This window comes from uncultured Treponema sp. (assembly GCF_934725225.1).
In the GTDB taxonomy this organism is placed as follows: Bacteria; Spirochaetota; Spirochaetia; order Treponematales; family Treponemataceae; genus Treponema_D.
In genome coordinates this window covers 1-56,476 of record NZ_CAKVAM010000003.1, presented here as the reverse complement: position 1 = coordinate 56,476, position 56,476 = coordinate 1, and the positions used below count along the sequence as shown (strand labels likewise).

The window sequence follows — 56,476 nt, the reverse complement described above, 5'->3', positions numbered from 1 at the left end:
GCGATTCTAAATTCAAAATTTTCCCGCTGAATTTGACTGCTTTTTTGGAAGGTTAAAATGAAAAAAAACGAACTTTATATTTACATACCGCTTTCATTTGCGCTTCTTCTTCCTGTTCCCGGAAGATTTGCTTATGGACTGATTATGGTTTTTCTGCTTTACCTTATGTCTGTGTGCGGAATTCTTTTTAAAAAGTTTGCTGTTAAATTTTTTAACGCGGAACTTCACAATGTGATTGTAACGATTATGCTTGTTTCTCTTTGCATACTCGTCCGTCAGCTTGTGATAATTTTTTCTCCTTTGACAGCATTTGTTTTGGGAATTGCTTTTTTTATGCCGGCTTTTACATCTTTTATTCTTGGAAACTTGTATTCTTCTTCTAGCTTGCCAGTTCTTTTTGAACTGAAAAATGTTCTTGTAAAATGCAGTTTCTTTTGTGTATTTGCGCTTGTGTTTTTCTTTATAAGAGATGTCTTTGGCTACGGAACAATTTCTTTTCCTTCTTCAAACGGAATTTTTGAAATTCAGATTTTCAGTGCGGAAAATAAAATTTTGCCTTTTTCATTTTTAGCTTCAATTCCTGGAGCAGTTGTTCTTTTGCTTTTATTCAATGCATTGTTTTTCAAAATAATTTCATCTTTTGAAATCATAGAAACTTCGCAGGTGGACTAAAATGTTTTCAGTTTTTTTCTATTATATTTCTTATGCGTCTATAGTTTTAGTTTATGGAATTGGAATGGAGCGGGCGGTGTTCCTTTCTGGAAATAAAAATCCGCTTTGGCTAAAAGCTATAAAAATGCTTATAACGGCAAGCTCTGTTTCAGCCTTGTCTTATCTTTTTGTGAATTCTCTTTTAGCTCCCGCTGAACTTGCGGAGCTTTATCCTTTTGCGGTTCTCTTGATTTTTATTCCTGTGTCGGTTTTTATAGAAGCAATTATCAGAATAACTACAAAAATCAGCGCGGTTGAATTTTCAATTTCGCTTCTATTTATTTTTGTTGCCATTACAGAAAGCTCTTCGCTTGCAGAATGTGTTTTTATAACTTGCATCTGTGTTCTTTCATTTTTTATTTTTATACCTTTTGTTTATTCTCTTTGCAGAAAATTTGATCTTTACGGCGGAAAAACTGAATGCTCAAGAAATAATTTTATTCTTGCAAGCATTGCGATTATCATGCTGATTCTTTTGTGCTGGAATGTTTCATGGCTGAATAAAGGAGTTTTTCAATGGTAGCGGCGATTCTTTTTGGACTTCTTTTTATAATTGTTGTTTCCTTTGTCTGTGTTTTTATTTTTTACATTTTGTCTCCTTCGCTAAAAAAACAGGAAATTCCTTTTGAAAATTCTTTGATTTCCGAAACAGAGCTTTTGGAAAAATCTAGCTTTGAAGAATTTCCTTCTGCTACAGAAAATAAAGCTGTTGTGCTATGTTCGCCTGAAAAAAATTGCGGAGAAAAAAGAATTGATTATAACGGCCCTAAAAACTGCGCTTTATTCTTTTCAGTTTTTGATACAGAATACAATTGCAAATATATTTGCGCAGGATTTGGAGACTGCGTAAAATCTTGTCCGCGCGGCGCATTGTCTGTAAAAAATAAAACAGCAGTTGTAAGCAGTCTTTGCAACGGCTGCGGAAAATGCATTGATTCCTGTCCGCATAAAATTATAAAGCTGATTCCTGCCGCCACAAAAAAAATTGCATTGTGCAATTCGCCTTTCTCTGAAAAAACAGAATGCTCGGAATTTCTTGCTGAAAAAGAAATTTTGCCTTTGGACAAGAGAGGCTTTAAATTCTGGAAAAAGTGCTATACAATGTTTTGCAAAAGGTAAGCTGCTTTAATGAAAAGTAAATTCTGTCTTGTTCTAAATGCTGATTTAGAAAGTTCTGATGAAACTGTTTTGCTTGAAAAAAACTATCAGAATGTTTTTAAACCATTGCTTTCATTTTTATATTCTCATAAAGATTTTTTTCTTACTATTGGATTTTCAGGACCGCAGCTTGCCCATTACGAAAAAAAACACCCAGAATCAATAGAACTTCTTCATGAGCTTTCCTCTAAAAGACAGATTGAAATAATCGGCGGCGGATATTATTCTCCGATTTTTCCTTTGCTTTTGCCAATGGACAGAAGCGGTCAGATTGAAAAAATGAATTCGCTTGTCCGCTCAACAATTGGAAAACGTCCGTGCGGAATGACTTTGTTCGGAAGCATTTGGGATTTCTGCCTTGTTTCAACTTTTCAGTCGTGCGGAATGGAATATATTTTTCTGGACAGTTCTCTTGTTCCGAAAAAACATTTAAAGTGCTGTCCGCTGATTGCAAGCGAGCAGGGAAGAAGCATAAAAATTTTTCCGTCCTATAAAAATTTAATTCCGCTTGAAAATGAATCTTTTGAAGAATGGACTTCAAGAATAAAAACTTTTGCTTCAAAAATTAAGCCTGAGCAATTTTCTTTTTCAGATGATTTTTTTGAGCCTGTGCTGTCTCTTTGCTTTTCATTCGAGCAGTTCGCTTCTTTTATGAAATCGCAATGCTTTTCTTCTATTTCTGAAAATGCAGAAGATGTTTCTTTTACAACTCCATATTTGTATTTGAAAAAATCAAAGTGCTTTTCTCCGGCTTATATTCCTGCTGGAATGAACAGTGAAATTTCCAAGTGGAGCTTGATTCCGTTTGAGCAGGTTGAAAACAAAACTGGATTTCCGCCAACAATACATGACTATTTGAATTTGTATTCGCAGAACAAGCGGCTTTATGAGCGTATGGTTTATATCAGTATGCTGGTTTCGCAGTGCAAGGGCGGAGACAAAGTTAGAAAAACTGCATCATCTGAAATGCTTTGGAAAGCGCAGGACGGAACAAATTATCTGTCGCCGGCATTTGGAGTGCCTTCCCCTGCTGAAAAAAGACAAAAAGCTTTTCGCGCTTTGAATGAAGCTGAACGCCTGATTCGTGAAGCTGCAAAAATTTTCAGAGAGTCGCTTACTTCTTTTGACTGCAACGGAGACGGGCTCAACGAATATATTTGCCAGATGGAAAAATATAATGCGGTTGTTTCTTTGCACGGCGGACAAATTTCTGAGTTCAATTTTATAAAGAACGGGGCTAACTATGCGGCAAGCCTTTCCCGGATTGAAAAGTTTGATTCTGGAACGGATTTTTATAGCCGCGGATTTTTTTCCGACCATTTGATTGAGCCTGAAAAGTTTGAAAAATATTTGGCAGAAGAAACAATTGAAAACTGTATTTTTTCTAGTTCGCAGTTTTCAGAAAAAAAACTTGAATCCAAGCGAAAAGAAATTCAGCTTGAAGGAAACGGACTTTTTTCTTCTATGAAGCTTCCTGTAAAACTTAGAAAAAATTTTACTTTTTCTTCAAGCGGAATTACAGTTCAGTATATTTTAAAGAATGAAAGCCCGATTGAATTGAACGCAGTTTTTGCAGTTGAGCTTAATTTTGCTCAGACGCGCTTTGACAAGAAATTTGAAATAGAAAGCCAGTATTCTACAGAAGCTATTTTAAATGAAACACGTCTTTTTTTGCCTGATTCTTTTTATGCCGATGAGGGCATTTCAATTATTCAGGTAAAAGATTCCGCGGATAAGCGCATTTTTGTGATTGAGCCGAATGAAGATTCCGGGCTTAGCTGCGCGATGATTGCATTTAAACGCCCAGTTGACAGCCTTGAGCCAAAAGTAACTTCTTCTACTTATAAAGTCGCCCTTTTTTGGAATATAAATCTTTCCGCCGGAATGGAAAAAGAAAAGACAATCAACTTGAGTGTTATGCCTCTAAAAAAATAACATTAGCGTGAAATCAGGCTATCATCTTCCTGCAAGTTTTTTCTTTAGATTCTTGTAGAACCAGGCGCGAAGTTTTTCTGCTGTCTTATAGAATGCGTACCAGTTTTTCTTTAGAACAACATCGAAGCTTCCTGGCCTGTGAATGAGTTTTCCGCCGAAACCAGTTTTAAAAAGGAACAAGCCGTGCATTGGATGGTTTTTATTTTCTTCTGGCGGACAGCCGTAAAAATCATAAATAGGGCAACCGAATTTTTTTGCGTCGCAGATTGCATTCCATTGGAGCAAGTAAGCCGGCATAAAATTCCGCTTTATATTTCCTGATGCGCCGTAAAGATAAACAGCTTCTTTTTTGCAGAACAAAGTAATAATTCCTGCAAGAACATCTGCTTCATGCTCTGCAAGATAAAGTTTTACAACCGGAGCGTTTGGAGTTTCTGCGCTTGAATTTAACAAGTCAAGATAGTAATTTTTTTGATGAAACTGAACTCCGTCGCGCTCGCTTGTCTGCATGAAAAGCTTAAAAAATTCTTCAAATGCGCTTGGAAAATCAGCGTCCTTTGCGGAATAGGATTTTACTTCAACGCCTTTTTTTGCCGCAAGCCTTATGTTGTATCTCCATTTGCTTTTCATTTCAGAAAGAATTTTTTCTTCGGATTCCAAAAGCGAAAGCAAAACTGTATCAGGCGGCTGTATGTCCGTGGCAGTTTTTTCTATGCTGAAATTTTCTTTGCTAATTTTGTTTTGCTTTAAAAATTTTTTTTCATTTGCAACAAAATTGTTTCTTTCTTCAAGATTTTCAAAATCCAGCGCAGAATCGAATCTTATGCAGATTGTGTTTTGCGGCAGAAACTTGAATATTTTTTTTGAAATTGATTCAAGCTCATTTGAAAATTTCTGGCTAAGGTTTTCTTCATTGCTGGAAAATTCTGGAGCCATTGGAATATACGCTATGCTGAATTTCTTGATTTTCAAGCTGAACGAGCGCACAAGAACTGAAAGACATTTTTCATTTTCCTTGCATTCTTTAAAGGATTCAACTTTGGAAACATTTTCTCCATCAAAGAGAAAAAAATATGTTTTCCAGCCGTGCCTGCCTTTAAAGTCTGCCCAAAATTCTGTTTGTAAAAAACGTTGCTCCTGATTCTGCATTTTGCTTTTCCGGTTTTTAGTGAACGTTGCCGTTTTTTGTTTTTACAGTTGAAATTTGTTTTCCTGCTGCGGTCAGAGTTTTTCCGCCGATCTGCACTTTTTTATCTGAAACTTTTATTTCAACTGCAAAAAAGTCTTCCGCTTGAATTTGCTCCGGCTTGGAATTTTCTGATGAGCCTTCAAGAATAACTTTTGTTCCCGGTTCTGCCCAAGGAGCTTCAAGAGGCTCTACGCAGTCTTTTCCGTTTTCATCTTTGTAGTCGGCGGCAAGCAGCATTCCACGGCTTTCAACTCCGCGCATTTTTCTTGGCGCAAGGTTTGAAGCAAGAATTATATGTTTTCCAAGAAGTTCTTCTGGCTTTAGGAAATCGCGCAGTCCGCTTTGGATAATGCGTTCTGTTCCGCTTCCGTCGTCAAGAGTTTCAATGTAAAGCTTGTCGCTTTCAGGATTGTTTTCGACCTTTGTGATTTTTGCAACTTTCAGCTCGATTTTTTTATTGAACCATTCAGCCTGCTTTTCAAAAGGAAGAACTTCAATCTGCTTCTTTTCTTTCTTTTGTTTTTTTTCAGCTGGCTTTGCGTTGCGATCTTTTTGTGTTCCAGAAAATTTCTGTCTGAACGCTTCCATTGTTTTCTGATCGAGAGGAGTAAAGAAAACTTCCGTTGGCGAAACTTCGCTTAAACCTTCTGTGTTTCCAAGATCAGACCAGTCAAGACCTTCCGGCTTTTGCTCATCGTTAAAGCGCGGCTCGCTGATTTTCTTTCCGAAGTAAGACATGATTTTTTCCGCGAACTGCGGCATATACGGATGCGCCATAATCATGAGGTCTTTTATCATGTAGCAAAGATTGTGAATGAGTTTTGCGGCTCGCTCTGGGTCTGTTTCTCTTGTTTTCCACGGCTCTGTGTCTTGGAACGCTTTGTTTCCGATGTCTGAAATTGCAAACACTTCATGGAAGGCGTCTTTTAAGTTTGCCCATTCAAGATATTCAGTTGCCTTTGCCTCGTGTTCTTTTACCTGCGTCCAAAGCTCTTCGTCAACTGGAGCGTCTGGAATTTTTGAATCATAATATTTCTGCACAAAAAGAAGCGTGCGGTTTACAAGATTTCCGAGGTTTCCGATTAGCTCTCCATTGTAACGCTCGCGGAATTCTTTCCAAGTGAACTGATAGTCCTGTTTTTCCGGGCGGTTGTAGAAAATGTAGAATCTCCAAGCGTCTGCCTTGATTCCGCTTTCCTTTGCGTCTGTTCCGAATACGCCTACGCCGCGGCTTTTTGAAAATTTTCCGTCTTCATAGTTAAGATATTCAGTTGAAGACATGTGGAACAATTTTGTAAAGTTATGTCCGCTTCCAATTTGCGAGCATGGGAAAATTACTGTGTGGAACGGAATGTTGTCTTTTCCAATGAATTGGAACAAGTCAACCGGCGACTTGTTTTTTGCTTCTTCACTTTCTTCTGGGAGCCACCAGCTTTTCCAGTCAAATGAAGGCTTGGATGCTGCAATAAGCTCATCGGCAAGCTGCTTTGTTATTGAAATGTATCCGATTGGCGCGTTGAACCAGACATAGAAAACTTTGTTCTCGTATCCGGCTTTTGGAACAGGAATTCCCCATTTTAAATCGCGCGTGATTGCTCTTTCGTTAAGTCCGTCTCTTATCCATGCTTTGGTTATGTTTATTGCGTTGTCTGACCATCTTCCTTCTACGCTTGTTTTGTTCATCCAAGAGTCAAGGTTTTTGCTGATTGAAGGAAGGTCTATGTAAAGATGCCGGGTTTCCCTTATTTCAGGAGTAGAACCGCAGGTTACGCATCTTGGAGATTTTAGCTCAATAGGGTCTAAGAGTGAGCCGCATTTGTCGCATTGGTCGCCTCTTGCATCTTCGAATCCGCATTTAGGACAGACTCCGTGAACATAGCGGTCCGCAAGGAACATCTGGCATGAAGGGCAGAAAAGCTGCTTGTTTGTATGCTCTTTTATGAATCCGTTTTTGTCCAAATCCTTGAACATTGCCTGTGTTATTTCTGTGCATTCTTCATTTGAAGTGCGCCCGAATTTGTCAAATGCAATGTCAAACCATTTGTAGATTTCGTCATGCTGCTTGTAATAGTAGTCGCAAAGTTCGCGCGGAGTTTTCTTTTCTTCAACAGCGCGTGTTTCTGTGGCAGTTCCGTATTCATCAGTTCCGCAGACATAAAGAGTTTCGTATCCACGGCTTCTGCAAAACCTTGCAAAAACATCGGCGGAAAGCATTTGTATTAAATTTCCAAGATGAGGAATATTGTTTACATAGGGAAGGGCTGAAGTTACAAGTCTTCTATTTAAATTCTTAATATTTTCCATAATGTTACAATTATAACAAAATGAGCCTTTGTCCACAAGGGATTTTTGAGCAAAGGAAGAGTTCAATTATTTACATTGGGGATGATAAAACTGTTTTCAAAGATGCTGAAACTGATTCATTGTCTGTATTTAAGTATTCAATTTTATTTTTATAGTTTGTTTTTAATCCTGTTATAAACTCGTCTGCCCAGGATGGTGCAAGTACTTTTACATTTGCAAAGTCAAGCGAAAGTACTTCAGAAGGCTTTAGAGAGTCTAAAATATATGCTTTTGCCATAAGAAAAGCTTCTTTTCCTGCTGGACGAGACATAAGAACCTGTCCGAATTTATCAATTGATAATGTCATGTTGTCCTCTGTTTATATTTCAAGTATTGCAAAACAACCTGTATGGATTATCGGGGCAAGCCCGATAATGACAATAAAACATAAAATTCGACAGTCGGACTAATAATATAAAATTATAAATATGTTATCAATATAAAGTACAACGTGGATTTAAGTTCCGTTATGAAAAAAAATCCGTGTCGCGGATATGTACAAGTCCGCATGGCGGATATGGTTACGTCCGTGGCACGGATATGTACGTGTCCGCTATGCGGATGTGTGAATGTCCGTGGTGCGGACTAAAATATTTTAATTTTTGAAAGCGTTTATTAAATTTAGAATAGAAGAAACTTGTTCAACTGATAAAGTTTCAAAGAAAGAGATAAGTTCTTTTTTCTCATTTTCTATATTTTTTGTTTTTTCAAAGTATTCTGAGAAAAAATTTTCAGAATCAAAAAAATCTGCAGGCGAAATTTCTAAGTATTCGCATATTGCAAAAAATCCTTGAAGAGACGGAAGCCGTTTTCCGTTTTCAATTAAATTTATATAGTTTACATTTTGCCCCAGCGCAATGCTCATTTCCCGCGCGGAAATTTTGTTTTCGTTCCGTAAATAGCGCAGCCTGTCTGAAAATTCCTTGCTATATTTGCTTGCAGTTTCTTTTTCTGTACTCATTGTACATACTTTAAGATGTTGATTTTAAAAACTTGCAATCTATAAGATAAAGTTGTATACTTGTACAATCTTAAAGATTGTATTTTTTTAGAGGTGTTTATATTTTGACCCGACACGCCATTCTTTGCGGCTCTGCACCAGACGGATTCACGCAGAAAAAAATAAACGGAATGCACGATTTTCTCACAAGTGAAACCAGCGACTTTTGGGCGGAAAAAGAAATAACGATTTTCCCGAATGGCGTTGATGAGTCGATGCTTTCTTTTGTGCTTGAACGGCTAAAAGCGGACAAAACTGAACAAATTCTTCTATATGTATGCACTTTATCACCAGTTTCGGATGAAGATAAGTCTGTGTGGCTTGGTGGAGATGAAATTCATAAAAGTTTGATTGAAACTTTCTGTGCGAATGGTTGCGGTCAGGTGATTTATGACTGCGGAAGGGAAGTTGTGAGAGATGATATGCCGGAGGCAGTTTTAAACTGATTTTTATGAGCAGCAAAGTAGAAGAGTCTCCAAAAAATACACTTTCTCCCAAGTCCCTAAAAAAGAACGCTGCTCTTAACATGACAAAAACTGTCATGTCGCTTGTGTTTCCGCTTATAACTTTTCCGTATGCAAGCCGTGTGCTTGGACCAGTTTATATTGGCAAAGTCAATTTTGCACAGTCGATTGTAAGCTATTTTGCTTTGGTTGCCGCGCTTGGAATCAGCACTTATGCAGTAAGGGAAAGCGCGAAGCTACGCGATGACAGAAAAAATCTATCTGTTTTTGTAAAAGAAATCTTTTCTCTGAATATGATTTCTACAGTCATCGCATACATTCTGTTTGCACTTGCGATGGTTGTTGTTCCTGCTTTTGGAAATTACAGAATTCTGCTGTGTGTCTGCGGTGCGTCAATTCTTTTTACGACTCTTGGCATGGACTGGCTTTATACAGGGCTTGAGGAATTCAAATACATAACAATTCGCTCTATCGCTTTCCAGTTCATAAGCTTGATTCTTCTGTTCTTTTTTGTCCGGAATCAGAATGACTATCTTAAATATGCTGGAATAAGCGTTGTTTCTTCTGTTGGAAGCAACATCTGCAATTTTATCCATGCAAGGCATTTCGTTGACTTTAGGGTAAAAGCGTTGTGTTTAAAAAAGCATCTGAAACCGGTTTTTACTCTTTTTGCAATGAGTGCTGCAGTCAGCATCTACACAGTTTTGGACACAACAATGCTTGGCTTTATAAAAGGCGATGAGTCTGTTGGAATCTATACCGCCGCAACAAAAATAAACCGCATGGTGATAATGATGATAACAGCCGCGACAGCCGTGCTTCTTCCTCGCTTGTCTTATTATGCGGATAAGGACAGAAATGAATTTCTTCGGCTTGCTAACAAGGCTGTTCAGTTTGTTGTGATGTTCTCGGTTCCGTGCGCGGTAGGTCTTTTTGTCCTTTCAGAGCCGGCTGTTATTCTTTTCAGCGGCGATCAGTTTTTGCCTGCAGTTCCGGTGATGAAGATTATGAATGCGGTGATTATGTTTATTTCTTTGGGCTGCCTTATGGGTGGAAATGTGCTTATTTCGGCTGGTAAGGAAAAGTCAAGTCTTGCTTCTACTGTTGTGGGAGCTGTTTCAAATTTTTCTCTTAATTTTATTTTCATTCCACAATATGGAGCTTCAGGCGCCGCAATTGGAACAGTCTGCGCTGAATTTCTTGTGATGACAACTCAGTTTATTCTTGGACGCAAAATTATTGATTGGAAAAATCTTTTTAGAACGGTTGTTCAGGTTTTTGCGGCAGTTTTTGTTATGGCATTATTTCTTTTGTTTTTAATGCGCTTTATAAACAAAATTGTGCCACAAATAATTTTCTGCACTGCTTTAGGATTTTTCCTTTATGCCGGAACAATGATTCTTTTTAAGAATGAGTTCGTTATGAATTTTTTTAAGATTATCAGGAGAAAGAAAAGTGATATTTAAAAAATTATTTTTTAGGCTTTCAAGAAAAACTTATACAGCTGTTTTTCCAAATGCCTGGTATACAGAAAAATATGTTCAATATTTTAATCAAGAAGCTAATGATTTTGTAAGAGATAAAATAGAAAAGAATAAAAACGGATTGATGATTGCAAAATTCGGCACAAACGAACTCGATACCATATTGTTTCAAACTAGAAAAAATGACGGTTTTCTAGCTTTTGCTGATATGGTTCATAACCGTCGGCATATTTTTGAAAATGAGATTATTTCATTGTCGTTGAATATGGGATTTTTGAACGGTGATAAAAATGATGAGAGAGAGCATTTTAAGAATTTGTATCTTGATGATATAAAGCAGATAGATATTCTAGGCTCGTATATCTATTCAGAACATTATTTAAGACAAGAACTTTCGCATTGTATCAAGGTCAATTTGAATGGCTATTACGCGCCTTTTTTATGGAAAAATCCATGGACAAAAGCTCTTGCTGGGAAAAAAGTTCTTGTTGTCTCGCCGTTTGCTGATTCAATAAAAAAGCAGTATGAGCGGCGTGAGAGGCTTTTTTCTGACAAAACTGTTCTTCCTGCGTTCAAGGAGCTGATAACAATAAAAGCTGTTCAGACTATTGCAGGAAACAATGATGAAAATTTTTCGTCTTGGTTTGAAGCTCTGCAATATATGAAGAATCAGATTTCTGAAAAAGATTTTGATGTGGCTTTGATTGGATGCGGGGCTTATGGTCTGCCTTTGGCTGCCCATGTAAAACGGATGGGAAAAGTCGCTGTTCATTTAGGTGCGAATGTCCAGCTTTTGTTCGGTATTTACGGAAACCGCTGGATAAATGATTTGCCGGAATTTTCAAAATTTATAAACGAAAACTGGATAAGACCTTCTGATTCTGAAAAACCCAAAAACTCAGATTCTGTTGAAAATGGATGTTATTGGTAGGGAGGGAATTTTAGAGCATAAGGCTTAAAAGGGGAAAAATTAAAGGAATTTCCTGCTCAGAAAAAAGTGGACGTACAGAAAATTCTGTTTGGATTTCATATAGATAAGGAGGCACGCTGAAAAGACAATTGATTTTTGATAAAACAACGGTATTTTCCTGTTGTTTTATATGTTCTTTGACATTTCTATTTTTGATTTTACTGAGGCGAAAACGGAATCTTGTGCTATACTTTATATGGATAATATTTGTATATTTATTGCAGGAGGTATGTAATAAAAACTTTGTCTAAAATAGCGTCAAAGTTTTTATTCACAATTTTGCGTTGCAAACTTTTTTATAAACTTCAATTTCCGCTGGAAACTTACGTCGCGAGTTCACTTGGTTGCGAAATTGTGCAAAAAGTCAAATCGGAAATTGATATTTCCTCATTGACTTTTTATTGGAGGTTGATATGCGCGTGCTTTCAAAAGAGTATCAAGAACATTTGAAAAAGAATGAAGTTTATCAGTTTATTGTAAATCATCCAAAGCCTGATTTTAAGGAACTGGATAAAGAATGTGATGATTTTGAATTATGGATTTCAAATGTACATAAAAAAGAACGTTCAAAGTTGAAGGAGATTTCTAAAAAGTGATTGTTGAATTCTCGGTTCTAGACACAGACGATTTTTCAATTGAGCATATCTTTGATTCTTCGGAGAATGAGTCCTTGATTGCAGACTTTTGTGCGTTGAACGGAGCAGAAGGTCTTGAGAACTACCTGAAAAATCAGGCTGCATCAGATGAGGAAGATTTGAACGCAAGAACGTATCTTGTAAAAGATAAAGTTTCGGGTGAACTTGCGGCTTATTTTACTTTGCGGAGCGGACTTATAACAATTCAAGTCTTTTATGAAAGTTTTGATACAATTCCTGCGGTTGAGCTTTCAAATTTCGCAGTGAATAAGAATTATCGTAACAATCATCCTGAGACGGCAAAAATCGGAGCATTTATACTAAGACGTTTTATCATCCCACTTTGCCAAACAATGAGCAAATACATCGGTCTTTCTTCGCTTTATATTTATGCTCTTCCAGATGAGAAGCTGATTGAACATTACACAAAACTGGGCTTTACGAGGCTTCCAAAAAAGCAGGAAAAATTCGTACAGAACCATATAAAGCCAAAATATGATGAAGACTGTGTGTTTATGTTCCAAAATCTGTGATCTTTACCATCTTTTAAAATCAAAAATAGAAATTAGATAAAATCAATTCTCTTTTCAGCCAAAATAAATGGCTGGAACACTTCAAACAAAAAATCGAAATTCTCTCTCCGGCAAGCAAACTGCAGTTGCTGCTGCATGGCTTTGTTTTGCCAAATATCTTCACAACCAAAGCTTTGGAAAATTTCTAAATAATATCTCTCGGTCAAAGAAAACTTATAGCTCATATTTAGGACAAAAATGCATTTTTGCAAAAGAGAATTTCCTGTTTAGGAAAAACAGAAATCATAAACTAAATTTTTTCATGGAGAATTATAAATGGAAAAACAGCGTGAAAGCGGAATAGAACTATTTAGATGTGTTCTTATGTACATGATTATATTTTTGCATATGTTGATTCATGGCGTAAACGGAGAAATTGTTTCTTTTAGAAATGGTCAGGTTTATGAAACTACATTGTTAGAGTCTTTTTTTACAATATTGTGCATGGTTTCTGTTAACTGCTATGTGATGATTTCGGGTTATTTTGGCATAAAACTAAGCAAAAACAGACTGCTGAAGACCTATTTGCCGGTTTTGTTTTATTCGCTGTTAATTGCAGTCATATTTTTTGCTTGCAAAAAAATCGCAATAAAAGAGCTGGTTCTAAGCTGTCTGCCTGTTGTTAGGGTTACATACTGGTTTGCAACATGTTATATATTTTTGTGCCTAATTTCTCCATTTTTAAATTATGTCGCAGAAAAATTTTATAAGAACAAGTATTTTTATTTTCTGATTTTTGTATTCCTTTTTATTACTTGGTTTCCTAAAGTCTGCGTCCAATTGAAAACTGTCTTAGGGTTAAGTTCGCTCGGTTTCTCTCAAATAATTATTTCATATTTAATTGGAAGATGTATTTTCCATTTTGGAAATGAAAAATTTGAAAATCAGTTTTTAGCAAAAATATTCACACAGAAAAAACGGATGGACTTTTGTTTTTTTCTTGCTTTTTCTTTTGTCACATTTTTTATGACTGCTGTTCTTTATGTACTCACAAAAAAGAATTATTGGTTTCCATTAGCTTCCTATTCGTCTCCTCTTACAGTGCTTGCCTCAGTTTTCTTGTTTCAATGTTTTAAGAAATTGGAGATTGGTTCTTTAAGTTTTTTAAACAGCTTGGGAGCTTCAACATTCGGAATTTATTTGATTCATGAAAATCCATTTATGAGACCTGTTATTTATTCGTTTTTTCATGCTTATGATTTTAAATTTTCTAAAATGCTTATTCCTTATGTTTTGCTCTGTAGCCTTGTCGTTTTTGTTACGGGGGGGGGAATAGATGTGCTAAGACAAAAAATTTTTGCCTTGATTACTAAATCCTACAGGAGATTATTAGCAAAATGAAAATACTTGTAACTGGTGCGAACGGTTTTATGGGGCACGGAATCATAAATGAACTTTCAGAAAGCGGAAATGAGATTGTCGCCTCGGATTTCACGGACTTTACTTACGGATACAAGAATGTCTCTTCCATTGCCGGAAATCTTTTTGAAATAGAAAATCCGTTTGCGCATTTCGGAAAGCCTGATGTCCTTGTTCATCTTGCGTGGCGGGACGGATTCAAGCATGCCTCGGACAATCACATTCTTGACCTTCCGAAGCATTATGAATTCCTTAAGAAGATGGTTTGCGGCGGAGTGAAGAAGCTTGTTGTTCTTGGCAGCATGCACGAGGTCGGTTTTCACGAGGGAAGCATAAACGAGAACACTCCGTGCAATCCGCTTTCACTTTACGGAATCGCAAAAAACGCGTTGCGCCAGATGACGGAGCTGCTTGTTAAAAATACAGAAACCCGGCTTCAGTGGGTGCGTGGTTTTTACATTGTTGACAACACCGTGAAAGGCTGCTCGATTTTCTCAAAGATAATGCAGTCTGCGGCGGACGGCAAGAAGTCGTTTCCGTTCACGTCTGGAATAAACCAGTTTGACTTTCTTGATTTCAATGTATTCTGCAAGCAGGTTGCCGCAGTCGTTCTGAACGATACGGTTTTCGGAACGATAAACGCCTGCTGTGGAAAGCCTGAGACTCTTGCTTCCCGGGTTGAACGATTTATCAAGGAAAACAATCTTGACATCAAGCTGGAATACGGCGCATTCCCAGACAGACCTTATGATTCTCTCGCAATTTGGGGAGACAACAGGAAAATTCAGAAAATCATGGAGAGCAAATAATGGAAGAGAAAAGAATCGGAATTGTTACAGTCTTATATAACAGCGAGAAAGTTCTTGATGATTTTTTTGATAGCCTGAAAAGACAGACTTACAGGAATTTTATCCTTTATGTTGTAGACAATGCTTCTCCTGACAATTCACTTGAAAAGGCAAAAATCTTGGCAGCAGACTGTAAGTTTGAAACAAAATTCATAGCAAACAAAGAGAACTATGGAGTTGCGAAAGGCAACAATCAGGGAATTATAAATGCGCTTTATGATGAGTGTGATTATGTTCTGCTGTCCAACAATGATGTGGTGCTTGAAGATGACACGGTAAAAAAGTTATATGCAGGTTTAATTGAGGCTGATGCCGACATGTCTGTTCCAAAAATATATCTCTATAATTCGACAAAACTTTGGTGCGCCGGAGGAAAATACAATAGATTCAACAACAATACCGTTCACTTTGGATATAACAAAGAGGACTGTGAAAAATATTCGAAACTAAAAAAAGTTTCTTATGCTCCGACTTGTTTTATGCTGATTAAAAATTCTGTTTTCTATGATGTCGGCTTAATGGATGAGAAATTCTTTGTTTATTATGACAATACGGATTTTGTTTATAGAAGCCAGAAATTAAAAAAACGGTTGTTTTATATACCTGATTCCCAAATGCAACATAAAGAAAGTGTTTGCACTGGAAAACGCTCTGATTTTTTCTACAGATATGTTTATAGAAATAGAGTTTATTTTGCTTCGAAGCACAGAAAATTTTGGAAATTAAAATATCTGGAAGACCTGATTTTTGATAAAACAATTAGAGCTATAAAAATGAAAAACAACAGAGGACAGCACGAAATTGTCAGTAAAGCCTTGAAAGAAGGCTATTTGCTTGGGAGCAAAAAATGAAAAACCTTCTCCATAAAGTCTTAAAACTCAACTTCCGCTCTGTTTTTCTCAATTTCTATCTTCTTCCGTTCAGGCAGGCTGTGCATCTGCCGCTGCTTTTTGCCCGGAATGTGAAAATCTCTGCGATTTATCGGGGGGGGGTACAATTGAATAGTAAAAACATATCTACTGCGATGGTTCAAATTGGATATGAAATTATCGGGAATGTTGACGGAAAATTCGAGCGTTCCATTGTTGAAATCAGGAATCCCGGAAAAGTGATTTTTACAGGAAAATGCGCTTTGGGCAGCGGAACAAGGCTGAACGTGCATGGAAATCTGAAATTCGGGAACAATGTAAGAATAAACGGAAATTCTAATATCTGCTGCTTTTCTGACATAGAAATCGGCGGCGGAACTATTGTTTCCTGGGACTGCCTTTTTATGGACACCGATTTTCATAAAATCTATGAGGACGGAAAAATTGCAAATGAGAATTCTCCTGTGAAAATCGGAAAAAACTGCTGGATTGGCTGCCGGGCAACTGTTCTTAAAGGTTCGGAAATTCCTGATGGCTCTGTTGTGGGAGCCGGAAGCCTTGTCTGCAAGAAATTCGGCAGGAAAAATTCTGCTTATGGCGGCAGCCCTGCAAAACTTTTAAAAGAAAACATCAGATGGGAGGAGTAAGAATGATATTTGCTCTTCCGTATTGCCTTGCATTTGTATTTATTCTCTTTTTGGAATTTTATCCGAAGCAGTGTGGAGCTGTTAATGCTAAGTATGTTCCTTGCCTTTCAGTTTTATTTTTCCTTCTTGTTTTTATTGGATTCCGCGGATTTATTGTTACTGACTGGGTAAGCTACTATCCATATTTTGAAGAAAATGTTCCTTCGTTTTTTGACGGCGATAGAGTAGAGAAATTCATCAGTGGCTGGCCGTGGGAAAAAGGCTTTCTTTTGTATTCCGTTGCAATGAAAAGTATTTGCCCGGACTATTTCTTCTTTCAGTTTTTCTCGTTCCTTTTTGACCTGATTGCGATTCATATCACATTTCGCCGGTATGTGCAGAAAAAATATATTCCTCTTGCTTATGCGGTGTTCTTTGTTTTTCAGGGATTTGTAATGGAAGTTAATCTTTTGAGAAATTCAAAGGCCATTGTCCTGTTTATGCTTTCGATTCCGTATTTGCAGGACAGAAAATTCTTGAAGTATGCGGCTTTGAATGCCATCGGCGGAATGTTTCATGTCAGCGGCTTTCTTTATATTCCGCTGTATTTTGTGCTAAACAGAAATTTCAACAGAAAATTTATAATTGTTGTTTTTTTGATTGGAAATCTGTTTTTCTTCTGCAGAATAAAATTTATCGCGCTTCTGCTTTCCGCTGTTGCTCCGTTTCTTGGCGGCACTCGTTTCGGTTCTATGATTTCCGCTTATGGCTTGCTTTCTGACAAGTTTTCTTCGTATTCAATCGGAATCGGATTTTTGGAGCGCACTCTTACATTTTTCCTAGTTTTCAAGTTTCAAAATAGAATTCTAAAAGCAAAACGTGATGTCCGTGCATTTGTAAATCTGCTTTATATATTTCTTTTCTGCTATCTGTATTTGTCTGAAGTTCAAATTCTGATTGAGCGGATAACAATGCTTTTTGTTATAGGCTACTGGATTGTTTTTCCGGCTGTATACGGAGAGCTTTCAAGGAAGTGGAAAGTGCTTTTTGCAGTTGTTTTCCTTTTTTACGGAATATTGAAGATGCTTGTCCAGTGCGACGAGCCTAATTACTCATACACAAATGTTCTTTATGAAGAGCCTGTGTATTCACAGAGATACAAACTTTTTGACCATGGAGACAAAAAATGATTCCCAAGATAATTCACCTGTGCTGGCTGAGCGGAGACGAATATCCGCCGCTTATAAAAAAATGTGTCGAGTCCATTTGTTCAAAGCTGTCGGACTACGAGATAAAAATCTGGACCAAAGAAAATTTTGACATTGACTCTGTCCTTTGGGTAAAGCAGGCTTTCGAGGCGAAAAAGTATGCGTTTGCCGCGGACTACATACGTTTCTGGTCGCTCTACAACTACGGCGGAATCTACCTTGACTCAGATGTCGAGGTCTTGAAATCTTTCGATGACTTTTTAGGCTGCAAAAGCTTTATCGGGTTTGAGTATCTGAATATCCCGGAGGCTGCTGTTGTCGGCGCGGAAAAGGGAACGGAATGGATAAAGAATTGCCTTGACTGGTACAACGGAAAGTCATTCCTGACTTCTGACGGAGAGATGAAAAGGGATGTTGTTCCTCGTCTTATGAAACTTGTCCTTGAAAAGGAATATGGAAGAAAAATTGAGGACAACGGAAAAATCCAGCATTTGGACGGGCTTGAGCTTTATCCGTATTCTTATTTCTCTCCGAAAAACTACTTCACAGGAAAAATCAGAATAAAGCCGGAAACCGTCTGCATTCACCGCTTTGCGAGCGCATGGGGACCGAATGAAAAACGGAAATGGACGCTTGTTGTGCATAACATTGTGATTCACCTGCTTGGAAAAAAAATTCACGACAGACTTTTCAGGCTTGCAAAGCCGATTTCTAAAACTTTCAACGGAGAAGAAATATGATTAGTGTTTGCATGGCGACCTATAACGGCGAGCGTTTCATAAAGGAGCAGATTGATTCGATTCTTCCGCAGCTTTCGAAAGATGACGAGCTCATAATCAGCGACGACGTAAGCACGGACAGAACGCTTGAAATCATCGCATCATATAACGATGAGCGGATAAAAGTTTTTCATCATCAGAAAAATCCTGAGTATGCGAAAATAAAGCATAGCCGCAATTTTTATTACGCGACCAGCAATTTTGAGAATGCATTGAAGCGGGCGAAAGGCGATTATATTTTCTTGAGCGATCAGGACGATATTTGGATGCCAAATAAAGTTCAGAAAATGATTCCTATACTTAAGGAATTTGATTGTGTTATGAGCAACAATCAGATTATTGATGTGAATGGAAAACCTTTGAATTTTTTTTTGGGGGAAAAACAGCCTTTTGGGAAATCAGTCTTTACGAATATAAAAAGGACTCCGTTTTTGGGTTGTTGCATGGCTTTTTCAAGAAAATCTTTGGATTACATTCTGCCTTTTCCAAGAAAGCTTATTGGTCATGATTTATGGATGGGAGCGTTATGCGCATATAAAAATTCTTTGTCATATATTGATGAGCCATTGCACGAATACAGATTTCATGAAAATTCTGTTTCACCATCTGTTACAGCAAATAGTAAAAATCCATTTTTGTTCAAAATAAAATATCGAATAGTTTTTTTGATTCAGTTCTATAAACGTATTTTGTTAAAAAAATAAAATTAAGGAGTGTAAAAAATGCAAATAATCTTTATTAATCCATCATTCAAATCTAAATATGGAAAATTCAGCAGAGAAAGCCGAAGTCCTGCTATTACAAAAAGCGGTGCTTTATATTATCCACTTTGGCTTATTTATGCGGCGGCTTGGTGCGAAAAGTGCGGACATAGAATTGGTTTTATAGATGCGACTGCTTTTCCTCTTTCAGAAGAAGAGACTTTTTCGAAAATAAATGAGCTTGCAGAAAAAACTGAAAAGATTATGTTTGTTTTAGACACAAGCACTCCTTCTATAAAAAGCGATATTGAATTTGGGGCTAAACTAAAAGATAAATTTATTGATAGTTTTGTTGTTCTTGTTGGAACACACCCATCTGCAGTTCCAGAAGAAACATTAAAATTCAATACAAAAATTGATGCCGTTGCAATTGGAGAATTTGACCATACTGTTGAGAAACTTGCTTCTGCATTGGAATCTGGTTGCAGTCTTGAAAATGTAAATGGAATTATGTTCAGAAAAGCTGATGGCTCATTGTACAGGACTCCATCAGCTGAATATATTACAGATTTGGATTCAATACCTTATGCTTCACAATTTATAAAGAAGTATTTGAATGAAAAACAATATTTCTTTCCAGCTGCAGTATATCCTGAGATTCAGATTTTTACAGGGCGAGGTTGTCCTTGCCGATGTAATTTTTGTGTTTATCCGCAGACTATGCATGGACATAAATATAGAGCTAGAACTCCTGAGAATGTTGTAGGTGAATTTGAATATATTTCGGAAAATTTTGAAGCTGTAAAAGAAGTTGTAATTGAAGATGATACTTTTACGGCTGATAAAAACAGGGTAAAAGAAATTTGCAATCTTCTTATTTCCAAAAAGTTGAATAAAAAACTTCGTTGGCTATGCAATGCTCGTGTAAATACGCTTGACTTAGAAACAATGAAACTTATGAAAAAAGCAGGTTGTCGGCTTATTATTCCTGGAATCGAAAGTGGAAACCAACAAATACTGAACAATATAAAGAAAGGTACAAAAGTTGAACAGTTTTATTCATATACAAAAAATGCAAAAAAGGCTGGCTTGAAAATTCATGCTTGCTATATGGTTGGAAATGAAGGCGAAACAAAAGAAACGATGCAAGAAACATTAAAGCTAGCATTGAAGCTCAATACCGATACAGCTCAGTTTTTCCCTCTTATTCCGTATCCAGGAACGGAAGCTTATGACTGGGCTGTAAGAAATAAATTCATAACGGTCAATTATGAAGAATATGTAAATGAAGATGGAACTCATAGTACAGTCTTAAATGAAAATGGTCTTTCTTCTGATGAAATGGTTGATTTTTGCAATTATGCTCGAAAAAAATATTATTTGCGTCCACGCTATATTATGCATAGGATTATTTCTGGATTAACTGATTTTGAGGATTTGAAACGTTCCTTAAAAGCATTTGGAAAACTAAAAGATTATCTTTTCAAATAGAAAATATAAAGCAGATAAGGAAATTTTATGCCTCAAATCTCAATAATAATGCCGTGCCACAACGGAGAAAAATATCTTTCAGACTCAATAACTTCTGTTCTGTCTCAGACTTATACAGATTGGGAGCTTCTAGTTATAGATGACAATTCCACTGATAATTCGGTAAATATAATGGAAGATTTCTGCAAAAAAGATGCACGTATAAAACTGCTCCACACGGAAAAATCTTCCGGCATGCCAGCAACTCCGCGCAATGTCGGAATAAATGCTGCGTCTGGTCGTTTTATTGCGTTTCTTGACTGTGATGATATATGGCTTCCGACAAAACTTGAACATCAGCTGCCGCTCTTTGAGACAAAAAATGTCGCGGTTGTGTTTTCGTATTACGCAAAAATGAATGCCGCTGGAAATTATGGATCTAATTCAATATCATCGCCTGTTTTTGTTTCATACAATTATATGCTAAATGGAAACTGCATTGGAAATCTTACCGGATTGTATGACACACAAAAATGCGGAAAAGTTTTTCAAAAAGAAATACATCACGAAGATTATGTCATGTGGCTTGAAATTCTAAAGAAAGGATTTTTTGCAATCAACACAAATTCTGTTGAAGCTGTCTACAGAGAAAACAGAGCTTCTGTTTCAGGCAGCAAGCTAAAAATATTTAAATGGCAATGGAACATTCTTCGCAAGGAGCTAAGAATTCCGTTTTTCAGAGCTTTAAAATATTTCCTTAATTATGCGGCTAGCGGATTCTTGAAATTCATAAAGTGAATTAGGGCGTTTCCTGCCGTTTGGCAGGTAGGGCTTTGCGCCGTTCCGCTGTCGCTGCATTCGACGCAGCAAGCTGCTTACGAACGCCTTCGGCGCGGCTACAATCCCTAACGCATTTTTATATTTTGGAGGTTAAAATAAAATGACAGTAACAATTATCGGCGGCTCTGGATTTGTAGGAACCCGGCTCGCAAAACGGCTTCTGGAGGCTGGACACAGTGTAAGAATCGCGGACAAAAGAAAGAGCGTGGCATATCCTGAGCTTTGGACTCGCTGCGATGTGCGCAATTCCGGGAGCGAGACGAATGAGTTTCCTGCAAGCCTTACGGACGAGGCGATGGCTCCTGGCGCGGATGAGGCTGCAAAGAAAGAGCAGCCAATGCATTCTCTTCTTGAAGTCCTTAAAGGAAGCGATGTTGTCGTGAATCTTTCAGCGGAGCACCGAGACGATGTTTCTCCAAAATCCTTGTACGACGAAGTGAACGTGAAGGGCAGCGAGAACATCTGCAAAGCCTGCACGGAGCTTGGAATCCATCACATTTTCTTTACAAGCTCAGTCGCAGTCTACGGATTTGCCCCGGTCGGAACAGATGAGAGCGGAGAGATAAAGTATTTCAACGACTACGGACGCACAAAGTATCTTGCTGAGGGAAAATACCGCGAGTGGCTTTCTTTTGACAAGTCGAACTGTCTTACAATAATCCGCCCGACTGTGATTTTCGGCGAGCAGAACCGCGGCAACGTGTACAACCTATTGCGCCAGATTGCAGGCGGAAAGTTCCCGATGGTGGGCAAGGGCACAAACCGCAAGAGCATGAACTACGTTGAGAATGTCGCGGCGTTCATCCAGTTCTGCATTGAAAACGAGGAAAAGCTTCCATGCTTTGAAAAGGAATACGACGGAACTTCAGCCGGAAAGCAGCACCTCTTCAACTACTGCGATGAGCCTGCATACGACATGAACCACCTTGTCCTTGATGTGTACAAGCACCTTGGAAAGCCGAGAAAGCGCCTTGTCCATTTTCCCTACTGGCTTGCATACTTCGGCGGAAAAGGCTTCGACCTGCTTGCGTTCATCCTGCACAAAAAGTTCGCAATAAATTCAATCCGCGTAAAGAAATTCTGCCAGAACACATACTTCAAGTCATCAAGAGTTCCAAAGACAGGCTTTTCCGCTCCAGTCTCGCTTGAGGAAGGATTGCGCCGCACGATTGACTATGAGTTTGTGAAGAAAGTGCAGGGGCATACTTTTTGTTGTGAGTAACTTTAAGAATCATATTTTAACAACACATATCATTGTATAGTTTTAGTTTATAATGGTATGTGTTTAACATTTTTCCTATAACGCCAAAAATGGTCTGTTAAATACTTTCTGAAGCCGATAAAGCATGTTTCTAGTATTGTGAAATTCCCCGCTTAAAATACAATAGAAAATTTTGCCTTTTAATGTTAAAATAAATCTAGTGTAATAGAAAATTTTCAAGTTTATTTATCGAGGATGAAAATGACTGATTTTGAACAGGCGGCGCAGTTTATTTCTTGGTGCATTGAAGAGTATGCTGCTGAAAATAAAAAAAAGTCAAAAGATGTGGCTGTTTTTTTCAATCAAGCCGGAGTTTTGGATTTCCTTGAAAAAAATTGGGAAATTCTGCATTCACAGGGAAGAAATTACATTTTAGGTTCTATAAACGATTTTATAAAATCACAGGAGCAAAGATGATTATTTATCATGGCGGATTTTCAGAAGTAAGATTTCCAAAAATATTAGAACCAAAACGCACATTGGATTTTGGCTTTGGTTTTTATGCCACAACGAATTTTAATCAGGCAAAAAAATGGGCGCTTTCAAAAAAAGATAGGTTTCATTATCGTGAGGCAATTGTAAATTTCTATGAAGTTGATGATTCTCTATTAAGAAATAAAGAATTAAATTGTAAAATTTTTGAAAAACCTGATGAGAACTGGCTGGATTTTATAGTTTCTAACCGGCAAAATATAGATTTTTCATATAACTATGATATTGTCTTTGGTGCTGTGGCAAATGATAATATTTATGCAAGCATTAATCTTTATGAACAAGGTTTTTTAGGAAAGTCTGAATTACTGGAAGAGCTTGTTGCCTGGAAATATGTGGATCAATTTTGTTTTCATTCTGAAAAATCGTTGGGTTATTTGCATTTTATAAAAAGCGAGGAGGTTTTCTGATGAAACGACCGAAAGTAACTCAGGAAAATGTTCATCTTTTTATTCCAAATAAGGTTGCCAGAATCTGTGGTGAACTTAACAAAACTCAGAATCTTTCTTTAAAAGAGGCAATTTTAAAATTCTATAATTCCAAAATCAGCGAAACGTTAAGCAGGGAATCCTCAAAACTTTGGCAGGAAGGCTGGGTTTATATTTACCAGAATTTATAGTTATACTGTTGGTATGGACATTCCAGCTTTTGAGGCAATTTCATTATGTTTTTTTTATATCACAATAATATTGCATCGTTTCAATGTGAGTAACTTTATAATAAAGTCTAGTAACGTCATTAAAATCAACACTTCACCTTAAATGGAGAAATTGCATGGTTGAGCGTTTCTACAGAGGCGTTGTTTTTGCTTACAGTTTCTGTGATTTTGTTTGATGCGGCAAGCAGAGTGGTTGCGGCGTCTTTGCATTCTGTAAGATTTTGCTCTACGCTTGAGTTCAGGTTAACAAGCTCGTTGCAGATTGAGGACGCGGCGGTTGTAACTTCCACAATTTTTTCAGCGCCGGATTTTACGATTTTTGAACTGTTTTTCATGTCGTCAAGCGCGCTTAAAATTTCCTGAGCTTTCTGTCCTTGTTCTTCTGCGGAAGATTTCAGGCTGTCTACAGAAGTGTTGATATTGCCGATTTTTTCGATTGTATTTTCAAAGGCGTGTTCAACATCAATAGATGTGTCTGAAATTGTGTCAATTTGAGTTTGGATAAGTTTGAGTGATTCAGATGAAGTTTTTGCCTGCTTTGATGTTGTTTCTGCAAGTTTGCGGATTTCTTCGGCGACAACTGCAAAACCTTTTCCAGCCTCGCCAGCGTGCGCCGCCTCAATCGCCGCGTTCATGGCAAGAAGATTTGTCTGGCTTGCGACGGATGCGATTATTTTGTTTGTGTCAAGAAGATTTTTTGATTTCTCTTTGACTTCAAGAATTTGCGCAACTGAATTTTTCAGTTCGTTTTTATTTTTGTCTGCGAATTCCACAAGCTCCGAAACATCTTTTGAGGCTTCTGTAATTTTTTTATTTACGGCAAGAACGTTGTTTGCAACGATTTCAATTGAGTCTGATGAATTGTCAATTGTTCTGTCCTGATTTTCAATTTCAGATTTAAGATTGTTGATTTGAGTTACAATTTCTGTAACTGACTGGTCAATTTTATCAACTGAACGAATCTGCGTCTGAACACTTTGCGCAACATTTTCAACAGTGCTGTTTGTTGTTTCAACGCTTTGGCCGATTACATCCGAGGCTTCCGAAAGATTTTCTGTGATGTGCCCGATATCATTTGCGGAATTTCTGATGTCCTTAATGAGCGAAGAAAGGTCAACGATAATGTTGTTGAATCCTTCTGCAAGATCCGCCGCTTCTTTTGTACTGCCTTCCTTAACTTCTTTTGTAAAGTCTCCTTGAGCAATTTCATTGCAGTTTTCAGCCATAAGTTTAAATTCTTTTGCGCTTGATTTTGCGCTGAAAAGAAGAATTGCTGCAGCGATTATAATTGCCGCGATGATTATAAGCAAAACTTTGAAGATTGCTGAATAGCTGTTTTTTGTAAAGTCAGAAACCAGACCGTAAACTACGATATACCAGGGAGTTGAAGATGATTTGCAAACTCCGTAAAAAATTCCGTTTTTTATCATTATATTTGCTGAACCAAAAAAATTGTCTTTGTTAAAGTTGTGCTTTTTAAATTCAGGCTCGTCAAAAATAGATTTTTCCATTAAAAAAGATGTGTCGTCATTTGTAATAAACAAACCGTCCGCATTTACTATATACGCCTTTGCGTTTTCAGAAATTTTAATATCCGACATTGCCGTGGAAAGATTGTTAAGAATTATATCGATTGCGGCAACTCCAAGCAGATTGTTGTTTTCATCTTTTACGTCCTTGCTGATTGTTGTGCAGATTGAGTTTGTCATTGTGTCAACATAAGGATCTGTAATTGCAAATTCGCCGGAATTTTTTACAGCGTCTTTAAACCACGGACGCTCAGGAGGAAGCCAGTCAGCATCAGGATTATAGCCGGAACTGTCAGAATAAAATCCGCCCGGCTCATAGCGTGAAATTAAAGTTCCGTAGTAAAGCGCGAAATTTTCGGGCATATTTACAGTGAGAGCTTTTGTCGCAAGGTCTGCGGTTTCTTTGTTGTGCTTTTCTTTTACAATGTTCCGCAAATGGTCAATTTGAGTTTCGTATTCTTTGATAATCGCTGAAATTTTTTCGTCGAGATTTTCAATTGAAGTTTTTGTGATTTTTTCAATATCTGTGTTGATTGTTTTATTTAGTACAATAAGAAAAGAACCAATTATAAAAGTTGAAGCTAGGATTAACGGCAAGATGTTTCCCAAAAACATTTTTGTGGAAAGTGAAATATGTTTGTTTTTCATACAGCCTCTCTGAAATTTATTGCTGAAAATAGTTCATTTCTTATAGCCAAAAAAGAGGCTGCCAAATATGGACAGCCCCTTTGCTGAAAATCAGCTTACTTTATTTTGTTGCTCCGGGAATCGCCTTCTCGAATTCCTTGTTTCCGTGTGTGTAGCGCGGAAGGATCTTCGGAGAAACCACGTCGGATTTTATTCCGGCTGCGTCGCGTTCTTTTTCAAACGCCTTCACATGGTCAAGGTTCATCTTTGAAGTGTCTGAAAGCTGGATGTCCTTGAACATTTTTCCGGCCTCAATTCCGGCTTCGCGTCCGAACACGACAACGTCAAGCAAAGAATTTCCCATCAGGCGGTTTGTTCCGTGAACGCCTCCTGAGGCTTCTCCTGCTACAAGAAGATTTGAGACATTCGTGTGGCAGGTCTTGTCAATCTCAACGCCGCCGTTCTGGTAATGGAGCGTAGGGTAGACAAGAATCGGTTCCTTTCGGATGTCGATTCCGTACTTGATGAACATATTGTACATCGCAGGAATAGACTTGAGGATTGTTCCTTCCCCGTGAATCATCTCAATCATCGGAGTGTCGAGCCAGACAGCGTCCTGAACCTCGTTGTGAACTCCGCGTCCGTTGCGCACTTCCTTGATGATTCCTGATGCGTTTACGTCGCGTGTCTCAAGCGGATGGATGTAGACCTCGCCGTTCTTGTTGATAAGCTTCGCGCCGAGCGAGCGTACTTTCTCCGTGACGAGCTTTCCGAGAATCTGGGTCGGATATGCGGCTCCTGTCGGGTGGTACTGCAGTGAGTCCTGATACAGAAGCTTTGCGCCGGCTCTGTATGCGATTACAAGACCGTCAGCTGTTGCTCCGTAATGGTTCGATGTAGGGAAGCCCTGGTAGTGCATACGTCCGGCTCCTCCAGTCGCGATGATCACGACCTTTGCCTTTGCGATTCTGATTTCGTTTGTCTCAACGTTCATAAGAACTGCGCCGCAGGCGTTTCCCTTGTCGTTCTTGATGATTTCTATTGCCGCTGTAAAGTCAACGACCGTGATTTTGTCAGGGCGGTTGAGAACCTCGTCGCGGAGTGTGCGCATTATTTCAGCACCTGAATAGTCCTTGCAGGCATGCATACGCTTGCGGCTTGTTCCGCCTCCGTGTGTCGTAACCATTGTGCCGTCAGCTTCCTTGTCGAATTCAACGCCGAGGTCGTTCAGCCATTTGATTACGGAAGGGGCTTTGTTTACAAGAGTGTAGACGAGCTCAGGCTTTCCGTCGAAGTGTCCGCCGCCGAATGCGTCAAGATAGTGCTGGGCAGGGGAGTCGTTAGGCTTGTCCGCCGCCTGGATTCCGCCTTCCGCCATCATTGTGTTCGCGTCTCCGATGCGTAGCTTTGTTGCAAGAAGAACTTTTGCTCCTGCCTCGCTTGCCATGATTGCGGCCGATGTTCCGGCTCCGCCTCCGCCGATTACAAGAACGTCTGTCTCGTAGTCAACGTGGGCAAGATCGATGTGCTCAGGCTCGATGCGCGGTTTTGCCTGAAGCATTGCCGCAAGCTCAATCGGTGCTTTCTGTCCCTTGTTCGGTCCGATTTTAAGTTCCTCGAACTGGCTTGCGATGCGATCCGGATGGTATTCCTTGAGAAGCTGATCCTTTTCGTCAGCAGTGAGACGCGCATGTTCGAATTTAAGGTTTTCTTCACGTTTTGCAGCCACAATTTTTGCTGCTTCGTCCAATTCGTTTCCGTACATATAATTCTCCCTGGCACCAAGAAAGGTGCGTCAGTTGTGGTTTTATTTCTCGATTTCGCGGTTGTTGTAGAGCTCTTTGATTTCCGCCAACGGCTTCTTCATCAGGTTCTGGATAAGCTCCTCGCATTTTCCCTCGTTGATTTCGTTAACGCGGTCAATAAGGTGCTGGCTCTGCGGCTGGATGTACTTTCCGTTAAGACGGCGGGCAAGCTCTGCGACCTGAGGATGGCTGATTCCGGCAGGACATCTTGAAGAGCAGCATCCGCACATAACGCAGTCAAACGAGAGGTCGGCGCACTTGGCGAAGTCTCCGCGCTGTGCATAGGCGATGTACTGCATTGTGTTGAGGTTCTGAGGACAGGCTCTTGTACAGGCGTTGCAGCCTACGCATGAATAGATTTCCGGATAAAGCTGCATCATCACGGCCTGCTCAGGCTTCATTGTGTTCAGGTCGTAAACCTGCTTTACAAGAGGGAAGAACGGAAGGGTGGCGATGTACATATCGTCCTCTACTTTCTTTGAGCAGGCAAGACAAGTCTGAAGCTGGTTCTCGCCCTTGATTCTGTAGATTGTAGCGCAGGCTCCGCAGAATCCGTTGCGGCATCCGCAGCCGCGTTTGAGCTGGTAGCCGGCATATTCCATTGCGTTCATGATTGTAAGTTCTGCCGGCACTTCGTATTTCTTGCCGAACAGATATATTGTAGCCATCTGTTTTGTCTCTGACATAATTTAATCTCCTCATGCGCCGCGGACGGCGCATCTGAAGTCTTATAAAAATTTTTGAATCTTCACAGGAAAATTCTTGAAATCAATACTCTGGAGGCAGTTCCCCAAGCTGGTCGAAGCTGAACACAGGTCCGTCCTTGCAGACGAATTTGTCGCCTATGTTGCATCTTCCGCATTTTCCGATTCCGCACTTCATGCGCATTTCCATTGTCGTAAAGACCTGACTGTCCTTGAAGCCGAGCTTTTTCAATGCGTCTAGCGAAAGGTGAATCAGAATCGGCGGTCCGCACATGATTACTGTCATGCTTGGATCCGGATTGCATTCCGTAACGTAAGGAGGAACGAATCCGACGTGTCCGTCCCAGTCGTCCTGCGGGCGGTCGATTGTAAGATTTATCGAGCAGTTCGGCTGCTTCATCCAGACGTTCTGCATCTCCTCAAGACGCACGAGATCAGCCTTTGAGCGGCTTCCGTAGATGACCTGAATTCTTCCGTAGTTCTCGCGGTGATCCATCATGTAGTTTACAACCGAGTGAACAGGAGCGATTCCGATACCGCCGGCAATTACGAGAATGTCCTTGCCCTTGAGCGCGCCCTCCACAGGGAATCCGTTTCCAATCGGCCCGCGAAGGCATATTTCCTGTCCTACTTCCGCAGAGTGAAGCCATTCAGTAACGCAGCCGCACTTCTTGATTGAGAATTCCATGTGTGTTTCAAGAGTCGGGGAAGATGTTATGGAAATCATAGATTCGCCCACGCCCGGAACAATCAGCATTGCGCACTGTCCAGGAATATGCTCGAACAATTTCTTTCCGTCAAGACCGACTACACTGAAAGTCTTTACATCAGGAGTTTCCTGCTTAATATCAATAATTTTTCCTACATAAGGAATAAAGCTTTCTTTGTTTTCCATCAGTTTCTCCTATTCCTTAGATGTCATCGCTCTCGTTGACGGCTTTGATGACCTTGACGATGTTCATGTTCACAGGGCAGCTCTCAACGCAGCGTCCGCAGCCTACGCAGCTGAACATTCCCTCATGCGCCATAGGATAATACATGAGCTTGTGCATGAATCTCTGGCGGCTTCTTTCCTTCTGTGTATGACGCGGATTTTCCGCAGCCATCTGGGTGAAGTCGTTGTACATGCAGGAATCCCAGCAGCGCACCTGGCGCACGCCGTTGCTTGTGGCGAAGTCGCGCACATCGAAGCACATACATGTCGGGCAGACGTAAGTGCAGGTTCCGCAGCCTACGCAAGGCTCAGAAACCTTGTCCCAGATTTTCGAGTTGAAAATCTTGAGCATGTCCTTGCCCTGGAACTTTGAAAGGTCAAGATGCGCGAACGGAAGCTTTTTAACTTTTGCCGCGATGTCCTTCTTGCAGGCTTCAACAGCCGATGTGTCAGCGTCCTCAAGCGCGGACTTTGCGTTCTCGATAAAAGCCTTGCCTTTGTCTGTGTTCGCCTCAAAATAATATTTTCCGTCAGCAAGCCAGCAGCTCACATCTCCTGCAGGTTTTGCAAGCGACGCGTCGATTCCGAATGTAGAACAGAAGCAGGTTTTCGCAGGCTCGTTGCAGGCCAAGCATATTACTGTTCCGTGCTCTCGGCGGTTCTTGTAGTAAGAGTCCACGGGATTCATGTTCAGGTAGACATTGTCAATTGCCTCAAATCCGCGTGCATCGCAGGCGCGCACACCGAAGATTACAAAATCCTCGACTTCCTTGCGCGGGTCAACGACTTTGACTTCCTTTCCGCTTACTTCATAGCTCACCAGATGCTCTGTCTTCGGAAAGAAGAAATCCTTGGCGGAGCGTGTGGTCTTTAATTTTTCTGAAAGCTTTGTGCCTTTCTGCCATCTTGCAAAGTCAGCTTTTCCTGAATTGTTGTCAACAGGCAAATACAAAGGCTGCTTTGAACCGATAAGCTCAAATAATGAATCGATTTTATCTTTTGCGATACTAAGCATTATTCATTACCTCCGTCTTTTGATCTGTCGTAAACAATCGTTGTCTCCGGGTCGTCTTCCTGGAAACGGAGCATCGCGGGCTTAGAGTCCATGTCAGCTCCGGCCTGATAGTCGCCGTAGATTTCGTTGATGTCCTTGATGTACTTGCGGTTAAGAAGGTAAAGCGGAATGTTCTGAGGACAAACTCTTGAGCATTCACCGCAGTCCGTGCATCGTCCGGCCACGTGCCATGCGCGGATAATATGGAACAGGCTTTCCTCAAAGCTTGTCTCCGCGACTTTCTGCGTTGTGTAGAGCGCGTTGTTGTCGAACACGCATTTCTCGCAGGTGCAGGCAGGACATACATTGCGGCAGGCATTGCATCTGATGCAGCGGCTGAATTCATTTCTCCAGAATTCATAGCGCTCGTTCACTGACATAGCCTCAATTTTTGCGACTTCCTCCATTCTTGCCGTGTTCGGAGCAACTTCAGCTTCCGGATCCACGCCGATATACTCATCGCATGAGACTGGCTTCTTTCCTGCGCAGTTTCCGCATGCATCCCCGCCGTCAATTGCGTCCTGGCACGGAACACCGATAGCATAGACATCACTTCTTGTAATGCGGCTTTCCTTGAGCAGCTGTGTGAATGAATATGTGTCGGAAGGCTTCAGGAATACAAGCACAACTTCGGACGGAATAGGCTTGTCCTGCGCATTCGGATCGCGCTGCTTCGCCATCGTGTTGTTCATGCGTGCTGTGCTTTTCGCAATCTCGATGTTTCTTGTGATTCCGACCAGATATTTTGAAAGGTTCGCCTTGCAGTATTTGTTGAAGACAAAATCCTTGTCCAGTTCTTCTGCGGTTGCAAATACGGCCGGAGTGATGTCATCTTCAAATAGACCTTTTTTCCAGCCGACAACCTTCTGTACCTTGCCTTCAGAAAGCAGCTCCTTGGCGCGGGCAATCAGTTTGTCTTGCATCTTACATCCTCCAGCTTCTTGTTTTCGCCAAGGGCTTTTATATGCGATACGAAATCGTTCATGATTCCGGCAAAGCGGACACCTTCAGCGGCGGAACACCATTCGACGCGTGTGCGTCCCTTGTCAATTCCCAAGTAGTCAAGCATCGAGAAAAGCAGGGTCATGCGGCGGCGCGCGAAATAGTTTCCTGTAGAGTAGTGACAGTCACCTGGGTGACATCCGCATAAGATTACACCGTCTGCGCCACGCTGGAATGCACGGAGAATGAACAGTGGATTCAGCCTGCATGAGCATGGAATACGGATGATTTTAACGTTCTTCGGATATTCAAGACGGTTGTTGCCTGCCAAGTCCGCACCGGCGTAAGAGCACCAGTTGCAGCAGAAAGCAACAATTCTCGGTTCCCATTCTTTATTTTCAGCCATAGTTCTTTTTTTTCAGAATAAATAATTACGCATTGCTTATTGGGCATTGCGAATTACAGTACTGAATCAACCTCCGCCAAGATTTGTTTGTTGCTGAATCCTAACAGATCCATTGCGCCGGAAGGACAGGCGACCGTACAGGCTCCGCATCCGTGGCACATAGCCTTGTTCACCTGGGAAACACGGCGTGTGATTGTAGTTCTGTTCGGTCCGCGGAAATCCTTCTCGATGTAAGAAATCGCGCCGTAAGGACAGACGTTCGCACACTGGCCGCAGCCGTTGCAGGCATTCTCGTTCGGATTCGCAGTGCAAGGATTGTTCTTGAGCTTGTCCTTTACGAGCAGGCAGATCGCCTTTGCGGCGGCACCGGAAGACTGCGCTACAGTCTCCGGAATGTCTTTCGGTCCCTGGCAGCATCCTGCAAGGAAAATTCCTGCTGTAGGAGACTCGACCGGACGGAGCTTCGCATGGGCTTCAAGGAAGAAGTCGTTGTTGTCCATGGAAGTTGTAAGCATTGTCGCAAGCGGGCGGGCTGATTTGTCTGCCTCAATAGAAGCGGCAAGAACAACCATGTCTGCCTTGATGTGAACCTGACGGTTCAGAATCAGGTCAGAGCCCTGGACGTCAAGAGTTCCGTCAGAGAGCGGAGTTACTTTTCCCACCTGTCCCTTGATGTAGTGGACACCGTACTGCTCAACCGCACGGCGGTAGAATTCATCAAAGTTCTTTCCCGGAGTGCGCACATCAATATAGAATACAGTGATGTTTGTATCAGGATAGTGGTCGCGTGTAAGAATTGCGTGCTTCGCAGTGTACATACAGCAAATCTTTGAGCAGTATTCATGTCCCTTTGTGGAGTCCGCAGAGCAGCGGCTTCCCACGCACTGGACGAATACAATGTTCTTCGGCTCTTTTCCGTCGGAAGGGCGGAGAAGATGTCCGTTTGTAGGACCGGACGCATTGCAAAGACGTTCAAATTCAAGTGAAGAAACAACATCCGGGCTCTGGCTGTATGCGTACTCATCGAATTTCTCAAGGCTGATCGGATTGTAGCCGGTAGCCACGATGATTGCGCCGTATTTTTCAGTAAGCATTGTCTCTTCCTGATGGAAGTTGATTGCTCCTGCCGCACAGGCCTTCTCACAGAATCCGCAGACATTGTCCTTGCCGTTCTTGAGTCCTTTCATGTGAAGACAGTAGTCCGCGGAGATTGCGGCCACCTTAGGAACAGCCTGGGCAAACGGAATGTCGATCGCCTTGCGGTTGTTGAGGTTCAGGTTGAATGCGTTCGGAACTTTCTTGTTCGGACACTTTTCGATACAGGCTCCGCAACCGGTACATTTTGTCTCGTCAACATAGCGCGGATGGCGTTTGATGTCCACCTCGAAGTTTCCGATATATCCCTTTACACCTGCAACTTCCGAGTATGAGAGGATGCGGATGTTCGGGTTCTGGCTGACTTCAGTCATTTTCGGCGTGACGATACAGGATGCGCAGTCCAAGGTAGGGAAGGTCTTGTCGAGCTTCGCCATCTTTCCGCCGACCGTATAGTCCTTCTCAACAATATCAACCGGGAATCCTGCGTCCGCAATGTCGAGAGCCGCCGTGATTCCGGCGATACCGCCTCCGATTACCAATGCGCGCTTTGTCATTGGTGTCTCGCCTTCAATAAGAGGCGTGTCAAGAATTGTCTTTGCGACAGCCGCCTTGCCCAAAGCAATGGCTTTTTCCGTCGCGTCGCCCATTTCCTTCATAACCCATGAACACTGCTCACGGATGTTCGCCACTTCCACCTTGTAGGCATTCAAGCCGGCGCGCTCCGCACAGGAACGGAAGGTCTTCTCATGCATACGCGGAGAACAGGAGCAGAGAACTACACCGGTAAGGTTCAGCTCGTGAATCTTGTCCTCAATCATTTTCTGACCGGCGGAAGAACACATATATGTATAATGAGTTGAATAAACTACACCGTTCACCTTGCCGAGCTCTTCAGCTACTTTTGCAACGTCAACAGTGCCTGCAATGTTTGTGCCGCAATGGCACACGAAAACACCGATTCTTTCCATGATGCTGCTCCTATTTGCGGTACTTTCTGAATGCGCTCATCAAAAGCTGCTGCGGAGTCTCTTCATCAAGCTTTTCAGGAACCTGAACAGGATCAAGATGAAGCGGACCGCGCTCGCGCTCGACTACAGTGCGCACAGCGTCAATAAGCTTGGCCGGCTCGACCTGGCGTGGACATCTCTCAAGGCAGGCGAAACAGCTTAAGCAGGTATAAATCGATTTGCTTTTCAAAAGCGGCTCGATTTCTCCGTTCTCAACCATCTGCACAAACTGGTGCGGGTGATATTCCATGGAGTCGTAATTAGGGCAGGTTCCGGAGCATTTTCCGCAGACCATGCATTTTTTAGGATTGACTCCGCTTGTCTCAAGAATCAGTTCCTTGTATTTCTGAATTTCTGACTCAAGCATTCACAGCCTCCTTTGCTACGGCATCCTTTACGCCGAGAGCTTCCGCAAGAAGTTCTGTAAAGTAGATAACGTCAAGCTTTGAAGAGCCTTTGTTCTTTATGAGATTGTAGCGGCAGAGAGGGCAGCTTGTAACAAGGAAGTCCGCTCCCATGTCCTCGGCATTCGCAAGAATTGAAGCTGATCTTTTCTGGGGAATTGTCTCGTCCTCAAATGCGGCATAGGCACCGCAGCACTCGTTGCGCTGGGCATAAATGACAGGAGTTCCGCCGATTGCGGTTATGAAGTCCTCAAGGATTTTCGGATTCTCAGGATCGTCAAATTCCATTACCTTTCCAGGGCGGAGAAGAAGGCAGCCGTAATAGGCGCCGATTTTCTTTCCCTTGAAAGGATTCTTGACGGCCTTCTTTACGTTGTCCCAGCCGATTCCGTCACGGAGAACTTCAAGGAAGTGAAGGACTTTCGTCTCTCCGTGGTATTCAATATTGTCTTGGGCGAGATAATTGTTTACTTTTAAAATTGTATTCTCGTCATTCTGCAGGTCATTGTTCACCTGCTTGATTACATTGTAACACGCTGAGCACAGTGTTACCAATGCCTGGTTCTTATCTCTGGATGCAGCCAAAGCCCGGACAGAAGGAAGCTTTGAGGCAATTTCATTTTTGCCTGTAGGATATACACCGCCGCAGCACTGCCACTCTTCAATTTCTTCAAGTTTGAAACCAAGAGCTTCAGCGCTTAAACGACCGTATAAGTCCAAATCCTTTGCTTTGTTTTTTAGCGTGCAGCCTGGAAAATAAGAATAAGTCAGTGTGTGTGTCTGGTTCTCACTCATTCTTTGCTCCTAAGTGCAGGATATTTTTAGCAAGCCTCAAGCAAAAACTTAAGGCTTGGTATTTTTATTTTTTCACGCCAGCCATTTCTTCTGGATGGAAAACCTCGTCGAACTTTTCAGCTGTAAGGAAGCCAAGCTGTACGCAGGCATCTTTAAGTGAAATATTTTCTTCGTAAGCTTTGTGGCTTGTTTTTGCCGCGTTTTCGTATCCGATGTATGGATTCAGGGCTGTTACAAGCATCAGGGAATTGTACAAGTTGAAGTGCATTTTTTCCTTGTTTGCTGTGATTCCAACCGCGCAGTTTTTATTGAAGCTTACCATAACTTCAGCAAGAAGCCTTACAGACTGAAGGAAATTATATGCGATTACCGGCATAAATACGTTCAGCTCGAAGTTTCCCTGTGAAGCCGCCATTCCAACTGCCGCGTCGTTTCCCATAACCTGAACGGCAACCATTGTCATTGCCTCGCATTGTGTCGGATTTACTTTTCCCGGCATGATTGAAGAGCCTGGCTCGTTTTCTGGAATATGGATTTCACCGATTCCGCATCTTGGACCGGAAGCAAGCCATCTTACGTCGTTTGCGATTTTCATCAAATCAGCGGCAAGCGCTTTTAAAGCTCCGTGCGCAAATACAATTTCGTCTTTTGAAGTCAACGCATGGAATTTATTTGGAGATGTAATAAAATCTTTTCCTGTAAGTTCTGAAACTTTCTTTGCAACAAGAGTGTCAAATCCAGCCGGCGCATTGAGTCCAGTTCCGACCGCTGTTCCGCCCAAAGCAAGCTGCTTCAAATATGGAAGGGAAGAAGAAAGCATTTCCTTGTCGCGCTCAAGAGAAGTTCTCCAGCCTGAAATTTCCTGCGAGAACTGAATTGGAACTGCGTCCTGAAGGTGAGTGCGTCCTGACTTTACAATGCCTTCGTTTGCTTTTTCCAGTTTTTTGAATGTGTCTACAAGCGTGTCGATTGCCGGAAAAAGCTTGTCTTCAACTTCAACAACAGCGGCAATGTGCATTGCAGTCGGGAATGTGTCGTTTGAAGACTGGCTCATGTTTATGTCGTCATTCGGATGACAAAGTTTTTCGCCCGCAATCTGGTTTGCTCTGTTCGCAATGACTTCGTTTGTATTCATGTTTGACTGCGTGCCAGAACCTGTCTGCCATACAACAAGCGGAAAGTTTTCGTTCAGCGAGCCTGAAATAACTTCATCGCAAGCCTGAGAGATTGCCTTGAGCTTTTTATCTGTCATTTTTTCAGGTTTGAGCGCATTGTTTGCAAGTGCCGCCGCCTTTTTCAGATAGCCGAAAGCCTTTGTGATTTCACGCGGCATTGTTTCAATTCCAACGCCGATAAGGAAATTTTCGTGGCTGCGTTCAGTTTGCGCGCCCCAGAGTTTGTCAGCAGGAACTTTTACTTCGCCCATGCTGTCATGTTCAATTCTGTATTCCATTTAGAACTCCAGCTGCTTGATTACGTCTTTGAGGCAGTCTGCGGAATGCTTGAGCTGTGCAATTTCGTTGTCTGTAAGAGGAGCAACAAGACGTCCTGTAATTCCGTTTCCGCCTACAACTGTGAGAATGCTCAAACATACATCGCTGATTCCGTATTCGCCTGTAAGCATTGAAGAAGCGATTGTAACAGAATCATTTGAATTTTTGATGATTTCGCAAAGACGCGCTGTTGTAGCTCCGATTCCGTAGTTTGTGCATTTTTTTGCTGAAATAATGATTCCGCCTGATTTGCGTACAAAGTCCTCGATTTCTGCATGGTCAGGCTTTGCTTTTCCTTTTCCGTTGAGGCTGTCATAGTATGAATCTACAGGAACAGAAGCAACGTTTACCAAAGACCACGGAACAAATGAAGAATCTCCGTGTTCGCCGAAAACATAAGCGTGAAGGTTAGGCTGTCCGATTCCGTATACATCAGCGATTTTTGTGCGCAATCTTGCTGTGTCAAGCAAAGTTCCTGTTCCGAGAATGTGGTCAGCAGGAATTCCAGATGTTTTTACAAACTGATATGTAAGAATGTCAACAGGATTTGCAACGATGATATAAATTGCGTTTGGAGCAGCTTTTGCAATCTGCGGAATAATTGACTTTGTGATGTTTACGTTTGTCTGCGCAAGGTCAAGACGAGACTGTCCAGGCTTGCGTGCAACTCCAGAAGTCAAGATTACAAGGTCTGAATCTTTTGCGTCTTCATAAGAGCCGTCGTGAATATTTACAGGGCTCATGTACGGAGTTCCCTGGCGGATGTCCAGAGCTTCTCCCATAGCGCGGTTTTTGTCAATGTCAATCATAACGATTTCAGTTGCAATGCTTTTAAGACAAAGGGCATAAGCAATAGATGAGCCAACTTGTCCAGCACCAATAATGGTGATTTTGTTTGCCATAAATATCTCCTGTGTGCAAATGGTTTTAAAAGAGCCGCCGCATAGTCCGAAGAAAATTCCTTCTATGACAGCAACATTCAAATTATATTATAACACAAAAAAATATACCTGTTAATGAAAATAAAAACGAAAACGGCCTTTTAAACCCGATTTTGACGAATTTTCAATTTTCTTGTGAAATTTATAACAGCTTGCAGAAAATATTGTGATTTTATTCACATATAAAATCAGCTTGTTGAACATTTTTTTCTTTCAATCTAAAATACCGCTGATTATGGAAGCCTTGAAAAGATTCAGCCAAAATGTAATTGACACCATGCGCTCTGATATTGAGGACGCGGACGGAAATGAAGTTTTTTGGGCTGGAAAAATAAATTTAGAAGGCATTGTTGTTTCGGTTCAGGCTGGCGCGCGCGGAAATGAAAATTCCGTAGTTGTGAATAAAAACGCCGCAAGAGAAGGAAATGTCATAATCCATAATCATCCAAGCGGAAATCTTTCGCCTAGCGAGGCTGACCAAAATATTGCGTACAATGCTTCTGACACTTCGCTCGGATTTTACATAGTTGACAATGAAGTTTCCCGGGTTTATGTGGTTGTGGAGCCGGTCAAGCCTAAAAAAATCGAGCTTTTGAATGAGGACGAAACTGCATTTTTCCTTTCAAGCCAAGGTCCGTTCGCAAAATCCTACGGAAACTACGAGGAGCGTCCGTCTCAAATTTCACTTTCAAAAGAAATCACGTCTTCATTTAATAAGGAAAAAATCGGCGTTTTTGAAGCCGGAACTGGAGTTGGAAAAAGTTTTGCGTATTTGATTCCGGCAATGCTTTGGTCGGTAAAAAACAAGGAATGCGTCGTTGTTTCCACGGGAACAATAAATCTTCAGCAGCAGCTTTTTGAAAAAGACATTCCGTTTGCGCAAAAATTAATCGGAAAAAAAATAAAGGCGGTGCTTTTAAAAGGCCGGCAAAACTATATCTGCCTTCGAAGGCTTTCTGAAGCGGAAAACGACAGAGGCCTTTTTAATGAAGAAATTGAAATTATCGACAAGATAAATGAATGGGCAAAAACAAGCTCAACAGGAAGCAAAAGCGATCTTGCGTTTCTTCCGTCTGAAAGCGTGTGGTCAAAAGTAAACAGCGAAAGCGATGCTTGCCTCGGCGGAAGATGTCCGTTCAGGGAAAACTGCTTTGTGATGAAAGTTCGCAATGAAGCTGCCAGCGCAAACATAATAATTGTAAACCATCATCTTTTGTTTGCAGACATTGAAAGCCGGATGAGCGGAGCGGGCTACGATAACGCTGCGGTTTTGCCTCCTTACAGACGGATTGTTTTTGACGAAGCCCACGGAATTGAAGACAGTGCAACCAGTTTTTTCAGTGAAATAATAACGCGCTTTAAAGTGATGAAGCAGGTTAATCTTTTGTTCAGAACTTTTAGAAGCTCAAACACTGGTTTTCTTGTTCAGGCTGCCGCGTTTTCTTCCGCTGATGACTGCATGGAACGCGCGCCGGTTCTTGTCAATGGAATAAAAGATTCGCTTTTGGAACTTGATCAGATTTCGATTCTTGAACTTGATGAAAATTTTAACGCAAGGATTCACCACGGAAATTCTCAAAAATTCGGTGGAACTTTTAACGCGCTTTCAAAACTGAAATCCGCAATTTCTGCATTTAACAATCTTGTGCGTGAAGTTTTGGAAAAAATAGATGACAAGGATTCTGAAGTTCCGGCAGTCTGGGAAGCAAAGACTGTTCTGCGCCGTCTTGAACCTTTGGCGGCTTTGTGCGGAAATTTTTTGCTTTGGGAAGAAAAGGACGACACTGTTTTTTGGCTTCAGAAAGTGAAAATTCCTCCGAAAGTTCCCGGTGAAGATTTTGTGACTTTTGTTCAGTTTATTCAGACTCCGCTGGACATTGCGCCTTTGATGAACTCAGGTGTTTTTGAGCCGATGAAAACTGTTGTCTGCACAAGCGCGACTTTGCGAATTGACAGAAATTTCAACTACTGGACTCGCCGTGTTGGAATTTCATTTGCAGAGCCAGAGCGTGTTGCGCAGGACAGTTTTGATTCTCCGTTTCCGTACAAAGAAAATGTTTTGTTCGCAGTTCCGAATGACGCGCCTTTTCCGGACAGTTCATATTTTCAAACTTTTGTTGAAGATGCAGTTCCAAAGCTTATTTTGGCTTCGGGCGGAAAAACTCTTGTTCTTTTCACTTCCTATGACAGCTTGAAATTTACTTTCAATGCAAGTCGGAACATTCTTTCTGAAAAAGGAATCGAAGTTTTTAAGCAGGGCGATGAAGACAGGTTCAGGCTTCTTGAAAAATTCAAAAAAGACACGAACAGCGTTTTGTTTGCAACCGACAGTTTTTGGGAAGGCGTTGATGTTCCGGGAAGCAGCCTTAGTCAAGTGATAATCGTGAAGCTTCCATTTGCAGTTCCGAATGATCCGGTTTTTTCAGCAAGAAGTGAAGCTCTTGAAAAGAAAGGCGGAAATCCTTTTATGCAGCTAAGCCTTCCGCAGGCTGTAATAAAATTCAGGCAGGGCTTTGGACGGCTTGTTAGGCGCGCTGATGACAAAGGCATTGTTGTTGTTTTAGACCGCCGCATAGTTGAAAAAAAATACGGCGGAATTTTTACACGGAGCGTGCCGATGACAAAAAGAATGTATTCTCCTTTGGATGCCATTCTGCACGCTGTTGAAAATTTTTTTAACTGAAATTTATTTGCGGTTTCCAAAAAGCCTTAAAAGCGAAAGGAAAATATTTATAAAATCAAGATAAAGCTCAAGCGCGCCGTAAATCGCAATTTTCTTGAATGAGTCAGAACTGTCCGCCCTTGAAGAAATGCGCATGATTTTCTGCGAGTCATAAGCTGTAAGTCCTGTGAACACAACTACAGAAGCAACAGAAATCAGCCAGTCAAACATTGTGCTTCCGGCTCCAAAAAGGAACAGTATTCCATTCAGCAAAGAAGCGATGATAATTCCAAAAAGAGCCATCATAAGATAGCGTCCGGCAGTTGTAAGATCAGATTTTGTTTTAAGTCCGTAAAGCGACATTCCAAAGAACATTGCCGCGGCGGAAACAAAGCAGATTGCGATTGAGCTTGTTGAATATATAAAGAAAATTGTAGAAATTGTAAGTCCGTTTAACGCTGAATACAAAATGAACAAAAGCTTTGCGTTTGCCACAGAAATTTTTCTGATTGAAGAGGTGAGTCCAATTACAAGTCCGATTTCCGCAATGCAAAGAATGAGAAGTCCCATTCCGCCTGTTGCCTTCAGAATAGAAATAATCAGTCCTGATTCTGCCGCGAAAAATGAAACTGCCGCGCTTACAAGAAGTGCGATTCCCATCCATAAATAAGTTCTTGTTAAGAAAAGTTTCCTTTCAGTTTCTGTTGGAGCGTAAAATGTCATTTGATTTTCCATAGATTCCTCCGAAAATTTTATTTTTATAAATATAATATATTACACATAAAACCGCAAACTTTATTTTTTGTAACAGCGCATTTTTAGTTTGTTGAAAAAATATCTTTTCTTTTGCAAAAATCCCCATTATAATATGCACGGAATAATATGATAAGAATTTTTTCAGCTGGAATTTTAATTGTTGCACTTTTTGTTTCATGCGCGGCTTCTGTTGAAGAATCTGAAGTCAAAGATGAAACTTTAAAAAGTTCCGCAGAAAATTTTGAAAGAATCTCTTTATGGTCAAACGAAATTGAATCTGATATTTTAAAAGAAAAATTGCCCGTTGTAAAAAATATTTCTTCAAAAACAGCTTTGTCGCCAGCTTCTGTCGCTTTGGCTTCTGTTGATTCAAAACCTGTTTTTCCGAATTTTAAGGATTCGTTCAGCCTTGACATTTCTTCAATGGACAAGGACGCTTTAAAAATTCTTGATTCATTTTTTTATTCACTTGAAAATAATGCGGATTACGAAAAATATTTTGAAACTGAAAATCTTTATTCGCTGGTGATTTTTCTGCATGATTTTTCTGAAATGAAGCCGGATATTTTAAATCATGCTGCGGGCGAGCCGTTTTTTTCTGGCGGAATTTATCAATGCCCGGTAAGAATTTTTCTTAAAGCAAATGACAGAAAAAATTCAAGTGTTGACGTTTATGCGTATTTAAAAAAAACAAACCAAGAATGGAAAATTTTTCAGCTTGAAATTTTCAGCTTGAACAAAAATTAACAGGAGGAATGATGTCTGAAAACAAGGAGCTTACAAAAATAGAAAGGGAGCTTGTGCTTCAATATCTTATGGATGACAATGTTCCTCTGACCGTTACGCTTGAGAAAAAGCCTGAGCAGGCTGATGTTGAAATGGTTGATGAAAAAATTCCTGTGCCGGAAAAAGAAAGCCGGATTCCTGCGAGCGCGGTTTTTCCTGTTGCAATTCCTTCTGAGCAAATAAAAGTTTTGAACCAGGGAATAATTCTTTTAAAAAATCCTGCGCGCACGGTTCTTCCGTTTTTGGGAAAACTTGTAAAAGTCCAGTTTTATTTTAATCATCTTGGTCTTTATTTTATTACAACGATGAAAGAATGTTCCCAAGGACTTGCGATTGTTATTCCTTCAAGCATAAAAAGAATTCCAGAAGTTTTTTCAAAAAATGATTACGATTTCAGCGGAAAAATTTCTTACAAAGCGGCGGATTCTGTTGTTGAAATCGACTGCATTCCAATGAAGGGCTACAGAATTTTTTCTACTCCAAAGTGGTCTGAAATTCCAGAAGAAAATCAGCATGAGGCAAAGTCGCTCCTTGAAAAGTTTGTGCAGGAAGTAAAATCCGGGCAGACAAATCCAATTGGAAACGGCATTCAGCTTTTGAGCATTGTCCGCTATCTTTCTGAAAAAAATATTTTTCCGCAAGAACCAGTAGAGGGCAGAGTAAAGCCGTTTTTTATAATTTTTGCTGACGACAAAAGAATTGTGCTTGCCTGCGCTGAAAATTCTGAAAATCTTGATTCTGAATTAAAGTACAACCTTTCGCTTTTCTTTACGCTTTCGGAAAACAAGCTTTTAAAGAGAACAGTTCAAGTTGAATGTTCTGTTGAAAAAATTTATGAAAACGAAAATTCAAAAAATATAAAATGTGTCGCCCTTAAATATGAAAATTTAAAAGAAGAAGATTCCAGGTTCTTGTATGAAAGAATCACTGGAAAAATCTTAGGCGAATAAGAAACTTTTTGAATTCGGCTAATTAATTTTTTCTGCTGAAAAGTGAAAAATTTCTTTTTCTGTTATTGAAATTTATTTTGTTTCCCAAAAGAACTCCGATTGGATTTAGGAATTGAATATTTTCGCAGATGATTTTTATAATTACAAGAATCGGAACTGCAAGAATCATTCCAATAAATCCCCAAAGCCAGCCCCAAAGCGAAAGGCTTACAAGAATAAGAAACGGAGAAATTCCAAGATCTGAACCTTCCCAGCGAGGCTCGATAATATTTCCGAGAATAAAATTGACTGCAAGCACGGCTATTCCAACATAAAGGATTTTTCCAAATGAAGGATAAAACTGAAGAACCGCAAATCCTGTTGTAAGCGCCCAGGAAAAAATAGAGCCGAACGTTGGGATAAAATTCAAAATGAACGCAAGAAATCCCCAGATAATGGCAAAGTCAAGTCCAATCATAAAGCAGAACAAGAACACGAGAAGTCCTGTGAAAAATGAAATCAAAAATTTTATGGAAATGTAGCGCGTTACTTCTGCGATTGTTTTTGTTATTATGAACATTATTTTTCTATTAAGATGCTCTTCCGGAAACGCAGTTTTTACTTTTTCTTTCATTCCGCGGATTTCAATTAAAAAGAAAACAATGAACAGCGCGATTACAAGTATGACTTTTGCAGTTGAAAACATATAGCCGCTTGCCGCTAATGCGAAATTCTGAACAAATGTCCTTACGCCCAATGAATTCCAAAGGTTTATAATCAGCGATGAATTTTCGTCAAACGGAATATGGAACGTTTCGGCAATTAAACTGTAGACCGTTGTGAATCTTGCTTCATATTTTGGATAAGCATTTAACACTGTCCGGCAGCTTGCAACCAAAAGATTTCCGATTATAAAAAACGCCGCCGCCGCTAAAATCACAACTAAAATTATTCCTACAATCCACGGAATATGAAATTTCGTAAGGTTCTTTACAAATGGATAAAAAACGAACGAAAGCATCAAGGCGAGTGTGAGCGGAATAAAAAATGAAGATGTGATTTTTAGAATGACAGTCGTCAAAATTATGGAAGCAAAGAGTAAAATGTAAAAAATGCCTTTTGAATAATTTTTGTCTTCCATAATTTTAACTTCCTATTTTTATTTTTTAATTGTTTTGTAAACTGGAGAAGCTACGTCTGTCTTTGGTCCGATTTTGTCGAATCCGCAGTAAGGAACAAGAGCTTCCGGAATTGTTACAGAGCCGTCTTCATTCTGATAATTTTCAAGAATTGCAAGCATCGCTCTTCCAACTGCAACAGCCGTTCCGTTAAGCATGTGAACGTATTTGTTTTTTCCATCATCGTCATGGTATTTTACATTCAGTCTGCGGGCCTGATAATCTGTGCAGTTTGAAGTTGAAGTTACTTCACCGTAATCTCCGTCTGGATGATTTTCGTCAGCGCGGCCAGGCATCCAGGCTTCCAAGTCCCACTTTCTGTAAGCAGGCGCGCCCAAGTCACCAGTGCAAGTATCAACAACACGGAACGGAAGTCCAAGTCCGCTGAAAATTTCTTCTTCAATTAAGCGGAGTTTTTCATGAAGTGAATCGCTCTGCTCTGGAAGGCAGTAAACAAACATTTCAACTTTATCAAACTGATGAACTCTGTAAAGTCCTTTGCTGAACTGACCTGCAGCTCCTGCTTCACGTCTAAAGCAATGTGAAAGTCCGCAGTACATAAGCGGAAGTTTTGACTTGTCAAGAATTTCTCCTGAATGATAGCCGCCGAGTGTTATTTCCGCAGTTGCAACAAGGCAAGTTCCTTCGTCTTCGATTGCATAAACATTGCTTTCGTTTCCGCGCGGATTAAATCCAATTCCTTTTAAAACTTCTTCACGTGCAATGTCTGGAGTTATAAATGTTGTAAATCCGTGTTTGCGCAAAATATTGAGAGCGTACATGATAAGCGCCTGCTCAAGAAAAACCGCTTCATTTTTAAGATAATAAAATTTTGCTCCTGAAACTTTTGTTCCACGCTCAAAGTCAATCAAATCCAATGACTCGCCAAGCTCAACATGGCTTTTTGGCTTGAAGTCGAATTTTCTCGGCTGACCGACTTTTTTTACTTCAAGATTTTCTGTGTCAACTTTTCCGACTGGAACTTCTGGATTTGCCATGTTTGGAATCTGGCGTCCGGCTTCTTCAAGTTTTACTTCGAGTTCTGAAAGTTTTGCTTCCGCGGAAGAAACTGCGTCCTTTATGCTTTTTCCTTCCTCAATATATTTTGCTCTTGTTTCTGGATCAAGTTTTTGTTTCATTGCCGCCGCATTTGCATTTCTTTTCTGCTGAAGATTCTGCAATTCAGTTGTAAGAGCTGTGCGTTCATCAAAAAGCTTCACTACTAAATCTGCGTCAGCTTTTGCAGGATCCATGTTGCGGTCTATGATATTTTTCTTTACTGCTTCAAGATTGTCTTTAATAAATCTGTAGTCCAACATTTTTTGCCTCTATGAAATAAAATATAATCAGTTTACTGAATTTCGTAAACTACTTCAACATTTACAGAAACGGAAGTTTTTCCTCCTGAAACTGGAGTGGAGCTGCTTTCCATTTTTGCCGCGTATAAAACTGTGTTCGATATACTTTCTGTGATAGCCGGACGCTCTTTTATTGAAATGATTTTTCCGACTGAGCATCCGCTTGTGCTTGCAAGAGTAACTGCTTTTTGTTCAGCATCACGCAACGCAAGAATTCTAGCCTGCTTTTCTGCATCTGAAGTTTCTCCTGCGGAAAATGAAAGTGAGTCAAACTGATTTGCGCCAGCCTTTACAGCTCCGTCGATTATCTGCCCAGTTTTTTCAATTGAAGAAATCAAAATATTTATGCTGTTTGAAACCACGTATTGCCCGAGAATTGTCCGTCCGTTTGAATACGAAGTTTCCTGCTGAATATAAAATGATGAAGTTGAAATATTTTCCTTTCCGATTCCAAGCGATTCCAGCGAATTTCTTACAGCTTCCATTTTCTTCGCATTGTCTTCGGTTGCCGTTAAAATGCTTGCGCTTCTTGTTACAACGGAAAGTGAAATTACAGCTTTTTCGTTGTAAAGTTTTACAATGCCTTTTCCTGTTACAGAAATTGTTCTAGGCGCATTTTTTTCTGCGCGAAAATTGCAGGAAGTAAATGCAAAAAGAACAAAAACTGCTAATGTTAAAATTTTTTTCATTTTGTTTCTCCAAAAATTATCTTATATTGAAATAAAATTTTTTTAAGTATGTAACCCGCTCGCTGGCTTTTTTCCAGACTGAACTTTGCGGATAGCGGCGGACAATTGTTTCATAATTATCAAGCGCATTTTTTATGTTTCTTTCTGATGAATTTGATTCGAAAATCTGCGCCTGAAGAAAAAGTCCCTCATCAATTCTTGAGTCTGCTTTTTCAAAAAAACTTTCAAGGCAGGCAAGCGAATCTTTATATTTTTTTGAATTGAAATTTTCCTGCGCGGCTTTTAAAAGCTCATCAGCAGAAGAATCCGATGAATTGTTTTTTTCTATTGAAGTTGAAGAAATTTCCTGCGAAGGTACAACTTCATTGCTAGAAGAAATTTCAGCGGAATTTTGTGTTGCAGGATTTTCATTTTCAGAATCTTTTTTATCAACTTTTTTTTCTTCTGGAATTTTTGGCGAAGTTTCAGAAAGCTCATTTTTTTGACTTGAAATTTCTGGACTTGAAATTTTTTCTTGGTTCACATTTTTTTGCGCAGGCGGAACAATTGAAGAATAATCAGGAGCTAAAATTCTTTCGGCTGAAAAATTTTTTCCTTTTATTTCAACTTCCAAATAATCATCGATAAAAGCGCCGGTGAGCTGATCATTTTTATAAAAATGAAGAATTGTTTTTCCTTCTTCTCTGGAACGCAAACTGAACGAAGTATTTTTGTCTCCGATTTTCCGTCCAAAGTAGCGCATTAAATTTTTTCCGTCTTCTTCGCCAAGATAAATCCAGCCTTTTCCCGGATAAACAATGTCCAAGTACTGGCTGTTTTTCATTGAAACTGAACGAGATGGAATTACAGGAATTTTTTCTGGCTCAGTTTTTTCTTCTTGTGAATTTGATTCTGCGGAATTTTCTTCAATGTTTGTTTCTGAAATTTGAATTTCTGGCTGCGAAATTATTTCTTCTGAATTTTCTGCATTTGGAATTTCAGTTTTTGAATTTTCATTTTCTGAAACTTCTGTTTTTTCTTCAGCAGGAATTTCTGTTTGCTCGGATTGAATTTCTTCTGCCGCATTTTCACTGCTGGAAATTTCTTGCGGTGCGCTTTCTTCTTTTTCAGGCTCTGAATTTTCTTCCTGAATTTTTTCTTCCGGCGGAACAAGCGGAATTTCTTCTGTTTCTTCAATCGGCTCTATGACTTCCTGCTTTTCAAGAAAAACCGGCTCCGGGTCGCTTTCGTAATATCCTTGAATATCTTCAATCGGCTCAAGTTTTATTTCTTCCTGATTTTTTTCTTCCGGCGGATTTTCGTCCGATGAATTTTTTTCAGGCTGAATTTCTTCATTTGGAATTTCAGGATTTTGTTCTTGAGTTTTTTCTATTTCTTGTTCTTGCGGTTGAACTTCTTCAGCGGCGATTTCTGGTTCTGAAGGCAAAACTGCTTCCGCATTTTCTTTTGGAGAAGAGGCGCATGAGAAAAATAAAAATGTAAAAAGTAAAGCTAAAAAAAATTTTATCACGGAGCTACTCCTAAAATTTCATTTGCAATTTTTTCATTTGATTTTCCAAGAGCTTCAACATTTTCTTTGGAAGGAACAGAAAACCATCTGTCGAATTCATCTTTGCTCCAAGTTGAATTTTGCTCTCTTGAAAAATAATAATCTTCGGTCAGAGAATCTTCTTTTGGCGGAAAAAAATCTTCCACAGCTGAAAAAGGAATTTGCTCTGGAAAAACAAAAATTTCCTGTTTTTTTTTCTCCTGAAAAATTCCCGATGCAAAAGCAAAAACTGCAAGGACAACAAGCAAAATTGTTATTCCCGCTGTAATCTTTGTGTTTTCCCGGAGAAAATTTTGCAGATTTTCCTTTATAGTTTCAAAGAAATTCATTGCTGGCTGCTGTTTTCCTCTGTTTCAGTTTTCGCTTCCGTTTTTAAAGTTCCGTCTGGATTGTGTTCTCTTCTTGGAGGACGCGGTGGAATTACAATTCCTTCTTCTGGCGGAACTTCTTCCTCAACAAAATCTGACTGGTCGCTAAAGGCAATGTTTCCGTTCATGGTGTCTTCGTCAAGGCGGACTTGCAGAACTTTTGTGATTCCAGATTCTTCCATTGTAACGCCAAGCATTGTCGATGCGCCCATTACAGTTTTTCTGTTGTGTGTGATTACAATGTACTGGCTTATGTTTCCGAATGCGCGCAATGTGCTTACAAAACTTGCAACGTTTTTGTCGTCAAGAGCCGCGTCAATTTCGTCCAAAAGACAAAACGGGCTAGGGCGGACTTGATAAGTTGCAAAGAGAAGCGCGACTGCTGTCATTGTTTTTTCACCGCCGGAAAGAAGTGAAATATTTACAAGTTTTTTTCCAGGCGGCTGGGCAAGAATTTCAACTCCACTTGAAAGAACATTTGCAGGATCAACAAGCCTAAGCTCGGCTCTTCCTCCGTTCATAAGTCTGCGGAACATATTGTGGAAATTTTTTCGAATCTTATTATATGTGTCCAAAAACATTTCAGAAGATTTCGTCCGGATTTCTTCACTTACGCGGACAAGATTTTCCAAAGTTTTTTGCGTGTCGTTGTAGTTTGCCTGCTGGCGTTCGTAGCGTTCCTTTTCTTCCGCAAACTGCTCGATTGCCATTAAATTCGGAGTTCCAAGTTCCTGAATTTTTTGCTTCACCTGAGAAAGTTTTTCTTTTAAAGCCGGAACTGGAGTTGTGATTGTGTACATCCGCTCTTCAAATTCCATCAAGTCGCGCGAAAAATTTTCTTGGAAGTTTTGCTTAACATTTCTGATTTCAGTGTCGTACTGCGCAATTCCCACGCTGAATTTTTCAAGCTGGCTTTGATATTTATTCCGCTCTTCCTGTTTTTTCTGAAGCGCGTTCTGTTTTCCGCTTACCTGGCTGTTGCATTCTGAAATTTGCTTGTCCAAGTCATTCAGTTCCGCAGTGATTTTCTGACCTTGAGCTTCTAGTTCCGCAATTGATTCTTCGGTTTCCTGAAGCTGCTCTTCGTTTTCTTCCCGGCGTTTGTTTTCCTCAAAAAGCTCGTTCTGCTGTTCACGGAGCGAAGTTTCTTCAGAAGCCAAAGTTTTCCGCAAAGTTGAAATCTGCTGCTCGCACGAAGTTATTTGCTGAGCCATCTGCGCTTGGTTTACTCTTAACTTTGAAAGCGTGTCTTTGTACTCATCAATTTTTTTGTTAAGAGCATTGTTTTTTGAAGTCAGTTCCGCGCTTTCATTTTTTATTGAATCGATTGTAGAAAGATTTTGCTGAATTGAAGAATCGATTCCGCGTTTTTTTGTGATAATTCCTTCCGGCGAAAGAAAATCGTCAATGAATTGCGGAGTCGTTTTTGTATATTCTGAAATTGACTGCGAAAGTTCTTCAAGCATCCGCAAAATTTCTGTAAATGCCGCGACCGCATCAGTTCCCATCTGCGCAGAATCTTTTTCAGAATGTGAAGGAAGCGAAGAAAAATCCTTGAAAATATTTGCGCGTCCGTTCGCATAAATTTTAATTTTTTCAAGTGCCGTATCAAGCGCCTCTTTTGCTTTTTTATTTGAAGTGCTTGAATATCCTGCGTCTTTTAATTTTGCGTCAAGTTCTGTAACAATGTCTTCGGTTATCGACGTAAGCTGCTTTTGCAGTTCCGCGCGTTCTGAATCAAGATTGTTGATTTTTCCAGAATTTGTGTTTATGAGCCTTAAATTTTCTTCAATCTGGCTTGAAGACTGGCGGATATTTTCAGAAAAATTTTCAACGTTTTTATTTATATCTGAAAGCTGCTTGTGCTTTTCGTGAAGCTCTGCATTCTGACTGTCAATTTCCTCATTATATTCGTCAATGCGCTCTTCGATGTTTTTTATGCGGTTTTCAATTTGCCCGATTTTTTCTTTCATCTGGCTTTGATGCTCGTGAAGCTGCCGCGCCATTGCTTTTTTTCCAGTTTGCTCCGCGCTGATTTTTATAACAAGCTGCTGTTTTGTGTTTACTTGTTCTTGAAGCTCTTTTACTTTGTCTGTGTTGACTTGGAGCGTATTTAAAATTTCTTCAATTTCATTTGCCGCGGAATTTCTTTTTTCTTCGGCTTCTTTTCTGTTCTGCTCGTGGCGCGCTTTGTTCTGCGTAAAATCCTTGAGCTTTAAAAGCTGAATGTCAAGCTCGCATTCAAATTTTTCATCTTGAAGTTTTCTGTATTTTGCAGTTTTTTCAGCCTGAACTTTTAAAGTTTCGTAGCTGCGTTTTGTTTCCGCAAGTCCAATGTCAATTTGAGCCAGATTCGCTCTTGTTTTTTCAAGTTCACGTTCCGCGTCTGCAACTTCCGCTTTTGAACGGCTGATTCCCGCGGCTTCCTCAAAAAGATAGCGTCTGTCTTCCGGCTTGCTTGAAAGAATCTGGTCGATTTTTCCCTGTTCCATGACAGAATAGGCTGCTTTTCCGACTCCAGTATCCATAAAAAGCTTGCGGATTGAAGAAGCTCCGACTTGATTTGAGTTTATAAAATATTCGTTTTCGCCGTTGCGGTAAAGTCTGCGTTTTATTGCGATTTCAGAATCTTCAAGAGGAAGAAGCCCGTTTTCATTTGCAATCGTCAGCGTAACTTCCGCCATTGAAAGAGCCGGACGGGTTTCTGTTCCGTTGAAAATTACGTCTTCCATTGATTCGGCGCGAAGATTTTTTGAGCGGTTTTCAGCAAGAACCCATTTTATTGCGTCAACAACGTTGCTTTTTCCGCAGCCATTCGGACCAAGCAGGGCAGTAATTCCGTCAGCAAAATTTATATGAGTTCGGTCGGCGAATGACTTAAAACCGAATATTTCAAGACTTTTTAAAAACACAGGAATTTCCTCAATTTAAAATGTTTTTCTATTATAGCAAAATGACCTTTGAGCCTCAAGTATTAAAGGAATTTGGATCAACAACGTTACCTTTATAAAGCATTTTTGGAAAAACCGTTATCTTGAGTTTTTTTTCGAGGCGGGCATAGTTTTCCATTTCCCAGGCGTCTCCGATTACACAGTTTATTCCAGTTGCTCCGGCTCGGGCTGTTCTTCCTGCGCGGTGAATAAAAAAATCTTCTTTTTCCGGCAAATCCATCTGAACAACGTGAGTTATGCCTTGAATGTCAAGTCCTCTGGAAGCGAGGTCTGTTGTAATGAGAATTTTCGCTTTTCCGCTTCTGAACTTGTCGATTGCTGATTTTCTATCAACTTTGTTCGTTTTTCCGCATAAAGTTTCGCAGTCAATTTTTTTGAATCTTAATTTTGAAGCGATGTTTTCAATCTGGTCAGATTTTGAAGTGAAAACGAGAAGCTTTTTTGGTTTTTCAGCGTTTATAAAACTTCGCAGTGTGTCGATTTTGTCTCTTCTTTCTGAAAAAATTGCCCAATGTGAAATTTGCTTTCTAAGAACATTTTCCATAGGAAGCGCAACAAAAAGAATCGCATTTTCCTTTTCATCATTTAAAATTCCGTTTCTTGCTTTCTGAAGAATTTCGCGCGTATATTTGCTTACGGTGGCGGAATTTCCTATAAGCTGAACTGATTTTGGAAGCCGCTCCATAAGATCTTTTGTGCTGTCCCTAAGTTCAGGACTTAAAAGACGGTCAGCCTCGTCAAGAACAAGAGTTTCAATTCCGTCAGCCTTGAGTTTTTTTAAATGAATCAGCTCAAGAAGCCGCGCTGGCCCTCCAATTACAATTTCTGGCTTTTCCTTTAAAAGTTCGATTTGACGTGAAATTGGTGCTCCGCCAATAAGCAAGGCGCATTTTATTCCGCTGATTTTCTGCACTTGAACTTTTATTTGGGAAGCAAGTTCGTAAGTCGGGGAGGCAATCATAAGGCGCGCCATTCTTTTTTCCGTGGAATTCAAGCGGCTCAGCAATGGAAGCAAATACGCGAAAGTTTTTCCAGTTCCGGTTTCGCTTTGGAACATTATATTTTTTCCTTCTGAAATAAGCGGAATTATTTTTTTCTGCACTTCGGTTGGTTCTGTTATGCCGATTTCTTCAAGCTTTGAAACAATTGACTCGTCAACTTTTAGTTCTAAAAATTTGTTCATAAACAAAATATAGCATATTTTTAAAGTTTTGTGATATACTATATAGATATGAAAATTGGAATTGATACATTTGGTTGCGATCACGGAAAATCTGGGCTCGGCTCATACCTTATGTCTTTTATAAACAATCTTCCCGCTGAAAATGAATTTGACTTTGAACTTTTCGGCGAGGAGATTGACAGATACACTTATAATGCAAAACGCGATGTGCCTTTTTCTAGCATCGGAATAAAAACGACTTCGGGCGCAATCCGGCTCTGGCATTATTTGTCTGCAAACAGGTTTATAAAAAAAGCAGGCTATGATGCGGTTGTTTTTCCGGCTGGAGCTAGGCTTATTCCTTCAAAGTTTAAAGTTCCCGGCATTGCAATTGTAAATGACATTCCTGGAAATGTTTTTAAGACTGAAAATTGGCTTGCGCAAAAGCACATAAAAATCGGACTTTCAAATGCTGACTGCATAATTGTTCCGAGCATGTTCGTAAAGAAAAATCTTGAGCGTTCAGGTCTGAAATGCCGCCGCATAGAAATTGTCCACAACGGAATCGACCACAGCAGTTTTTTCCCAGTTGATTCTCTTGGAATTGAAAGCGAAGTTGCGGATATAAAGCCGTTTGCAATAAAAAAGCCTTATATAATTTATGCAAGCCGGATGCAAAGTCCTGAAAAAAAGCACATTGAGCTTATAAAAGCATTTTCGCTGTTTAAGAAAAAAACTAATTTGCCGCATAGACTTGTAATTGCCGGAAGCGACGGACCTTACAGCGATGAAGTTCACAAGGCGGCATTTGAATCTTCTGCGGCGAGCGACATTTTTATAACCGGATATTTTCCGCATGAAAGTTTTCCTGAGTTATATAGAAATTCTGAAGCCTGTGTTTTTCCTTCTGTGAATGAAGGGGCGGGGCTTCCTATTCTTGAAGCTATGGCAACTGGAATTCCTGTTGCCTGTGCAAAAGCCGGCGCTCTTCCGGAAGTTGCTGGGAACAATGCGCTTTTCTTTGATAGTGATAATATAGAAGAATTTGCTTCATGCATAGAAAAAATAACAACAGACGAAGTTTTTAGAAAAAAAATATCAGAAAGTGCTCTTGTTTGGTCAAAAAGATTTTCTTGGGAAAAATGTGTGCTTGAAACTTTGGAAATAATAAGAAGCGTTTTAAAATAAAAAAGGAGCTTCCGTTAGCTTGTTGCATTTGAAAGCTCCTTCTGTATTTAAGCTGTTTTTTGTTCAATCAAAAGAGATTCCGCAGTTGGAAGTTCTTTTTGATTTACAATATCTTTTGTGATTACAAGTTTCTTTTTGCCTTTTACGCTCGGAACCTCGTACATAAGGTCAAGCAAAATGTGCTCAACAATTGCTCTTAGTCCGCGCGCTCCAGTTTTGCTTCTTATTGCCATTTCTGCAATCTGGTCAATCGCATCATCGTCAAAAGTAAGTTCCACATCATCAATTGCGAAAATAGCCTGAAACTGCTTTGTTATTGCATTTTTCGGTTCTACAAGAATTCTCTTTAAGTCTTCCTTGTTGAGTTCCTTTAAGGCGCAAGTCATTGGAAGACGTCCGATAAGTTCTGGTATAAGACCGAATTTTACCAAGTCATCGCTTGTAACCTGATTCAAAAGCTCCATTCGCTCTTCGTTTGTTCTGTGAGTTCCTTCCGCTCCGAATCCGATTGAAGCTGTTGAAAGCCGTTGCTCAATTATCTTGTCAAGTCCGACAAAAGCTCCGCCGCAAATAAACAGAATGTTTGTTGTGTCAATGTCAATCATTTCCTGATTCGGGTGTTTTCTTCCGCCCTGAGGAGGAACTGATGCGTGTGTTCCTTCGAGAATCTTTAAAAGCGCCTGCTGAACGCCTTCCCCGGAAACATCTCGCGTAATTGAAGTGTTTTCGCTTTTTCTTCCGATTTTATCGATTTCGTCAATGAAAATAATTCCGCGTTCCGCCGCTGCAATATCTCCGTCCGCCGCATTGATAAGCTTCAAAAGAACATTTTCAACGTCTTCACCAACGTATCCGGCTTCGGTGAGGGTAGTGGCATCCGCAATTGCAAACGGAACATTCAGTTTCTGCGCAAGAGTTTTTGCAAGAAGTGTTTTTCCAGAGCCAGTTGGACCCAAAAGAAGAATGTTCGATTTTTCAATTTTTACATCCATTGTAAGCTGCTGTTCCTTTGAAATTGAAAGCTGCTTGTAATGGTTGTATACTGCCACGGAAAGAACTTTTTTCGCATAATCCTGACCGATAACGTACTGGTCAAGGTACGATTTGAATTCTTTTGGAGAAGGAATTGCGCTCATGTCGATTGGAGCGATTGTGTGGGCTTCATTGTTTAAAATTGTCTGGCAAGTCGCAACACAATGCTCGCAGATATAAATCATGTCATCTGGAGAACTTACAACTCTTCTATGTTCATCAGCAGGACGGCCGCAAAATGCGCATACCGGCTGATTGTTTCTGCCTAATCTGGCCATTATTGAACTCCTTTTTTCGCGCTGTTCATTATATGGTCAATTATGCCGTAATTTTTTGCATCTTCTGCCGGCATATAAAAATCACGCTCCATATCAGCTGCGATTTCTTCTTCTTTTTTTCCTGTCTGCATGGAAAGATATTTTATGCTAAGTTTTTTCAGACGTCCGATTTCCTTTGCCTGAATTGCAATATCGCTTTCCTGACCTTGAGTTCCGCCCCAAGGCTGATGAATCATCACACGGCTAGAAGGAAGAGCATATCTTTTTCCGATTGTTCCGCCAGCAAGAATAATAGCACCCATGCTTGCCGCCTGTCCCATGCAAATAGTCTGAATATCGCATCTTACATATTGCATAGTATCGTAAATTGCAAGTCCCGCTGTAACTGAACCGCCAGGGCTGTTTATATACATGCTTATGTCTTTTTCCGGATTTTCACTTTCTAGGTAGAGAATCTGCGCCACAATCAAATCTGCTGTTTCATCGCGGATTTCTCCATCGACAAAAATTATTCTGTCCTTCAAAAGCCTTGAATACAAGTCGTAGGCACGCTCTCCGTTTCCGCTTCTTTCAATGACAGTCGGAACAAGAGTATTCATAAATTCATTCATTAAATTTTCCTCTGATGAATAGTGTAAACAAAAAAAACGGAATGGGCAACACTCCGTTTTTTTTCTTATCGTCAGAAATTTTATAAACTAGCGATTGTTTTTAAAAAGATCCGCAAAGTCAACTTTGTCGCCTTTTGAAACTTTCACCTGTTTGTAAAGCTCATCGTAAAGCTTGTTTTCTTTTATTTCATCAATAATATATTCTTTTGCACGTGCATCTTTGTAGTGCTCTTTTACTTCATCAAGAGTTGAGCCTGATTCATCTGCAATTTTTGCGAATTCTGCTTCAACTTCTTCTGGAGTAACCGCAATATTTTTCTCACGGATAAGAGCATCAACAATCAGGCGGCTTTTGAGCATTTTTTCAGCATCTCCAGTCCACTGTGTGAGCATATTTTCTTTTGACTGTCCAGAAGCTGAAATCATTTTTTCAAGCTGCTCTGGTGTTGTCTGGAACTGCTGCGCCATCATTCTCCAGCGGCTTTCCATTTCTGCCTGAACCATTGACTTTGGAAGCACAATCGGATTTTTTTCTACAAGCTGCTCAAGAAGACTCTGAGATTTGAGTTCTGCAATTTTTCTATTTTTTGCGCTTTCAAGACCTTTAGAAATATCTTTTTTAAGATCATCAAGTGTCTTGTATTTTTCGCTTACATCCTGCGCAAGCTCATCATCAAGTGCTGGAAGATTGCGGAGCTTTATAGCTTTTACTGTTACGCTGATTTTCTTTGTTTTTCCAGCAAGATCTTTGTTTTCATCTTTAGCATCGTAAGTCTTAGAGATTTCTTTTGTCTCGTCTTTTTTCATGCCAATGATTTCGTCATCAATCTTGTAGATATTTTCGCCTGTTCCAACAGTGAAAACAAAGCCTTCGCGCTCGCTTCCTTGAATTGCAGCTCCAGAGTCATCAAGCTCTTTGTAGTCGATTGTAACGATATTGTCTTTTTCAACAGGCTCGCCTTCTTTTTTATCGATTACAACAGCATTTCTTTCCTGAATAGCTTTCAATTCTTCGTTGAGCTCTTTTTCGCCGATTTCAACCTGAGGCTCTTTTACTTCAATTTTTGAAAAATCTTTTACTTCAACAGAAGGGAAAACGTCATAAACAACAGAAAAAGTCAAATCTTTGTCTGTGCTGAATTCTGGAAGCTTGTCGCCGTCAAGACGTGGCTGAGTGTAGGGAAGAGGACGGATGTCTCTTGATTCTTCCTCTGCGAAAATCTGGTTCAAAGATTCATCGATAAGATCTGCGAGAACTTCCTGCTTTAGGGAATCTCCATACTTTTGTTCAAGAACTTTTACAGGAACATGACCTTTGCGGAATCCTGGAAGCTGAACATTTTTTGCGTATTTAGAAATGTTTTTGTTGTATCCAGAAACAACGTCTTCTTTTGCAATTGTGGCAGTGAGTTTTACTGCTGAATTTTCAAGTTTGGAAATTTCCTTTGTTACCTTCACGTGGGAACCTCTCGATTATAAAATGCACCGGGTCAAGGCACGCTTCATTTTAATCCTTGACACAGCAGTTTTTACAGTTTATCCAACTGTAAATAAAAAAGCGATTCAGAAAAAATCCAAATCGCTTCGTCGTCGAGCGGAAAACGGGAATCGAACCCGCAACATCGACCTTGGCAAGGTCGCGCTCTACCATTGAGCCATTTCCGCAAA

55 protein-coding genes and 1 tRNA gene (1 of these 56 cut by a window edge) are annotated in these 56,476 nt (G+C 40.2%); 27 read left to right on the top strand and 29 right to left on the bottom strand.

Annotated features, from left to right (window positions below; translation table 11 throughout):
* The 5 genes in view from Q0H92_RS05165 to Q0H92_RS05145 are tightly spaced (at most 27 nt apart) and all read left to right on the top strand, a layout consistent with a single transcriptional unit that may run on beyond the window.
* A protein-coding gene (locus Q0H92_RS05165; RefSeq protein WP_296012638.1) for a hypothetical protein crosses the window boundary here: on the top strand, window positions 1-30 show its 3' portion. Its footprint begins 474 nt before the window's first position; the window shows 30 of its 504 coding nt (coding positions 475-504); its start codon lies off the left edge, out of view; it ends in the stop codon at window positions 28-30.
* A 27-nt stretch (window positions 31-57) separates the two neighbouring features.
* Window positions 58-672 carry a hypothetical protein gene (locus tag Q0H92_RS05160; protein WP_296012637.1) on the top strand — a complete coding sequence of 205 codons (615 nt, stop codon included), beginning with the start codon at window positions 58-60 and terminating at the stop codon, window positions 670-672.
* A 1-nt stretch (window position 673) separates the two neighbouring features.
* The gene (locus Q0H92_RS05155) at window positions 674-1,234 is read left to right on the top strand and encodes a hypothetical protein (protein WP_296012636.1); all 561 of its coding nucleotides are present in this window, start codon (window positions 674-676) and stop codon (window positions 1,232-1,234) included.
* Entirely contained in the window at window positions 1,228-1,830 is a 603-nt protein-coding gene (locus Q0H92_RS05150) for a 4Fe-4S binding protein (RefSeq protein WP_296012635.1), read from the top strand. The genes Q0H92_RS05155 and Q0H92_RS05150 overlap by 7 nt, the downstream gene beginning before the upstream one ends.
* 9 nt (window positions 1,831-1,839) lie before the next feature.
* Window positions 1,840-3,804 (top strand): alpha-amylase/4-alpha-glucanotransferase domain-containing protein, encoded by a 1,965-nt coding sequence (locus Q0H92_RS05145; protein WP_296012634.1) that lies wholly within the window; start codon window positions 1,840-1,842, stop codon window positions 3,802-3,804.
* Window positions 3,805-3,825: 21 nt separating this feature from the next.
* On the opposite strand, the gene Q0H92_RS05140 is transcribed toward Q0H92_RS05145, so the two are convergent.
* The 4 genes from Q0H92_RS05140 to Q0H92_RS05125 form a co-directional block, all read right to left on the bottom strand.
* On the bottom strand, window positions 3,826-4,953 hold the full coding sequence (locus Q0H92_RS05140; RefSeq protein WP_296012633.1) for a peptidoglycan bridge formation glycyltransferase FemA/FemB family protein: 1,128 nt from the start codon (window positions 4,951-4,953) through the stop codon (window positions 3,826-3,828).
* Window positions 4,954-4,969: 16 nt separating this feature from the next.
* On the bottom strand, window positions 4,970-7,297 hold the full coding sequence (gene metG, locus Q0H92_RS05135) for a methionine--tRNA ligase (RefSeq protein WP_296012632.1): 2,328 nt from the start codon (window positions 7,295-7,297) through the stop codon (window positions 4,970-4,972).
* A 70-nt stretch (window positions 7,298-7,367) separates the two neighbouring features.
* Window positions 7,368-7,643 carry an STAS-like domain-containing protein gene (locus Q0H92_RS05130; RefSeq protein WP_296012631.1) on the bottom strand — a complete coding sequence of 92 codons (276 nt, stop codon included), beginning with the start codon at window positions 7,641-7,643 and terminating at the stop codon, window positions 7,368-7,370.
* A 288-nt stretch (window positions 7,644-7,931) separates the two neighbouring features.
* Entirely contained in the window at window positions 7,932-8,297 is a 366-nt protein-coding gene (locus Q0H92_RS05125; RefSeq protein WP_296012630.1) for a helix-turn-helix transcriptional regulator, read from the bottom strand.
* A gap of 104 nt (window positions 8,298-8,401) precedes the next feature.
* Here Q0H92_RS05125 and Q0H92_RS05120 point away from each other — a divergent pair, with 104 nt between their 5' ends.
* The 5 genes from Q0H92_RS05120 to Q0H92_RS05100 all read left to right on the top strand — a co-directional run bounded on the left by Q0H92_RS05120 (window position 8,402) and on the right by Q0H92_RS05100 (window position 12,422).
* Complete coding sequence (locus tag Q0H92_RS05120; protein ID WP_296012629.1) at window positions 8,402-8,782, top strand: hypothetical protein; 381 nt, start codon at window positions 8,402-8,404, stop codon at window positions 8,780-8,782.
* A 5-nt stretch (window positions 8,783-8,787) separates the two neighbouring features.
* Window positions 8,788-10,266, top strand: a complete 1,479-nt coding sequence (locus Q0H92_RS05115; RefSeq protein ID WP_296012628.1) for a flippase — start codon at window positions 8,788-8,790, stop codon at window positions 10,264-10,266.
* Complete coding sequence (locus tag Q0H92_RS05110; protein ID WP_296012626.1) at window positions 10,256-11,215, top strand: hypothetical protein; 960 nt, start codon at window positions 10,256-10,258, stop codon at window positions 11,213-11,215. The genes Q0H92_RS05115 and Q0H92_RS05110 overlap by 11 nt, the downstream gene beginning before the upstream one ends.
* A 452-nt stretch (window positions 11,216-11,667) precedes the next feature.
* The gene (locus Q0H92_RS05105; RefSeq protein WP_296012623.1) at window positions 11,668-11,850 is read left to right on the top strand and encodes a hypothetical protein; all 183 of its coding nucleotides are present in this window, start codon (window positions 11,668-11,670) and stop codon (window positions 11,848-11,850) included.
* Window positions 11,847-12,422, top strand: coding sequence for a hypothetical protein (locus Q0H92_RS05100; RefSeq protein ID WP_296012621.1), 576 nt, complete (start codon window positions 11,847-11,849; stop codon window positions 12,420-12,422). Before Q0H92_RS05105 ends, Q0H92_RS05100 begins: the two co-directional genes overlap by 4 nt.
* Window positions 12,423-12,454: 32 nt before the next feature.
* Here Q0H92_RS05100 and Q0H92_RS05095 read toward each other — a convergent pair whose 3' ends face one another.
* The gene (locus Q0H92_RS05095) at window positions 12,455-12,628 is read right to left on the bottom strand and encodes a hypothetical protein (RefSeq protein WP_296012620.1); all 174 of its coding nucleotides are present in this window, start codon (window positions 12,626-12,628) and stop codon (window positions 12,455-12,457) included.
* 109 nt (window positions 12,629-12,737) lie between these two features.
* On the opposite strand from Q0H92_RS05095, the gene Q0H92_RS05090 reads away from it, so the two are divergent.
* The 13 genes from Q0H92_RS05090 to Q0H92_RS05030 all read left to right on the top strand — a co-directional run bounded on the left by Q0H92_RS05090 (window position 12,738) and on the right by Q0H92_RS05030 (window position 23,533).
* Entirely contained in the window at window positions 12,738-13,802 is a 1,065-nt protein-coding gene (locus Q0H92_RS05090; protein ID WP_296012618.1) for an acyltransferase, read from the top strand.
* Window positions 13,799-14,629: an NAD(P)-dependent oxidoreductase gene (locus Q0H92_RS05085; RefSeq protein WP_296012616.1), complete on the top strand. Its 831-nt coding sequence runs from the start codon at window positions 13,799-13,801 to the stop codon at window positions 14,627-14,629. The genes Q0H92_RS05090 and Q0H92_RS05085 overlap by 4 nt, the downstream gene beginning before the upstream one ends.
* The gene (locus tag Q0H92_RS05080; protein WP_296012613.1) at window positions 14,629-15,519 is read left to right on the top strand and encodes a glycosyltransferase family 2 protein; all 891 of its coding nucleotides are present in this window, start codon (window positions 14,629-14,631) and stop codon (window positions 15,517-15,519) included. The genes Q0H92_RS05085 and Q0H92_RS05080 overlap by 1 nt, the downstream gene beginning before the upstream one ends.
* Window positions 15,516-16,184: an acyltransferase gene (locus tag Q0H92_RS05075; RefSeq protein WP_296012610.1), complete on the top strand. Its 669-nt coding sequence runs from the start codon at window positions 15,516-15,518 to the stop codon at window positions 16,182-16,184. Before Q0H92_RS05080 ends, Q0H92_RS05075 begins: the two co-directional genes overlap by 4 nt.
* Window positions 16,185-16,186: 2 nt before the next feature.
* Window positions 16,187-17,353 carry an EpsG family protein gene (locus tag Q0H92_RS05070; protein ID WP_296012608.1) on the top strand — a complete coding sequence of 389 codons (1,167 nt, stop codon included), beginning with the start codon at window positions 16,187-16,189 and terminating at the stop codon, window positions 17,351-17,353.
* Complete coding sequence (locus Q0H92_RS05065; RefSeq protein WP_296012606.1) at window positions 17,350-18,111, top strand: glycosyltransferase; 762 nt, start codon at window positions 17,350-17,352, stop codon at window positions 18,109-18,111. Before Q0H92_RS05070 ends, Q0H92_RS05065 begins: the two co-directional genes overlap by 4 nt.
* Window positions 18,108-18,854, top strand: a complete 747-nt coding sequence (locus Q0H92_RS05060) for a glycosyltransferase (RefSeq protein ID WP_296012603.1) — start codon at window positions 18,108-18,110, stop codon at window positions 18,852-18,854. The genes Q0H92_RS05065 and Q0H92_RS05060 overlap by 4 nt, the downstream gene beginning before the upstream one ends.
* An 18-nt stretch (window positions 18,855-18,872) precedes the next feature.
* The gene (locus tag Q0H92_RS05055) at window positions 18,873-20,342 is read left to right on the top strand and encodes a radical SAM protein (protein WP_296012602.1); all 1,470 of its coding nucleotides are present in this window, start codon (window positions 18,873-18,875) and stop codon (window positions 20,340-20,342) included.
* Between the two features lie 27 nt (window positions 20,343-20,369).
* A complete protein-coding gene (locus tag Q0H92_RS05050) occupies window positions 20,370-21,119 on the top strand; it encodes a glycosyltransferase family 2 protein (RefSeq protein ID WP_296012600.1) in 750 nt (249 codons plus the stop codon).
* A gap of 142 nt (window positions 21,120-21,261) precedes the next feature.
* Window positions 21,262-22,383 (top strand): NAD(P)-dependent oxidoreductase, encoded by a 1,122-nt coding sequence (locus Q0H92_RS05045; RefSeq protein WP_296012597.1) that lies wholly within the window; start codon window positions 21,262-21,264, stop codon window positions 22,381-22,383.
* 240 nt (window positions 22,384-22,623) lie between these two features.
* Complete coding sequence (locus tag Q0H92_RS05040; protein WP_296012595.1) at window positions 22,624-22,839, top strand: DUF3791 domain-containing protein; 216 nt, start codon at window positions 22,624-22,626, stop codon at window positions 22,837-22,839.
* Window positions 22,836-23,324, top strand: a complete 489-nt coding sequence (locus tag Q0H92_RS05035) for a DUF3990 domain-containing protein (RefSeq protein WP_296012594.1) — start codon at window positions 22,836-22,838, stop codon at window positions 23,322-23,324. The genes Q0H92_RS05040 and Q0H92_RS05035 overlap by 4 nt, the downstream gene beginning before the upstream one ends.
* Window positions 23,324-23,533, top strand: coding sequence for a hypothetical protein (locus Q0H92_RS05030; RefSeq protein ID WP_296012592.1), 210 nt, complete (start codon window positions 23,324-23,326; stop codon window positions 23,531-23,533). The genes Q0H92_RS05035 and Q0H92_RS05030 overlap by 1 nt, the downstream gene beginning before the upstream one ends.
* A gap of 125 nt (window positions 23,534-23,658) precedes the next feature.
* On the opposite strand, the gene Q0H92_RS05025 is transcribed toward Q0H92_RS05030, so the two are convergent.
* From Q0H92_RS05025 to Q0H92_RS04970, 12 genes are all read right to left on the bottom strand, one after another.
* A complete protein-coding gene (locus Q0H92_RS05025) occupies window positions 23,659-25,749 on the bottom strand; it encodes a methyl-accepting chemotaxis protein (RefSeq protein WP_296012590.1) in 2,091 nt (696 codons plus the stop codon).
* A 100-nt stretch (window positions 25,750-25,849) separates the two neighbouring features.
* A complete protein-coding gene (locus Q0H92_RS05020; protein ID WP_296012588.1) occupies window positions 25,850-27,493 on the bottom strand; it encodes an FAD-dependent oxidoreductase in 1,644 nt (547 codons plus the stop codon).
* A gap of 42 nt (window positions 27,494-27,535) precedes the next feature.
* Window positions 27,536-28,219 (bottom strand): 4Fe-4S dicluster domain-containing protein, encoded by a 684-nt coding sequence (locus Q0H92_RS05015; protein WP_295798305.1) that lies wholly within the window; start codon window positions 28,217-28,219, stop codon window positions 27,536-27,538.
* 82 nt (window positions 28,220-28,301) lie between these two features.
* On the bottom strand, window positions 28,302-29,132 hold the full coding sequence (locus Q0H92_RS05010) for an FAD/NAD(P)-binding protein (protein ID WP_296012586.1): 831 nt from the start codon (window positions 29,130-29,132) through the stop codon (window positions 28,302-28,304).
* A 16-nt stretch (window positions 29,133-29,148) separates the two neighbouring features.
* Window positions 29,149-30,186: a 4Fe-4S dicluster domain-containing protein gene (locus Q0H92_RS05005; protein WP_296012585.1), complete on the bottom strand. Its 1,038-nt coding sequence runs from the start codon at window positions 30,184-30,186 to the stop codon at window positions 29,149-29,151.
* Complete coding sequence (locus Q0H92_RS05000; protein ID WP_296012583.1) at window positions 30,186-31,148, bottom strand: 4Fe-4S dicluster domain-containing protein; 963 nt, start codon at window positions 31,146-31,148, stop codon at window positions 30,186-30,188. Before Q0H92_RS05000 ends, Q0H92_RS05005 begins: the two co-directional genes overlap by 1 nt.
* On the bottom strand, window positions 31,133-31,573 hold the full coding sequence (locus Q0H92_RS04995; protein ID WP_296012581.1) for a hydrogenase iron-sulfur subunit: 441 nt from the start codon (window positions 31,571-31,573) through the stop codon (window positions 31,133-31,135). Before Q0H92_RS04995 ends, Q0H92_RS05000 begins: the two co-directional genes overlap by 16 nt.
* 53 nt (window positions 31,574-31,626) lie before the next feature.
* Window positions 31,627-33,639: a CoB--CoM heterodisulfide reductase iron-sulfur subunit A family protein gene (locus Q0H92_RS04990; RefSeq protein WP_013701511.1), complete on the bottom strand. Its 2,013-nt coding sequence runs from the start codon at window positions 33,637-33,639 to the stop codon at window positions 31,627-31,629.
* Window positions 33,640-33,649: 10 nt separating this feature from the next.
* Window positions 33,650-34,045, bottom strand: a complete 396-nt coding sequence (locus Q0H92_RS04985) for a 4Fe-4S dicluster domain-containing protein (protein ID WP_013701510.1) — start codon at window positions 34,043-34,045, stop codon at window positions 33,650-33,652.
* Window positions 34,038-34,877, bottom strand: coding sequence for a CoB--CoM heterodisulfide reductase iron-sulfur subunit B family protein (locus tag Q0H92_RS04980; protein ID WP_296012578.1), 840 nt, complete (start codon window positions 34,875-34,877; stop codon window positions 34,038-34,040). Before Q0H92_RS04980 ends, Q0H92_RS04985 begins: the two co-directional genes overlap by 8 nt.
* 64 nt (window positions 34,878-34,941) lie before the next feature.
* Window positions 34,942-36,330 carry a class II fumarate hydratase gene (gene fumC, locus Q0H92_RS04975; protein WP_296012576.1) on the bottom strand — a complete coding sequence of 463 codons (1,389 nt, stop codon included), beginning with the start codon at window positions 36,328-36,330 and terminating at the stop codon, window positions 34,942-34,944.
* Complete coding sequence (locus tag Q0H92_RS04970; protein WP_296012574.1) at window positions 36,331-37,272, bottom strand: L-lactate dehydrogenase; 942 nt, start codon at window positions 37,270-37,272, stop codon at window positions 36,331-36,333.
* Between the two features lie 274 nt (window positions 37,273-37,546).
* Between Q0H92_RS04970 and Q0H92_RS04965 the strand changes: the two genes are divergently transcribed.
* A complete protein-coding gene (locus Q0H92_RS04965) occupies window positions 37,547-39,994 on the top strand; it encodes a helicase C-terminal domain-containing protein (protein ID WP_296012571.1) in 2,448 nt (815 codons plus the stop codon).
* 3 nt (window positions 39,995-39,997) lie between these two features.
* Here the strand turns inward: Q0H92_RS04965 and Q0H92_RS04960 are convergent, their stop codons facing one another.
* Complete coding sequence (locus tag Q0H92_RS04960) at window positions 39,998-40,708, bottom strand: Bax inhibitor-1/YccA family protein (protein ID WP_296012570.1); 711 nt, start codon at window positions 40,706-40,708, stop codon at window positions 39,998-40,000.
* A 147-nt stretch (window positions 40,709-40,855) separates the two neighbouring features.
* Here Q0H92_RS04960 and Q0H92_RS04955 point away from each other — a divergent pair, with 147 nt between their 5' ends.
* Both Q0H92_RS04955 and Q0H92_RS04950 read left to right on the top strand, forming a co-directional pair.
* Complete coding sequence (locus Q0H92_RS04955) at window positions 40,856-41,476, top strand: hypothetical protein (RefSeq protein ID WP_296012568.1); 621 nt, start codon at window positions 40,856-40,858, stop codon at window positions 41,474-41,476.
* An 11-nt stretch (window positions 41,477-41,487) separates the two neighbouring features.
* Window positions 41,488-42,465, top strand: a complete 978-nt coding sequence (locus Q0H92_RS04950) for a hypothetical protein (RefSeq protein ID WP_296012565.1) — start codon at window positions 41,488-41,490, stop codon at window positions 42,463-42,465.
* A 22-nt stretch (window positions 42,466-42,487) separates the two neighbouring features.
* Here Q0H92_RS04950 and Q0H92_RS04945 read toward each other — a convergent pair whose 3' ends face one another.
* The 7 genes from Q0H92_RS04945 to Q0H92_RS04915 are packed head-to-tail and all read right to left on the bottom strand — an operon-like array spanning window position 42,488 to window position 51,720.
* The gene (locus Q0H92_RS04945) at window positions 42,488-43,585 is read right to left on the bottom strand and encodes an AI-2E family transporter (protein ID WP_296012563.1); all 1,098 of its coding nucleotides are present in this window, start codon (window positions 43,583-43,585) and stop codon (window positions 42,488-42,490) included.
* A gap of 18 nt (window positions 43,586-43,603) precedes the next feature.
* Window positions 43,604-44,941, bottom strand: coding sequence for a serine--tRNA ligase (serS, locus tag Q0H92_RS04940; RefSeq protein WP_296012561.1), 1,338 nt, complete (start codon window positions 44,939-44,941; stop codon window positions 43,604-43,606).
* A gap of 32 nt (window positions 44,942-44,973) precedes the next feature.
* A complete protein-coding gene (locus Q0H92_RS04935) occupies window positions 44,974-45,669 on the bottom strand; it encodes an SIMPL domain-containing protein (protein ID WP_296012559.1) in 696 nt (231 codons plus the stop codon).
* A gap of 16 nt (window positions 45,670-45,685) precedes the next feature.
* Window positions 45,686-47,179: a hypothetical protein gene (locus Q0H92_RS04930; RefSeq protein WP_296012557.1), complete on the bottom strand. Its 1,494-nt coding sequence runs from the start codon at window positions 47,177-47,179 to the stop codon at window positions 45,686-45,688.
* Entirely contained in the window at window positions 47,176-47,547 is a 372-nt protein-coding gene (locus tag Q0H92_RS04925; RefSeq protein ID WP_296012555.1) for a hypothetical protein, read from the bottom strand. Before Q0H92_RS04925 ends, Q0H92_RS04930 begins: the two co-directional genes overlap by 4 nt.
* Window positions 47,544-50,498 carry an AAA family ATPase gene (locus Q0H92_RS04920; RefSeq protein ID WP_296012553.1) on the bottom strand — a complete coding sequence of 985 codons (2,955 nt, stop codon included), beginning with the start codon at window positions 50,496-50,498 and terminating at the stop codon, window positions 47,544-47,546. Before Q0H92_RS04920 ends, Q0H92_RS04925 begins: the two co-directional genes overlap by 4 nt.
* 55 nt (window positions 50,499-50,553) lie before the next feature.
* Window positions 50,554-51,720, bottom strand: coding sequence for a DEAD/DEAH box helicase (locus Q0H92_RS04915; RefSeq protein ID WP_296012551.1), 1,167 nt, complete (start codon window positions 51,718-51,720; stop codon window positions 50,554-50,556).
* Window positions 51,721-51,768: 48 nt separating this feature from the next.
* On the opposite strand from Q0H92_RS04915, the gene Q0H92_RS04910 reads away from it, so the two are divergent.
* Complete coding sequence (locus Q0H92_RS04910) at window positions 51,769-52,887, top strand: glycosyltransferase family 1 protein (RefSeq protein ID WP_296012549.1); 1,119 nt, start codon at window positions 51,769-51,771, stop codon at window positions 52,885-52,887.
* Between the two features lie 47 nt (window positions 52,888-52,934).
* On the opposite strand, the gene clpX is transcribed toward Q0H92_RS04910, so the two are convergent.
* The 4 genes from clpX to Q0H92_RS04890 form a co-directional block, all read right to left on the bottom strand.
* Entirely contained in the window at window positions 52,935-54,197 is a 1,263-nt protein-coding gene (gene clpX / locus Q0H92_RS04905; RefSeq protein ID WP_296012547.1) for an ATP-dependent Clp protease ATP-binding subunit ClpX, read from the bottom strand.
* Window positions 54,197-54,808, bottom strand: coding sequence for an ATP-dependent Clp endopeptidase proteolytic subunit ClpP (gene clpP, locus Q0H92_RS04900; protein ID WP_294014403.1), 612 nt, complete (start codon window positions 54,806-54,808; stop codon window positions 54,197-54,199). Before clpP ends, clpX begins: the two co-directional genes overlap by 1 nt.
* A gap of 87 nt (window positions 54,809-54,895) precedes the next feature.
* The gene (gene tig, locus Q0H92_RS04895) at window positions 54,896-56,266 is read right to left on the bottom strand and encodes a trigger factor (protein WP_296012544.1); all 1,371 of its coding nucleotides are present in this window, start codon (window positions 56,264-56,266) and stop codon (window positions 54,896-54,898) included.
* A 135-nt stretch (window positions 56,267-56,401) separates the two neighbouring features.
* A tRNA-Gly gene (locus tag Q0H92_RS04890) sits at window positions 56,402-56,473 on the bottom strand.
* Window positions 56,474-56,476: the final 3 nt, after the last annotated feature.

What these genes read in the sequence shown, in the direction of transcription:
- Q0H92_RS05005 (WP_296012585.1), bottom strand. Translation starts at nt 30,186, where the DNA reads ATGCTTAGTATCGCAAAAGATAAAATCGATTCATTATTTGAGCTTATC.
- Q0H92_RS05145 (WP_296012634.1), top strand. Translation starts at nt 1,840, where the DNA reads ATGAAAAGTAAATTCTGTCTTGTTCTAAATGCTGATTTAGAAAGTTCT.
- Q0H92_RS05040 (WP_296012595.1), top strand. Translation starts at nt 22,624, where the DNA reads ATGACTGATTTTGAACAGGCGGCGCAGTTTATTTCTTGGTGCATTGAA.
- Q0H92_RS05065 (WP_296012606.1), top strand. Translation starts at nt 17,350, where the DNA reads ATGATTCCCAAGATAATTCACCTGTGCTGGCTGAGCGGAGACGAATAT.
- Q0H92_RS05150 (WP_296012635.1), top strand. Translation starts at nt 1,228, where the DNA reads ATGGTAGCGGCGATTCTTTTTGGACTTCTTTTTATAATTGTTGTTTCC.
- Q0H92_RS05035 (WP_296012594.1), top strand. Translation starts at nt 22,836, where the DNA reads ATGATTATTTATCATGGCGGATTTTCAGAAGTAAGATTTCCAAAAATA.
- Q0H92_RS04925 (WP_296012555.1), bottom strand. Translation starts at nt 47,547, where the DNA reads ATGAATTTCTTTGAAACTATAAAGGAAAATCTGCAAAATTTTCTCCGG.
- Q0H92_RS05070 (WP_296012608.1), top strand. Translation starts at nt 16,187, where the DNA reads ATGATATTTGCTCTTCCGTATTGCCTTGCATTTGTATTTATTCTCTTT.
- Q0H92_RS04955 (WP_296012568.1), top strand. Translation starts at nt 40,856, where the DNA reads ATGATAAGAATTTTTTCAGCTGGAATTTTAATTGTTGCACTTTTTGTT.
- fumC (WP_296012576.1), bottom strand. Translation starts at nt 36,330, where the DNA reads ATGGAATACAGAATTGAACATGACAGCATGGGCGAAGTAAAAGTTCCT.
- Q0H92_RS05010 (WP_296012586.1), bottom strand. Translation starts at nt 29,132, where the DNA reads ATGGAAAACAAAGAAAGCTTTATTCCTTATGTAGGAAAAATTATTGAT.
- Q0H92_RS05115 (WP_296012628.1), top strand. Translation starts at nt 8,788, where the DNA reads ATGAGCAGCAAAGTAGAAGAGTCTCCAAAAAATACACTTTCTCCCAAG.
- Q0H92_RS05140 (WP_296012633.1), bottom strand. Translation starts at nt 4,953, where the DNA reads ATGCAGAATCAGGAGCAACGTTTTTTACAAACAGAATTTTGGGCAGAC.
- Q0H92_RS05155 (WP_296012636.1), top strand. Translation starts at nt 674, where the DNA reads ATGTTTTCAGTTTTTTTCTATTATATTTCTTATGCGTCTATAGTTTTA.
- Q0H92_RS05160 (WP_296012637.1), top strand. Translation starts at nt 58, where the DNA reads ATGAAAAAAAACGAACTTTATATTTACATACCGCTTTCATTTGCGCTT.
- Q0H92_RS04970 (WP_296012574.1), bottom strand. Translation starts at nt 37,272, where the DNA reads ATGGCAAACAAAATCACCATTATTGGTGCTGGACAAGTTGGCTCATCT.
- Q0H92_RS05020 (WP_296012588.1), bottom strand. Translation starts at nt 27,493, where the DNA reads ATGTACGGAAACGAATTGGACGAAGCAGCAAAAATTGTGGCTGCAAAA.
- Q0H92_RS05045 (WP_296012597.1), top strand. Translation starts at nt 21,262, where the DNA reads ATGACAGTAACAATTATCGGCGGCTCTGGATTTGTAGGAACCCGGCTC.
- Q0H92_RS05025 (WP_296012590.1), bottom strand. Translation starts at nt 25,749, where the DNA reads ATGAAAAACAAACATATTTCACTTTCCACAAAAATGTTTTTGGGAAAC.
- Q0H92_RS04960 (WP_296012570.1), bottom strand. Translation starts at nt 40,708, where the DNA reads ATGGAAAATCAAATGACATTTTACGCTCCAACAGAAACTGAAAGGAAA.
- Q0H92_RS04910 (WP_296012549.1), top strand. Translation starts at nt 51,769, where the DNA reads ATGAAAATTGGAATTGATACATTTGGTTGCGATCACGGAAAATCTGGG.
- Q0H92_RS04990 (WP_013701511.1), bottom strand. Translation starts at nt 33,639, where the DNA reads ATGGAAAGAATCGGTGTTTTCGTGTGCCATTGCGGCACAAACATTGCA.
- clpP (WP_294014403.1), bottom strand. Translation starts at nt 54,808, where the DNA reads ATGAATGAATTTATGAATACTCTTGTTCCGACTGTCATTGAAAGAAGC.
- Q0H92_RS04935 (WP_296012559.1), bottom strand. Translation starts at nt 45,669, where the DNA reads ATGAAAAAAATTTTAACATTAGCAGTTTTTGTTCTTTTTGCATTTACT.
- Q0H92_RS05080 (WP_296012613.1), top strand. Translation starts at nt 14,629, where the DNA reads ATGGAAGAGAAAAGAATCGGAATTGTTACAGTCTTATATAACAGCGAG.
- Q0H92_RS04915 (WP_296012551.1), bottom strand. Translation starts at nt 51,720, where the DNA reads ATGAACAAATTTTTAGAACTAAAAGTTGACGAGTCAATTGTTTCAAAG.
- Q0H92_RS05130 (WP_296012631.1), bottom strand. Translation starts at nt 7,643, where the DNA reads ATGACATTATCAATTGATAAATTCGGACAGGTTCTTATGTCTCGTCCA.
- Q0H92_RS05055 (WP_296012602.1), top strand. Translation starts at nt 18,873, where the DNA reads ATGCAAATAATCTTTATTAATCCATCATTCAAATCTAAATATGGAAAA.
- metG (WP_296012632.1), bottom strand. Translation starts at nt 7,297, where the DNA reads ATGGAAAATATTAAGAATTTAAATAGAAGACTTGTAACTTCAGCCCTT.
- Q0H92_RS05000 (WP_296012583.1), bottom strand. Translation starts at nt 31,148, where the DNA reads ATGCAAGACAAACTGATTGCCCGCGCCAAGGAGCTGCTTTCTGAAGGC.
- Q0H92_RS05060 (WP_296012603.1), top strand. Translation starts at nt 18,108, where the DNA reads ATGATTAGTGTTTGCATGGCGACCTATAACGGCGAGCGTTTCATAAAG.
- Q0H92_RS05015 (WP_295798305.1), bottom strand. Translation starts at nt 28,219, where the DNA reads ATGTCAGAGACAAAACAGATGGCTACAATATATCTGTTCGGCAAGAAA.
- Q0H92_RS05125 (WP_296012630.1), bottom strand. Translation starts at nt 8,297, where the DNA reads ATGAGTACAGAAAAAGAAACTGCAAGCAAATATAGCAAGGAATTTTCA.
- Q0H92_RS05105 (WP_296012623.1), top strand. Translation starts at nt 11,668, where the DNA reads ATGCGCGTGCTTTCAAAAGAGTATCAAGAACATTTGAAAAAGAATGAA.
- clpX (WP_296012547.1), bottom strand. Translation starts at nt 54,197, where the DNA reads ATGGCCAGATTAGGCAGAAACAATCAGCCGGTATGCGCATTTTGCGGC.
- Q0H92_RS04985 (WP_013701510.1), bottom strand. Translation starts at nt 34,045, where the DNA reads ATGCTTGAGTCAGAAATTCAGAAATACAAGGAACTGATTCTTGAGACA.
- Q0H92_RS04980 (WP_296012578.1), bottom strand. Translation starts at nt 34,877, where the DNA reads ATGAGTGAGAACCAGACACACACACTGACTTATTCTTATTTTCCAGGC.
- Q0H92_RS05085 (WP_296012616.1), top strand. Translation starts at nt 13,799, where the DNA reads ATGAAAATACTTGTAACTGGTGCGAACGGTTTTATGGGGCACGGAATC.
- serS (WP_296012561.1), bottom strand. Translation starts at nt 44,941, where the DNA reads ATGTTGGACTACAGATTTATTAAAGACAATCTTGAAGCAGTAAAGAAA.
- Q0H92_RS04995 (WP_296012581.1), bottom strand. Translation starts at nt 31,573, where the DNA reads ATGGCTGAAAATAAAGAATGGGAACCGAGAATTGTTGCTTTCTGCTGC.
- Q0H92_RS04965 (WP_296012571.1), top strand. Translation starts at nt 37,547, where the DNA reads ATGGAAGCCTTGAAAAGATTCAGCCAAAATGTAATTGACACCATGCGC.
- Q0H92_RS04945 (WP_296012563.1), bottom strand. Translation starts at nt 43,585, where the DNA reads ATGGAAGACAAAAATTATTCAAAAGGCATTTTTTACATTTTACTCTTT.
- Q0H92_RS05090 (WP_296012618.1), top strand. Translation starts at nt 12,738, where the DNA reads ATGGAAAAACAGCGTGAAAGCGGAATAGAACTATTTAGATGTGTTCTT.
- Q0H92_RS05030 (WP_296012592.1), top strand. Translation starts at nt 23,324, where the DNA reads ATGAAACGACCGAAAGTAACTCAGGAAAATGTTCATCTTTTTATTCCA.
- Q0H92_RS04950 (WP_296012565.1), top strand. Translation starts at nt 41,488, where the DNA reads ATGTCTGAAAACAAGGAGCTTACAAAAATAGAAAGGGAGCTTGTGCTT.
- Q0H92_RS05075 (WP_296012610.1), top strand. Translation starts at nt 15,516, where the DNA reads ATGAAAAACCTTCTCCATAAAGTCTTAAAACTCAACTTCCGCTCTGTT.
- Q0H92_RS05050 (WP_296012600.1), top strand. Translation starts at nt 20,370, where the DNA reads ATGCCTCAAATCTCAATAATAATGCCGTGCCACAACGGAGAAAAATAT.